50 protein-coding genes, 9 tRNA genes, 1 other RNA gene and 4 pseudogenes (1 of these 64 only partly in view) are annotated in these 56,115 nt (G+C 69.6%); 34 read left to right on the forward strand and 30 right to left on the reverse strand.

Features of this window, described 5'->3' with window-relative positions; genetic code table 11:
- Positions 1-2,105, reverse strand: a 2,105-nt coding sequence (locus ACWCP8_RS12370; protein ID WP_451115805.1) for a DEAD/DEAH box helicase, incomplete at its 3' end; no start/stop codon positions are given.
- A 249-nt stretch (positions 2,106-2,354) separates the two neighbouring features.
- On the opposite strand from ACWCP8_RS12370, the gene ACWCP8_RS12375 reads away from it, so the two are divergent.
- Entirely contained in the window at positions 2,355-2,909 is a 555-nt protein-coding gene (locus ACWCP8_RS12375; protein ID WP_451115807.1) for a hypothetical protein, read from the forward strand.
- A 170-nt stretch (positions 2,910-3,079) separates the two neighbouring features.
- Here the strand turns inward: ACWCP8_RS12375 and ACWCP8_RS12380 are convergent, their stop codons facing one another.
- On the reverse strand, positions 3,080-3,430 hold the full coding sequence (locus tag ACWCP8_RS12380) for a metallopeptidase family protein (RefSeq protein ID WP_030929660.1): 351 nt from the start codon (positions 3,428-3,430) through the stop codon (positions 3,080-3,082).
- A gap of 98 nt (positions 3,431-3,528) precedes the next feature.
- Between ACWCP8_RS12380 and ACWCP8_RS12385 the strand changes: the two genes are divergently transcribed.
- From ACWCP8_RS12385 to ACWCP8_RS12400, 4 genes are all read left to right on the forward strand, one after another.
- Entirely contained in the window at positions 3,529-5,109 is a 1,581-nt protein-coding gene (locus tag ACWCP8_RS12385; RefSeq protein ID WP_451115809.1) for a metallophosphoesterase family protein, read from the forward strand.
- A gap of 170 nt (positions 5,110-5,279) precedes the next feature.
- Positions 5,280-5,352: transfer RNA gene (locus tag ACWCP8_RS12390), tRNA-Glu, on the forward strand.
- A gap of 38 nt (positions 5,353-5,390) precedes the next feature.
- Positions 5,391-5,465: transfer RNA gene (locus ACWCP8_RS12395), tRNA-Asp, on the forward strand.
- A gap of 22 nt (positions 5,466-5,487) precedes the next feature.
- Positions 5,488-5,561, forward strand: a tRNA-Phe gene (locus ACWCP8_RS12400).
- A gap of 41 nt (positions 5,562-5,602) precedes the next feature.
- On the opposite strand, the gene ACWCP8_RS12405 is transcribed toward ACWCP8_RS12400, so the two are convergent.
- Genes ACWCP8_RS12405 through ACWCP8_RS12415 form a run of 3 tightly spaced genes read right to left on the reverse strand, consistent with a single transcriptional unit; the run spans position 5,603 to position 7,647 of the window.
- Positions 5,603-6,451 (reverse strand): cytochrome c biogenesis CcdA family protein, encoded by an 849-nt coding sequence (locus ACWCP8_RS12405; RefSeq protein ID WP_451115811.1) that lies wholly within the window; start codon positions 6,449-6,451, stop codon positions 5,603-5,605.
- Complete coding sequence (locus tag ACWCP8_RS12410; RefSeq protein ID WP_451115813.1) at positions 6,448-7,218, reverse strand: DsbA family protein; 771 nt, start codon at positions 7,216-7,218, stop codon at positions 6,448-6,450. The genes ACWCP8_RS12405 and ACWCP8_RS12410 overlap by 4 nt, the downstream gene beginning before the upstream one ends.
- 60 nt (positions 7,219-7,278) lie before the next feature.
- Positions 7,279-7,647, reverse strand: coding sequence for a hypothetical protein (locus tag ACWCP8_RS12415; RefSeq protein WP_451115815.1), 369 nt, complete (start codon positions 7,645-7,647; stop codon positions 7,279-7,281).
- A gap of 166 nt (positions 7,648-7,813) precedes the next feature.
- On the opposite strand from ACWCP8_RS12415, the gene hrpA reads away from it, so the two are divergent.
- The 3 genes from hrpA to ACWCP8_RS12430 all read left to right on the forward strand — a co-directional run bounded on the left by hrpA (position 7,814) and on the right by ACWCP8_RS12430 (position 12,411).
- Positions 7,814-11,746 (forward strand): ATP-dependent RNA helicase HrpA, encoded by a 3,933-nt coding sequence (gene hrpA / locus ACWCP8_RS12420; protein ID WP_451115817.1) that lies wholly within the window; start codon positions 7,814-7,816, stop codon positions 11,744-11,746.
- 115 nt (positions 11,747-11,861) lie between these two features.
- Positions 11,862-11,936, forward strand: a tRNA-Asp gene (locus tag ACWCP8_RS12425).
- 139 nt (positions 11,937-12,075) lie between these two features.
- Complete coding sequence (locus tag ACWCP8_RS12430; RefSeq protein WP_352264186.1) at positions 12,076-12,411, forward strand: DUF6274 family protein; 336 nt, start codon at positions 12,076-12,078, stop codon at positions 12,409-12,411.
- Between the two features lie 479 nt (positions 12,412-12,890).
- On the opposite strand, the gene bldC is transcribed toward ACWCP8_RS12430, so the two are convergent.
- Positions 12,891-13,097: a developmental transcriptional regulator BldC gene (gene bldC, locus ACWCP8_RS12435; protein ID WP_003949541.1), complete on the reverse strand. Its 207-nt coding sequence runs from the start codon at positions 13,095-13,097 to the stop codon at positions 12,891-12,893.
- Positions 13,098-13,633: 536 nt separating this feature from the next.
- Entirely contained in the window at positions 13,634-14,479 is an 846-nt protein-coding gene (locus tag ACWCP8_RS12440) for a hypothetical protein (RefSeq protein WP_352264184.1), read from the reverse strand.
- A gap of 176 nt (positions 14,480-14,655) precedes the next feature.
- Here ACWCP8_RS12440 and ACWCP8_RS12445 point away from each other — a divergent pair, with 176 nt between their 5' ends.
- Both ACWCP8_RS12445 and ACWCP8_RS12450 read left to right on the forward strand, forming a co-directional pair.
- Entirely contained in the window at positions 14,656-15,738 is a 1,083-nt protein-coding gene (locus tag ACWCP8_RS12445; RefSeq protein ID WP_352264182.1) for a Leu/Phe/Val dehydrogenase, read from the forward strand.
- A 336-nt stretch (positions 15,739-16,074) separates the two neighbouring features.
- Positions 16,075-16,332 (forward strand): DUF3073 domain-containing protein, encoded by a 258-nt coding sequence (locus ACWCP8_RS12450; RefSeq protein WP_030929682.1) that lies wholly within the window; start codon positions 16,075-16,077, stop codon positions 16,330-16,332.
- Between the two features lie 169 nt (positions 16,333-16,501).
- Here the strand turns inward: ACWCP8_RS12450 and purM are convergent, their stop codons facing one another.
- Together purM and purF are read right to left on the reverse strand one after the other, a co-directional pair.
- The gene (gene purM, locus ACWCP8_RS12455) at positions 16,502-17,575 is read right to left on the reverse strand and encodes a phosphoribosylformylglycinamidine cyclo-ligase (RefSeq protein ID WP_352264180.1); all 1,074 of its coding nucleotides are present in this window, start codon (positions 17,573-17,575) and stop codon (positions 16,502-16,504) included.
- A gap of 60 nt (positions 17,576-17,635) precedes the next feature.
- Positions 17,636-19,162, reverse strand: a complete 1,527-nt coding sequence (purF, locus tag ACWCP8_RS12460) for an amidophosphoribosyltransferase (RefSeq protein WP_352264178.1) — start codon at positions 19,160-19,162, stop codon at positions 17,636-17,638.
- Positions 19,163-19,671: 509 nt separating this feature from the next.
- Between purF and ACWCP8_RS12465 the strand changes: the two genes are divergently transcribed.
- Entirely contained in the window at positions 19,672-19,764 is a 93-nt protein-coding gene (locus tag ACWCP8_RS12465; RefSeq protein WP_451116068.1) for a putative leader peptide, read from the forward strand.
- Between the two features lie 197 nt (positions 19,765-19,961).
- A pseudogene (locus ACWCP8_RS12470) lies at positions 19,962-20,770 on the forward strand (sulfatase-like hydrolase/transferase).
- A 1-nt stretch (position 20,771) separates the two neighbouring features.
- Here the strand turns inward: ACWCP8_RS12470 and ACWCP8_RS12475 are convergent.
- From ACWCP8_RS12475 to purS, 5 genes are all read right to left on the reverse strand, one after another.
- On the reverse strand, positions 20,772-21,581 hold the full coding sequence (locus ACWCP8_RS12475) for an META domain-containing protein (protein WP_451115822.1): 810 nt from the start codon (positions 21,579-21,581) through the stop codon (positions 20,772-20,774).
- 46 nt (positions 21,582-21,627) lie between these two features.
- Positions 21,628-22,428 carry a sterol carrier family protein gene (locus ACWCP8_RS12480; protein ID WP_451115824.1) on the reverse strand — a complete coding sequence of 267 codons (801 nt, stop codon included), beginning with the start codon at positions 22,426-22,428 and terminating at the stop codon, positions 21,628-21,630.
- Positions 22,429-22,648: 220 nt separating this feature from the next.
- A complete protein-coding gene (gene purL / locus ACWCP8_RS12485; protein ID WP_352264173.1) occupies positions 22,649-24,898 on the reverse strand; it encodes a phosphoribosylformylglycinamidine synthase subunit PurL in 2,250 nt (749 codons plus the stop codon).
- The gene (purQ, locus tag ACWCP8_RS12490; RefSeq protein ID WP_356002583.1) at positions 24,895-25,575 is read right to left on the reverse strand and encodes a phosphoribosylformylglycinamidine synthase subunit PurQ; all 681 of its coding nucleotides are present in this window, start codon (positions 25,573-25,575) and stop codon (positions 24,895-24,897) included. The genes purL and purQ overlap by 4 nt, the downstream gene beginning before the upstream one ends.
- Positions 25,572-25,832, reverse strand: a complete 261-nt coding sequence (purS, locus tag ACWCP8_RS12495; RefSeq protein ID WP_030929711.1) for a phosphoribosylformylglycinamidine synthase subunit PurS — start codon at positions 25,830-25,832, stop codon at positions 25,572-25,574. Before purS ends, purQ begins: the two co-directional genes overlap by 4 nt.
- A gap of 381 nt (positions 25,833-26,213) precedes the next feature.
- Between purS and ACWCP8_RS12500 the strand changes: the two genes are divergently transcribed.
- The 8 genes and pseudogenes from ACWCP8_RS12500 (at position 26,214) to ACWCP8_RS12535 (ending at position 28,897) form a co-directional block, all read left to right on the forward strand.
- A complete protein-coding gene (locus ACWCP8_RS12500) occupies positions 26,214-26,549 on the forward strand; it encodes a histone-like nucleoid-structuring protein Lsr2 (protein WP_030979955.1) in 336 nt (111 codons plus the stop codon).
- Between the two features lie 126 nt (positions 26,550-26,675).
- Positions 26,676-26,747: transfer RNA gene (locus ACWCP8_RS12505), tRNA-Gly, on the forward strand.
- 81 nt (positions 26,748-26,828) lie between these two features.
- A tRNA-Gly gene (locus ACWCP8_RS12510) sits at positions 26,829-26,901 on the forward strand.
- A gap of 152 nt (positions 26,902-27,053) precedes the next feature.
- A pseudogene (locus tag ACWCP8_RS12515) lies at positions 27,054-27,266 on the forward strand (ATP-binding cassette domain-containing protein); the annotation flags it as partial.
- A 31-nt stretch (positions 27,267-27,297) separates the two neighbouring features.
- A complete protein-coding gene (locus ACWCP8_RS12520; protein ID WP_451116087.1) occupies positions 27,298-27,477 on the forward strand; it encodes a hypothetical protein in 180 nt (59 codons plus the stop codon).
- Between the two features lie 3 nt (positions 27,478-27,480).
- Positions 27,481-28,182, forward strand: coding sequence for a sensor histidine kinase (locus tag ACWCP8_RS12525; RefSeq protein WP_451115827.1), 702 nt, complete (start codon positions 27,481-27,483; stop codon positions 28,180-28,182).
- On the forward strand, positions 28,179-28,799 hold the full coding sequence (locus tag ACWCP8_RS12530; protein ID WP_451115829.1) for a response regulator: 621 nt from the start codon (positions 28,179-28,181) through the stop codon (positions 28,797-28,799). The genes ACWCP8_RS12525 and ACWCP8_RS12530 overlap by 4 nt, the downstream gene beginning before the upstream one ends.
- Positions 28,800-28,821: 22 nt before the next feature.
- Positions 28,822-28,897, forward strand: a tRNA-Gly gene (locus ACWCP8_RS12535).
- A 43-nt stretch (positions 28,898-28,940) separates the two neighbouring features.
- Here the strand turns inward: ACWCP8_RS12535 and ACWCP8_RS12540 are convergent.
- The 6 genes from ACWCP8_RS12540 to ffs form a co-directional block, all read right to left on the reverse strand.
- Positions 28,941-29,840 carry a phosphoribosylaminoimidazolesuccinocarboxamide synthase gene (locus ACWCP8_RS12540; protein ID WP_382842590.1) on the reverse strand — a complete coding sequence of 300 codons (900 nt, stop codon included), beginning with the start codon at positions 29,838-29,840 and terminating at the stop codon, positions 28,941-28,943.
- A gap of 111 nt (positions 29,841-29,951) precedes the next feature.
- Positions 29,952-31,412, reverse strand: coding sequence for a N,N-dimethylformamidase beta subunit family domain-containing protein (locus ACWCP8_RS12545; protein ID WP_352264166.1), 1,461 nt, complete (start codon positions 31,410-31,412; stop codon positions 29,952-29,954).
- 212 nt (positions 31,413-31,624) lie between these two features.
- Entirely contained in the window at positions 31,625-33,394 is a 1,770-nt protein-coding gene (locus ACWCP8_RS12550) for a hypothetical protein (RefSeq protein WP_451115831.1), read from the reverse strand.
- Positions 33,395-33,710: 316 nt separating this feature from the next.
- Entirely contained in the window at positions 33,711-34,961 is a 1,251-nt protein-coding gene (gene purD, locus ACWCP8_RS12555; RefSeq protein WP_352264163.1) for a phosphoribosylamine--glycine ligase, read from the reverse strand.
- Between the two features lie 93 nt (positions 34,962-35,054).
- On the reverse strand, positions 35,055-37,211 hold the full coding sequence (locus tag ACWCP8_RS12560; RefSeq protein WP_451115834.1) for a DNA polymerase III subunit gamma and tau: 2,157 nt from the start codon (positions 37,209-37,211) through the stop codon (positions 35,055-35,057).
- A gap of 105 nt (positions 37,212-37,316) precedes the next feature.
- Positions 37,317-37,411: signal recognition particle sRNA small type (ffs, locus tag ACWCP8_RS12565), an RNA gene on the reverse strand.
- Positions 37,412-37,521: 110 nt separating this feature from the next.
- Here ffs and ACWCP8_RS12570 point away from each other — a divergent pair.
- Positions 37,522-37,609: transfer RNA gene (locus ACWCP8_RS12570), tRNA-Ser, on the forward strand.
- Positions 37,610-37,687: 78 nt separating this feature from the next.
- Here the strand turns inward: ACWCP8_RS12570 and ACWCP8_RS12575 are convergent.
- The 3 genes and pseudogenes from ACWCP8_RS12575 to ACWCP8_RS12585 form a co-directional block, all read right to left on the reverse strand.
- Positions 37,688-38,299 (reverse strand): annotated as a pseudogene (locus ACWCP8_RS12575) (tyrosine-type recombinase/integrase); the annotation flags it as partial.
- 122 nt (positions 38,300-38,421) lie between these two features.
- A complete protein-coding gene (locus tag ACWCP8_RS12580) occupies positions 38,422-39,753 on the reverse strand; it encodes a helicase-associated domain-containing protein (RefSeq protein ID WP_451115836.1) in 1,332 nt (443 codons plus the stop codon).
- Positions 39,754-39,792: 39 nt separating this feature from the next.
- Entirely contained in the window at positions 39,793-40,521 is a 729-nt protein-coding gene (locus ACWCP8_RS12585; protein WP_451115838.1) for a hypothetical protein, read from the reverse strand.
- A 68-nt stretch (positions 40,522-40,589) separates the two neighbouring features.
- On the opposite strand from ACWCP8_RS12585, the gene ACWCP8_RS12590 reads away from it, so the two are divergent.
- Positions 40,590-41,870: a plasmid pRiA4b ORF-3 family protein gene (locus tag ACWCP8_RS12590; protein WP_451115840.1), complete on the forward strand. Its 1,281-nt coding sequence runs from the start codon at positions 40,590-40,592 to the stop codon at positions 41,868-41,870.
- Between the two features lie 130 nt (positions 41,871-42,000).
- Here the strand turns inward: ACWCP8_RS12590 and ACWCP8_RS12595 are convergent, their stop codons facing one another.
- Positions 42,001-42,414, reverse strand: coding sequence for a DNA-binding protein (locus ACWCP8_RS12595; RefSeq protein ID WP_352264154.1), 414 nt, complete (start codon positions 42,412-42,414; stop codon positions 42,001-42,003).
- Positions 42,396-42,680, reverse strand: a complete 285-nt coding sequence (locus ACWCP8_RS12600) for a hypothetical protein (protein WP_030973973.1) — start codon at positions 42,678-42,680, stop codon at positions 42,396-42,398. The genes ACWCP8_RS12595 and ACWCP8_RS12600 overlap by 19 nt, the downstream gene beginning before the upstream one ends.
- Before the next feature lie 298 nt (positions 42,681-42,978).
- Here ACWCP8_RS12600 and ACWCP8_RS12605 point away from each other — a divergent pair, with 298 nt between their 5' ends.
- From ACWCP8_RS12605 to ACWCP8_RS12620, 4 genes are all read left to right on the forward strand, one after another.
- A complete protein-coding gene (locus tag ACWCP8_RS12605) occupies positions 42,979-43,326 on the forward strand; it encodes a DUF6233 domain-containing protein (RefSeq protein ID WP_451115843.1) in 348 nt (115 codons plus the stop codon).
- A gap of 126 nt (positions 43,327-43,452) precedes the next feature.
- Positions 43,453-43,809, forward strand: a complete 357-nt coding sequence (locus ACWCP8_RS12610) for a carboxymuconolactone decarboxylase family protein (RefSeq protein WP_352264150.1) — start codon at positions 43,453-43,455, stop codon at positions 43,807-43,809.
- Positions 43,810-43,926: 117 nt separating this feature from the next.
- A complete protein-coding gene (locus tag ACWCP8_RS12615; protein ID WP_352264149.1) occupies positions 43,927-44,340 on the forward strand; it encodes an SHOCT domain-containing protein in 414 nt (137 codons plus the stop codon).
- A 137-nt stretch (positions 44,341-44,477) separates the two neighbouring features.
- A complete protein-coding gene (locus ACWCP8_RS12620) occupies positions 44,478-45,818 on the forward strand; it encodes a diacylglycerol/lipid kinase family protein (protein WP_352264147.1) in 1,341 nt (446 codons plus the stop codon).
- 673 nt (positions 45,819-46,491) lie between these two features.
- Here ACWCP8_RS12620 and ACWCP8_RS12625 read toward each other — a convergent pair.
- Positions 46,492-46,953: a hypothetical protein gene (locus ACWCP8_RS12625; RefSeq protein ID WP_352264146.1), complete on the reverse strand. Its 462-nt coding sequence runs from the start codon at positions 46,951-46,953 to the stop codon at positions 46,492-46,494.
- Positions 46,954-47,544: 591 nt separating this feature from the next.
- Positions 47,545-47,671 (reverse strand): annotated as a pseudogene (locus tag ACWCP8_RS12630) (tyrosine-type recombinase/integrase); the annotation flags it as partial.
- A 258-nt stretch (positions 47,672-47,929) separates the two neighbouring features.
- On the opposite strand from ACWCP8_RS12630, the gene ACWCP8_RS12635 reads away from it, so the two are divergent.
- On the forward strand, positions 47,930-48,856 hold the full coding sequence (locus tag ACWCP8_RS12635) for a hypothetical protein (protein ID WP_352264144.1): 927 nt from the start codon (positions 47,930-47,932) through the stop codon (positions 48,854-48,856).
- A gap of 249 nt (positions 48,857-49,105) precedes the next feature.
- Here the strand turns inward: ACWCP8_RS12635 and ACWCP8_RS12640 are convergent.
- Positions 49,106-49,200 (reverse strand) — tRNA-OTHER (locus tag ACWCP8_RS12640).
- A gap of 135 nt (positions 49,201-49,335) precedes the next feature.
- On the opposite strand from ACWCP8_RS12640, the gene ACWCP8_RS12645 reads away from it, so the two are divergent.
- Complete coding sequence (locus tag ACWCP8_RS12645) at positions 49,336-50,355, forward strand: LLM class flavin-dependent oxidoreductase (protein ID WP_451115847.1); 1,020 nt, start codon at positions 49,336-49,338, stop codon at positions 50,353-50,355.
- Between the two features lie 260 nt (positions 50,356-50,615).
- Positions 50,616-51,227 (forward strand): HhH-GPD-type base excision DNA repair protein, encoded by a 612-nt coding sequence (locus tag ACWCP8_RS12650; RefSeq protein WP_451116070.1) that lies wholly within the window; start codon positions 50,616-50,618, stop codon positions 51,225-51,227.
- A gap of 87 nt (positions 51,228-51,314) precedes the next feature.
- Here ACWCP8_RS12650 and ACWCP8_RS12655 read toward each other — a convergent pair whose 3' ends face one another.
- Complete coding sequence (locus ACWCP8_RS12655) at positions 51,315-52,946, reverse strand: helicase HerA-like domain-containing protein (protein ID WP_451115849.1); 1,632 nt, start codon at positions 52,944-52,946, stop codon at positions 51,315-51,317.
- A 103-nt stretch (positions 52,947-53,049) separates the two neighbouring features.
- On the opposite strand from ACWCP8_RS12655, the gene ACWCP8_RS12660 reads away from it, so the two are divergent.
- Positions 53,050-53,346, forward strand: coding sequence for a type II toxin-antitoxin system VapB family antitoxin (locus tag ACWCP8_RS12660; protein ID WP_003955420.1), 297 nt, complete (start codon positions 53,050-53,052; stop codon positions 53,344-53,346).
- Between the two features lie 104 nt (positions 53,347-53,450).
- Positions 53,451-54,068, forward strand: a complete 618-nt coding sequence (locus ACWCP8_RS12665; protein WP_352264140.1) for a LytR C-terminal domain-containing protein — start codon at positions 53,451-53,453, stop codon at positions 54,066-54,068.
- Positions 54,069-54,129: 61 nt separating this feature from the next.
- Here ACWCP8_RS12665 and upp read toward each other — a convergent pair whose 3' ends face one another.
- Entirely contained in the window at positions 54,130-54,765 is a 636-nt protein-coding gene (upp, locus tag ACWCP8_RS12670) for a uracil phosphoribosyltransferase (protein WP_326604676.1), read from the reverse strand.
- 103 nt (positions 54,766-54,868) lie between these two features.
- Between upp and ACWCP8_RS12675 the strand changes: the two genes are divergently transcribed.
- The 3 genes from ACWCP8_RS12675 to tadA all read left to right on the forward strand — a co-directional run.
- Positions 54,869-55,096 carry a hypothetical protein gene (locus ACWCP8_RS12675; RefSeq protein ID WP_352264139.1) on the forward strand — a complete coding sequence of 76 codons (228 nt, stop codon included), beginning with the start codon at positions 54,869-54,871 and terminating at the stop codon, positions 55,094-55,096.
- Positions 55,097-55,283: 187 nt separating this feature from the next.
- Positions 55,284-55,853 (forward strand): tRNA adenosine deaminase-associated protein, encoded by a 570-nt coding sequence (locus ACWCP8_RS12680; protein ID WP_352264269.1) that lies wholly within the window; start codon positions 55,284-55,286, stop codon positions 55,851-55,853.
- Positions 55,854-55,934: 81 nt separating this feature from the next.
- Positions 55,935-56,115 carry the start of a tRNA adenosine(34) deaminase TadA gene (tadA, locus tag ACWCP8_RS12685; protein WP_030973944.1) on the forward strand. The gene runs 248 nt beyond the window's last position, so 181 of the gene's 429 nt are visible here — the first part of the coding sequence; the start codon lies at positions 55,935-55,937; its stop codon lies off the right edge, out of view.

The following is a 56,115-nucleotide window of genomic DNA, read 5'->3' on the forward strand; positions in this document are numbered from 1 at the left end:
TCGTTGTCACGGTTGAACGACGGACGGTCGCTGCCACCGGAGCGGAAGCCACCGGACGGACGGTCGTCACGACGCTGGAACCCACCACGGTCACCACCACGGTCACCACCGCGGTCGTCACGACGGTCGCGGTTGAACGACGGGCGGTCGTTGTCACGGTTGAACGACGGACGGTCGCTGCCACCGGAGCGGAAGCCACCGGACGGACGGTCGTCACGACGCTGGAACCCACCACGGTCACCACCGCGGTCGTCACGACGATCGCGGTTGAACGACGGACGGTCGCTGCCACCGGAGCGGAAGCCACCGGACGAACGGTCGTCACGACGCTGGAACCCACCACGGTCACCACCGCGGTCGTCACGACGGTCGCCGCCACGGTATCCACCGCGGTCGCCGCCCCGGTCGTCACGACGGTCGCCACCGCGGCGGTCGAAGTTGCCGCGGTCGTCACGACGGTCGTCGCGCGCTGCGGGCTGCTCCGGTACGGAGACGGCGGCCTCGATCGCGGCCTCCGCCTCGGCGGCCGCCTCGGCCACCGCTGCCTCGGGATCGTCGCCCCGCTCGCGCGCGGCACGGGCGACCAGACGGTCGGCCTCCTCGCGGAGCTCACCGGCGCGGCGCTGGACGCGCTCCAGCTGCTTGGTCAGGTCGGCGACCTCGCGCTCCGCCTGCTTGGCGGCGTTGTTCGCGGAGTCGGCCTGGACCTCGGTCAGCGAACGGGCACCGGTGATCTCGGCGACCTCCGGCTCGAAGACGCCCGCGCCCTGCACGATGTGGCGGGAGGCGTCGACGCCCGCGTCCTCCATCAGGCGGAAGATCTGGCGGCGCTGGTGCGGGAGCGCCAGCGAGACGACGACACCGGACTTGCCGGCCCGGGCGGTACGGCCCGAACGGTGCAGGTAGTCCTTGTGGTCACCGGCCGGGTCCACGTTCAGGACCAGGTCGATGCCGTCGACGTGGATACCGCGGGCGGCAACGTCGGTCGCGACGAGCGCGTTGACGTAACCCTTCTTGAAGTCCTCAAGAACGCGGGTACGGGCGCCCTGTGTCATGCCGCCGTGCAGCGCGTCCGCCTTCACACCCGACTCGATGAGCTGCTCGGCGATGCGGTCCGCTCCCAGCTGGGTACGGACGAAGATGATCGTGCGGCCCTTGCGCGCGGCGATGGCGGAGGTGACCGGCGCCTTGTCCTTCGGCTTCACGACGAGGACGTGGTGCGACATGGTCGTGACGTTGCCCTGAGCGCTGTCGACCTCGTGGCTCACCGGCTTGTTCAGGTAGCGCTTGACCAGCGTGCCGATCTCGTTCTCCATCGTGGCGGAGAAGAGCATGCGCTGACCGCCGACCGGAACCTGGTCGAGCAGCTCGGTGACCTCGGGCAGGAAGCCCAGGTCGGACATCTGGTCGGCCTCGTCGAGGACGGCGACCTGGACGTTCTCCAGGGAGCAGGCGCCCCGGTTGATGATGTCGCGCAGCCGGCCCGGGGTGGCGACGAGGACGTCGACACCGCGCTCCAGCGCGTAGATCTGGTTGCCCATCGACGTACCGCCGCAGACGACCTTCATCTTCAGGCCGAGCACGTCGCCGTAAGGCTGCAGCGCGTCCGCGACCTGCATCGCGAGCTCACGGGTCGGGGTCAGGATGACCGCGCGGGGCTTCTTCTTCTCGGTGTGGCCGCCGGCCAGCGTGGCCAGGGTCGGCAGACCGAAGGAGAGCGTCTTGCCGGAGCCGGTACGGCCACGGCCCAGGATGTCCTTGCCGGCCAGGGCGTCCGGAATGGTCGCGGCCTGGATCGGGAAGGGTGCGGTCACACCGTTCTGCGCGAGCTTGCGGACGATGCCCTCGGGCAGGCCCAGGCTCCCGAAGGTGACGGTCGGCTCGGCGTCCTCGGCGTCGCCGGAGGCGTCGGTGTCGCCGGAGGCGTCGGCGTCGGCGGAGGTGGTGTCGGTGGTGTCGGTGTCGGTGTCGGTGGTGGCCTCGGTGGAGTCGACGGTCTCGGTCGACTCGGACACCTCGGCGGCCTCGGCCACTACGGCCTCGGCTGCGGTGACAATCTCGTCGTTCTCGGGCATGACGGTGTTGTCAGAGCTGAAATTGGACATGCGAAATGCGAAACCTTCCGGAGTCTCGGCACGCGCCCATAACTCCGTGATTCGCAATTTCGACCGCCTCAATGCGGTCCAGCCACGGCAAGGGAGAGTACGCGCCACACGGCGCTCTTCTGTGTCGGCGCCGGGCAATGGGATCAAACGATCTACTACCATACGCACCCCCACCCACATTGCGCAAACCGCACGTCCCGAACCGCCCGCTACACCGGCCCCACCTGCGGTGATACCTCGGGCGTCCGCATGACCTCCAGCCCGTCCGGCACGCTCATCGCGTTGCTACGGAGCTGTGCGGCCGGCGACTCGGACGGCCCCGGAGGCGGATCCGACGGCTCCGGATCGGGCGTGCTCGACGGCTCGGGGGCGGCCGTCCCGGACGGCTCGGAAGGCCCCGACGGCTCCGACGGCTCCGACGACGACCCCGGCGGCTGCTGCTGCCCGCCGGATCCCGGCGGCGAGGGCATCGGCAGGTGTCCTCCCCGCGTCGGCAGCGGATCACCGGTCCCGGCGGCCGCCTGTCCGCCGGGACCGGCCGAGGCGCCCACGGAGACGCTCGGGTCCGGCGATTCGGGGGCCTCCCGGTCGGAGTGCGCCTCCGCGCCGCTTCCGGAACGGGCCCGCCCCGTACCGGCCGCCGTGGAACCGTCCGGTTCACTCACCGAGCCCTTCGGCCGGACCGACTGCGACGGGGCCGGTTTCCCCCCGTCGTCGCTGATGCTCATGCAGCCGGTGGACGTGGCGATCGTCACTGCGGTGACGGCTGCCCATCGAACAGGGACGGACAAGGCGGGCAACTGACGCACGGGGCGGCACCTCCGGAGGCGGGGAGCGAAGCAGGGCGGGAACGGACGGGAGGGGGCGCTGTGCCCAACTCCCGTTCCCCCGCAAGGGACACGCCCCGAGCCCCGATCCCGGTCGCCCCTGCGCCCCGCCGGACCCGAACGGCCGCTCCCTGTCCGCCCGACGGATCAGCCGTAACCCAGCGCGTGCAGCCGCTCGTCGTCGATGCCGAAATGGTGGGCGATCTCGTGGACGACCGTGATTTCCGTCTCGGCGACCACATCCTCGCGCGACTCGCACATCCGCAGCGTCGGCCCCCGGTAGATCGTGATCCGGTCCGGCAGTACGCCGGCGTACCACTCACCGCGGTCGGTCAGCGGCGTGCCCTCGTACAGCCCGAGCAGCTCCGGATCGCCGGGGTCCGGTTCGTCCTCGACGAACACCGCGACGTTGTCCATCAGCCGCGTCAGCTCCGGCGGAATGCGGTCCAGGGCCTCGGCGACCAGTTCCTCGAACTCTTCGCGCGTCATCTCCAGCACCCCGCCATTGTCACGTACCCCCGGCCGCCCGCCCCGGCGGCCGCGCCCCACCACCTTCGCCCCGCATAGCCGCCCCGGTCCCCGGGCATACGCGCCCAATGCCCCGCGACCCGTTCCGCGCAGCAGCAGCCGTCCCGGCCGGAGTGACCGCAGCGGCCGACGCGGTGGCCCGCGCCCTGCGCCGGCCCCGCTCCCGTCCCGCCGCCCCCGGCGACACCCCCACCCTCGCGCCCTCCCTCGACAGCGCCCCGCACCCCTACGCCCGCGCGCTGGGCCTGGTCGCCGTCGTCGTGTTCGGTGCCTGGCTGGGGCTGCTGATCGTCGGCAGTGTCCGTACGCCCGTCGGGCCCATGGACACCACCATGACTCTGCGCCCCTCCCTCACCGGCGGCACGAAGATCAATGTGGCCCCGCTCGGCGCCCTGGAGCTGGACTCCCACATAGCCCCGGTCCGTCTCGACGTCGATGTCGACCGCCTCGACCCGGTGCGCTCCGAGGCTCTGGTCCAGCACCCCGAACGGCTCTCCGGTCTCCAGCAGGAGGTCACCGAGGACGTCTCCACCGGCGCCCGCGATCTCGCTCTGCGCTCCTGTACAGCCGTCGTCTCCGGCGCCACCGCGCTCGGCCTCGCCGTCTACCGCCGCCCGCGCCGCGCCCTGGCCGCCGGCGGGCTCGCGCTGGCGCTCCTGGCCGCGTCCGGCGTCAGCGCGTACGCCACCTGGAACCCGAAGTCCGTGCTGGAGCCCAAGTTCTCCGGGCTGCTCTCCAGCGCCCCCTCGGTGGTCGGTGACGCCCGCTCGATCGTCACCGACTTCGACGTCTACCAGCGCGAACTGGCCCGGCTCGTCACCAATGTGACCAAGTTGTACGACGCAACGTCGACGCTTCCCGTCTACCGGCCGGACCCCGCCACCCTCCGCGTCCTGCATGTCTCCGACATCCACCTCAACCCCGCGTCCTGGCAGATCATCGGCTCGCTGGTCCGGCAGTACGACATCGACGTGATCATCGACTCGGGCGACACGATGGATCACGGCTCCGCGGTCGAGAACGGCTTCCTCGACCCGATCCGCGACCTCGGCGCGCCCTACGTCTGGGTCCGCGGGAACCACGACTCGCGCATCACCCAGATGTATCTGGAGCGGTTCAAGAACGTGCACGTGCTGGACGACGGCCGGGCGGTGGATGTCGGCGGGCTGCGGGTGGCCGGCATGGGGGACCCCCAGTTCACCCCGGACCGCTCGCTGCCTGCCCGGGGCGCGGCCGCCGAGCGGCTGGCGGGCATGCGGCTCGCCTCCGCGCTGCGCGAACAGGAGCAGGCCGGCACGCCGGTCGACATCGCCGTCACCCACGAGCCGGACGCGGCCCGCGAGACGGACGGCACGGTCCCGCTGGTCCTCGCCGGCCATGTGCACCACCGGCAGAACGAGCTGATGAGATTCGGCACCCGGCTCAAGGTCGAGGGCTCCACGGGCGGCGGTGGGCTGCGCGCCCTGCAGAACAGGAAGCCGGAAAAGGTACGCGCCTCGGTGCTCTATCTGGACCGCACGACCCGCCGTCTGCAGGCCTGGGACGAGATCACACTCGGCGGGCTCGGCCTGACAACGGCCGAGGTCAGCCGCCATCTGCCGGAGGGGAACCAACCCGGAGCGACCCCTTCGCCTATTCGGTTTGGCTGACACCGAAACGCCGTAGTACAGTCTCCGACGTGCCCAAGGGCGCCGGTCAGGGCCTGACCGTTCCGAGACCCCAGAGGTTGAAGAAGAAGCGGAACCTCTTGAGGGGAAGCGGAGTCAGATGCTTCTCACGTCCCTCTTCGGGGGGCGATAGACGCAGAAGTAGCAGTTCTGCCCTCATCGTCTAGTGGCCCAGGACGCCGCCCTTTCAAGGCGGTAGCACGGGTTCGAATCCCGTTGGGGGCACGCACCACCTTGTGCGACACTTAGTCGCACAACAGCTTGGTCCTGTGGAGCAGTTTGGAGTGCTCGCCACCCTGTCAAGGTGGAGGCCGCGGGTTCAAATCCCGTCAGGACCGCTGCAGCTCGAAAGTGCTGCGTGGCTGGGTAGCTCAGTTGGTACGAGCGATCGCCTGAAAAGCGATAGGTCGCCGGTTCGATCCCGGCCCCAGCCACCTCTCGAAGGCCCCGTCCACCGGATGGGGCCTTCGTCGTGTCAGACCTCTTCCCGGTCCGCGGAGTTCACGTCCCGGCGGCGCCACGCCCGTACCCCGAGAACCAGCAGCACCACCGCGACCGCGGTCACCAGCGCAATCGCGTCCGGCACCTGTTCGCCGATGCTCCGGGCCCACTGTCCGACAGCGAACGAATCGTCCACATCCAGCAGTCCGGGCAGCGCGGTCGTCCCGTCGTAGGCCAGGAACAGCGCGCCGAGCCCGATGAAGAGCAGCCCCGACAGCAGGGTCGTGGTGTGCAGTTCGAAGCGGCCGAGCCGGAAGGTCCGACCGCGCAGCCACGCCCGGCGACCGAGGTCGAAGCGTTCCCAGAGCAGCGCGAGCAGAAACAGCGGAACGGCCATGCCCAGGGCGTAGACGGCGAGCAGCAGTCCGCCGTAGACGGGGCTGCCGCTGACCGCCGCCACCGTCAGGACGCTGCCGAGGATCGGCCCGGCGCAGAAGCCTGCCAGGCCGTAGACGGCGCCGAGGGCATAGACCGATACGGCGGTCGTCGGTCTGATCCGGCCACTGAGCGCGGCGATCCGGCGCGAGGCGAAGCCGAGGCCCACGATCTGCGCCGTGCCGAGGACGATGATCAGCCAGCCGGCGCCGAGGACGAGCTGATCGCGGTGGCTGTAGAAGAGCCGTCCGGCAAACGAGCCGGCGGCGCCGAGCGGCACAAGGGTGGTCGCCAGACCGGCATAGAAGATGCCGGTACGGGCCAGCAGCCGTGCGGCGGAGTCGATGGAGCAGGCGAAGAAGGCGGGCAGCAGCAGGGCGCTGCACGGGCTGACCAGAGCCAGCAGCCCGCCGAGCAGGGCGGCGAAGTAGCCGATGTCCGAGGTCACTTGTCGGCGCCCTTGGCATCCTTGGCATTCCTGGCCCGGTCTGCCGCCGCGTCGATTGCCTGGGTGAAGACCTCCGTCGACTGGGCGCCGGCGATCGGGCGGCCGTTGATCAGGAACGACGGGGTGGAGGTGGCACCGATCCCGTATCCCTGCTCCTGGTCCCTGCTCACCGCAGCGGACGCGGCAGAACTGTCGGCGTCGCGGGCGAACCGGTCGAGGTCCGCCACCCCCGCCTGCTGGGCGAGAGCCTTCAGCCGGGCCTTGCCGAAGCCCTTCTCCTTGACCCCTTCGGCGTACGCGGCGGCGTGGAACTGCCAGAAGCGGCCCTGCTGTCCGGCGGCCCAGGCGGCGTGCGCGGCTGCCTCGGACTCGGCGCCGAAGATCGGGAAGTTGCGCCATTCGATGCGCAGGGTGCCGTTGCCGACGTACTTCTTCACCAGAGCGGATTCGGTGTCGCGGGCGAACTTGCCGCAGTAGCCGCACTTGAAGTCGGCGTACTCGATGAGGACGACGGGCGCGTCCGCCCGGCCCCGCGCCAGCTTGTCGCCGGGGTCGCGGCGGGCGAGCTTCGCCAGCTCGGGGTAGACGCCGGCATCCGGGTCGGCGGTCACCTCGGCGACGTACGAGGAACCGGAAGCCGAGCGGTCGGGGGCGGTGGCCCGGTAGGAGGCGTAGCCGAGCAGCGCGGCGGCGAGGACGACGCCGGTGCCGTAGAGCATCGGCTTCCTGAAGAACCGCTTCGGCGAGGGCGTTTTGGGCGTGGGCATGGCAAGCTCCGTGCTCGTGATGCAGGGTGGTGAGGGGACGACCGAGTGACGCAGGGCCGCCTAGACCCGCAGTACGGAGAGTTCCACCGGGGTGGGCCCGGCAGGCTCGGGGCCCCGCAACCCGACTCGTACGAGCGGCTCGGCCGACCCCTGTCCGGCGGCGGCCGGCAGTCCCCACCCGGCGGGCCCGAACGCCTGCCCGTGCGCCACGCGGGCCCGGACCGGGACGCCCGGCTCGATGCCGTCGCGCGTCGTGCCCTTGCCGCAGCCGGGCACCCGCCGGCCGGCGACGGCCGAGGCCGCCACCGGCCGGCGACGGCCGAGGCCGCCACCGCGCCGGCCTCCTGCGACGCCCCGCCGCCCGCCGCCGTCGCGGCCCCGCAGAAGCACCCCGGTACGACTGCGAGCGCCGCCGCCCGGCAGCACCACTGCGCACGGGACACGTGGACCAGCTTTCGACTGCGGTACGAAGATCGGTTGCCCGAAATGGTACGTGCTGTGACCCCGGGCTTCCCCACGGTCACCACGGCCGTGACGCAGACCGCGCAAAATATGTTCGCCGTTCCTCGGGCCCGGGTGCGATCCTGGGACCCGTATGTCTACTTCCTTTGCCGATCTCCAGTCCCAGCTCGGACAGCTCTCGCTCCGCGACGCGCACCGGCTCGGCCGCCGCCTCGAAGGGGCGCGCCGGATCCGTAAGCCCGACGCCCAGCAGGCCGTGCTCGACGAGATCGCCGCTCAGGCCGGGAAGGCAGCCGAGCGGCTCTCAGGGCGCGCCGCGCGGGTGCCCGCTCTCTCGTACCCGGAAGAACTTCCGGTCAGTCAGAAGAAGGACGAGATCCTGGAGGCGATACGCGACCACCAGGTCGTGATCGTCGCCGGTGAGACCGGGTCCGGCAAGACCACGCAGATCCCCAAGATCTGCATGGAGCTGGGGCGCGGCGTCCGAGGCATGATCGGGCACACCCAGCCGCGCCGGATCGCGGCCCGTACGGTCGCCGAGCGCGTCGCCGACGAGCTGAAGACCCCGCTCGGCGAGGCGGTCGGCTGGAAGGTCCGCTTCACCGACCAGGTGAACCCGGACGCCACATATCTGAAGCTGATGACGGACGGCATCCTGCTGGCCGAGATCCAGACGGACCGCGAGCTGCTCGCGTATGACACGATCATCATCGACGAGGCCCACGAGCGGTCGCTGAACATCGACTTCCTGCTCGGCTACCTGGCCAGGCTGCTGCCCAAACGCCCCGATCTGAAGGTCGTCATCACCTCGGCGACCATCGACCCCGAGCGCTTCGCCCGGCACTTCGGTGATGCGCCGATCGTCGAGGTCAGCGGGCGTACGTATCCGGTCGAGGTGCGCTATCGGCCGCTCCTGGAGGAAGAGGGCGAGGACTCCGACCGCGACCAGATCACCGCGATCTGCGACGCCGTCGACGAGCTCCAGGCGGAGGGCCCGGGCGATGTCCTGGTCTTCCTCTCCGGCGAGCGCGAGATCCGCGACACCGCGGACGCCCTGAACAAGAAGAATCTCCGCCACACCGAGGTGCTCCCTCTCTACGCGCGCCTGTCGCACGCCGAGCAGCACCGGGTGTTCCAGCGCCACACCGGCCGCAGGATCGTTCTGGCGACGAACGTCGCCGAGACCTCGCTGACCGTCCCCGGCATCAAGTACGTGATCGACCCGGGCAACGCCCGGATCTCCCGCTACAGCCACCGCACCAAGGTCCAGCGGCTGCCGATCGAGCGGATCTCGCAGGCCAGCGCCAACCAGCGCAAGGGCCGCTGCGGCCGTACGTCGGACGGCATCTGTATCCGGCTGTACTCCGAGGACGACTTCCTGACCCGCCCGGAGTTCACGGACGCGGAGATCCTCCGTACGAACCTGGCGTCCGTCATCCTCCAGATGACCGCGGCCGGCCTCGGCGACATCGAGAAGTTCCCCTTCATCGACCCGCCGGACCACCGCAACATCCGCGACGGTGTGCAGCTTCTCCACGAGCTCGGCGCACTGGACCCGGACGAGAAGGATCCGAAGAAACGGCTGACGCAGCTGGGACGGAAGCTCGCACAGCTGCCCGTCGACCCGCGCCTCGCCCGCATGGTCATCGAGGCCGACCGCAACGGCTGCACGCGCGAGGTCATGGTGATCGCCGCCGCGCTCTCCATCCAGGACCCGCGCGAGCGGCCCTCGGACAAGCAGACGCAGGCCGATCAGCACCACGCCCGTTTCAAGGACGAGACGTCGGACTTCCTGGCGTTCCTGAATCTGTGGCGGTACATCCGCGAGCAGCAGAAGGAGCGCGGCTCGTCCAGCTTCCGCCGGATGTGCAAGCAGGAGTATCTGAACTTCCTGCGCATCCGCGAATGGCAGGACATCTATGCGCAGCTGCGCACGGTCGCCAAGCAGATGGGCATGCATCTCGAGGAGCCCTCGGCTGACCTGGCCGCGCCCGAGCAGGCGGTGCACACATCGCTGCTGGCCGGGCTGCTGTCGCACATCGGGCTGAAGGACACCGAGAAGAACGAGTACCTGGGTGCGCGCAGCGCCAAGTTCGCGATCTTCCCCGGTTCGGCGCTCTTCAAGAAGCAGCCGCGATTCGTGATGTCGGCCGAGCTGGTCGAGACGTCCCGGCTGTGGGCTCGGGTCAATGCCAAGGTCGAGCCGGAGTGGATCGAACCGCTGGCCCAGCATCTGCTGAAGCGCACGTACAGCGAGCCGCACTGGGAGAAGGACCAGGCCGCGGTGATGGCGTACGAGCGGGTCACGCTGTACGGCGTACCGATCGTGGCCCAGCGCAAGATCAATTTCGGCCGGATCGACGCGGAGACGTCCCGCGATCTCTTCATCCGGAACGCGCTGGTCGAGGGCGACTGGCGGACGCACCATCAGTTCTTCCACGACAACCGCACACTCCTCGGCGAGGTCGAGGAGTTGGAGCACCGGGCGCGCCGCCGCGACATCCTCGTGGACGACGAGACGCTCTTCGACTTCTACGACCAGCGAATCCCCGAGCATGTCGTCTCCGGCGCGCACTTCGACTCCTGGTGGAAGCACAAGCGTCGCGACGAGCCGGACGCGCTCGACTTCGAGCGCTCGATGCTCATCAACGAGAAGGCCGGGGCCGTCACCAAGGACGACTATCCGGACTCCTGGCGGCAGGGGAAGCTCAAGTTCAAGGTGACCTACCAGTTCGAGCCCGGCGCGGACGCGGACGGTGTGACCGTCCATGTCCCGCTCCAGGTGCTCAACCAGGTCACCTCGGAGGGCTTCGACTGGCAGATCCCGGGTCTGCGCGAAGAGGTCGTCACCGAGCTGATCCGGTCGCTGCCCAAGCCGATCCGCCGGCATTACGTCCCCGCGCCGAACTACGCGGGCAAGTTCCTGGACCGGGCAGTGCCCCTGCAGGAGCCGCTGCCGGCCACACTCGCGCGTGAGCTCCAGCGGATGGTCGGCGTCCCGGTCTCCGCCGACGACTTCGACCTGTCCCGGATCCCGGACCACCTGAAGATCACTTTCCGGATCGTCGACGAGCGGCGCCGCAAGGTGGCCGAGGACAAGGACCTGGAGGCGCTGAAGCTCCAGCTGCGCCCCAAGGCCCGTCAGGCCCTCTCCAAGGCCGCTGCGGCCACCGCGGGCCCGTCGGGCGAGTCCATCGAGCGGTCGGGCCTCACGGACTGGACGATCGGCACCCTGAACCGGGTCTTCGAGACCCGTCGGGCCGGCCAGCCGGTCAAGGCGTACCCGGCGCTGGTCGACCAGGGCGAGACCGTGGCCGTACGACTCTTCGACACCGAGGCCGAGCAGCTGCAGTCCATGTGGCGCGGCACCCGGAAGCTGATCCTGCTGAACATCCCGGTGAACCCCGCCAAGTTCGCCTCGGACAAGCTGACGAACCAGCAGAAGCTGGCTCTGTCCCGCAACCCGCACGGTTCCATCCAGGCGCTGTTCGAGGACTGCGCGACGGCGGCCGCGGACCGGCTGATCGGCGCCCACGGCGGTCCGGCCTGGGACGAGGAGTCGTTCCGGAAGCTGTACGACAAGGTCCGCGCCGACCTCGTCGCACTGACCGAGCACACCGTCGCCCAGGTGCAGCAGGTGCTGGCCGCCTGGCAGGCCTGCGAGCGGCGCCTGAAGGCCACCAACAGCCTCGTCCTGGTCAACAACGTCACCGATCTCCGGGACCAGCTCGCGGCCCTCGTACCGCCGGGCTTCGTCACGAGGACCGGGCTGCGCAGGCTGCCCGACCTGATGCGCTATCTGGTCGCCGCGGACCGCCGGCTGCAGCAGATGCCGACGGCCGTCCAGCGCGACACCACGCGCATGGAGAAGGTCCACGAGATGCAGGACGAGTACGCCTGGCTGCTCGAACAGATGCCGCAGGGCAGGCCCGTTCCGCAGGAGGTCCTGGACATCCGCTGGATGATCGAGGAGCTCCGGGTCAGCTATTTCGCGCACGCCCTGGGCACCGCGTACCCCGTCTCCGACAAGCGGATCGTGAAGGCGATCGACGCCGCGGCGCCGTGACCCGGGCGACCTCGGGGCCGTAACCGATCCGCCACCAGGAGTGAGGTCGACCAGGGCCTCCAACCTCCTGTACAGTCTGTTTTCGCAGGCAGCCGCAAGGCAGCAGCGAAAACCTGGTCCTGTGGAGCAGTTTGGAGTGCTCGCCACCCTGTCAAGGTGGAGGCCGCGGGTTCAAATCCCGTCAGGACCGCAGTAACGAAAGCCCGGATCCTCAAGGATCCGGGCTTTCGCGTGTCTTGACTCCGGCAACTGCCAACGAGTACTCAGACAACAGGGACTGCCCCTGTTTCACGGCGCGGGGCAGCGCGTTCCACCGGGGGGTGGCGCGGATGGCGGCATCCACAGCGAGGCACGAGACCCGCGCACTGCTGCGCGCCCATCTGGCGGCCGCTTCCGGCTACCGGCATCTCACCCGGCACTGCCCGATCTGCCATCGGCTCCTACGGCTCGCCATGGAGCCCGACGCCGACTCCATGGAACCTGTCACGGGCTTCCTGGGGTACGTGACGGCCTCCGGGCCCACCCGCCTCCCGGAACCACCCGACCTGCCCGGCGGAGCGTCAGCAGCCGTTCCGGACACCGCCGCAGTCGCCGAGCCCGCCCACGTCTCCGACGCGTCGGCCGGCGACGTGAAGACCGAGGAGGAAAGCCCCGTCGCCCCATGACCGGGGGCGCGGAATTCCCTTTCCCGGCAGTCGCAGGCTCGACCCTGGCAAGACATGGGCCATGTGACGGGAGTCACTGTATGAGTTTTGAGAAAGGGTGACTTTACACCCTTCCTACAACTGGCGAATTTAATATGTGCAATTGCACTACTCGGACGGGGTCACCGGAGGGCCGCCGAAAGAGCACCCGGGAGACCGTCCGGCAGAGCCGGCAGGCACGCGTGACGGCCGACACCGAGCCCGCACCGAAGCCGACGCACAGCCGATCCCGAGTCACCCCGCAGGGCCGGCCACCCGCCGTACGGGCACAAAAAAAGATCGCGCTGGACCCGGCGGAGTCCAGCGCGATCGAACGACGCACCCGTATGGCATAGGTATGGCGCCCGTTGGGGCGGACGCCCGTCGTGTGGAGCTATGGGTGGGCAAACGCGGGTTGGGGGACCCGGGCAGCCCGGTTGTGGCGCGGCGACAGGGGTGTGTCAGGCCTCGCTGCGCTGCTGCGGAATACCCGCAAGCAGTGCGCGGACCTCTGCCTCGCGGTACCGGCGATGTCCACCGAGCGTGCGGATGGACGTGAGCTTGCCTGCCTTGGCCCAACGGGTGACCGTCTTCGGGTCCACGCGGAACATCGTGGCAACCTCAGCCGGGGTCAGCAGCGGCTCGGCATCAGGGGTGCGAGCGGTCATGAGCGGCCTCCTCGGGAGAACCGAACCATCTCGGTTCTTTCCTCTAAATTCTGCACCTTGACCCACGTTGCCCGAAATGGCGGACGCGGGCCGAGTCGGTTATAGGACGAACGGCTTGTCCTCGGCACTACAACTACACCATCCGTCCAGCCACGTCGGCCAAACCGATGGAATTGCCCTCCCAGGTGTTCATCAGCGACGGAAGCCGATGGACCATGCCATAGCGGACAGTCACACCACCGTGACGATCAGTCACAGAGCGATCAGGAGTCACCAGACCCCCCATAGCGTGCAATGCAGAGCATTCCGCCCATACTTGGACGGAAGGAGTCCTCCCCGGACTCCTTGTCCTATTTTGGCACGAGGAGTAGGGAAGGGCGCAAGGGCCCAGTTAGTGCTATCCGTCACCCTTGAGGCAAAGGCCCGGTTCGGGACATAGGTCCTGGAGCCACTGAAGTTCGCTCCCGCCCCTCCGCTCCCACTGCTCTCACGAGTCACACGGGACAACGGTTCAGGACCTGCTCGACCGGCCGGGATCAGTTGGCGAACTGACGGTCCCTCACGGCACGCCAGCGCTCGGCCAGCCGTCCGTACGCCTCGCCCGCCCCCTCGGTGTCACCGGCCCGCAGCGCCGCGATTCCCTCGGCGACATCCAGGGCCGACCGGTCCTCGGCGAGCTGCTTCGCCGACAGCGCGTGCACCAGGCCGCCGTAGTCCAGCTCGACCAGCGCACGCGGATGGAACTCCTCCAGCCAGCGCCCGACGTCCACCAGCCCCTCGGTCAGCGGACCCTCGTCGACGCTCTCACGCAGCGTCTTCAACGCCCGGGCCAGCCGGCGCCGCGCCTGCACCATCGGAGTCCGGTAGCGCAGCACCGGCGCTCCCCCGTCCGCGGCCGCCCCGGTGTGCTCGCGCTCCTCGTCGGCGAAGAGGACGAACCAGCGCACCGGGACCTGCCACACCGCGGTCCGAATCCACGGCCGGGCGTCCGGATTGCGCTCCGCCCACCGCTCGTGGTCCGCGACCGCCTGCCCGCGCACCACCGGCGGCAGCACCGCGTCGAGCACCGGAGCCGGGAACATCTCCGCCAGCTCCCCCAGTGCCAGCCAGCCGCGCAGCCGGGTCCGCCAGGGACAGACGCAGACCACGCCGTTCACCTCGGCGACGAACGCGTCCCCGCTCTCGTGCACCGGCACCCCGACCGGTGGGGTGGCCGCCAAGTCCGCCAGCGAACGGCGCAGTTCGTCCTGGGCCGTGGGGATACGGGCGCGCCCCGCATACCGGGCCCAGTGGGCGCGTTCCGGCTCCGGGAAGGCGGCCAGCGGTTCGTACACCCGGAGGTAGGACGCGTAAGGGACGAGCACCGAAGACACCACCGACATGCAGCAAATCGTGTCACGCCCGTACTCCGCCGGGGGGTGATCCTCGGCACTGGAACAGATCTCCGTCCGCGCAGGACTTACGCTCTTGCCCAGCCGGACCGGCCGTGCCGGTCGGTCCGGGGCCCTCCCCACCTTCAGGAGGGTCTCCCGCCGCTTCGTACTTGGGAGTCACCACAGTGACCGATGTGACCGACGGCGTCCTGCACACCCTGTTCCACTCGGATCAGGGGGGACACGAGCAAGTCGTGCTCTGCCAGGACCGTGCCAGCGGCCTCAAGGCCGTCATCGCCATCCACTCCACCGCTCTGGGCCCGGCCCTCGGCGGCACCCGCTTCTATCCGTACGCCTCCGAGGAGGAGGCCGTCGCGGATGCGCTGAACCTGGCGCGCGGCATGTCGTACAAGAACGCCATGGCCGGTCTCGACCACGGCGGCGGCAAGGCCGTCATCATCGGCGACCCCGAGAAGATCAAGACCGAGGAGCTGCTGCTGGCCTACGGCCGGTTCGTGGCCTCCCTCGGCGGGCGTTACGTGACCGCCTGCGACGTCGGCACCTACGTCGCCGACATGGACGTCGTCGCCCGCGAGTGCCCGTGGACCACCGGCCGCTCCCCGGAGAACGGTGGCGCCGGCGACTCCTCCGTCCTCACCGCGTTCGGTGTCTTCCAGGGCATGCGGGCCTCGGCCCAGCACCTCTGGGGCGACCCGACGCTGCGTGGCCGGAAAGTGGGGGTCGCGGGCGTCGGCAAGGTCGGCCGCCACCTCGTCGAGCATCTGCTGAAGGACGGCGCCGAGGTCGTCATCACGGACGTACGCGACGAGTCGGTACGCCGGATCACCGAGCTCCACCCCGAGATCGCGGTCGCCGCGGACACCGCCGCGCTGATCCGCACCGAGGGCCTCGACATCTACGCCCCTTGCGCGCTCGGCGGCGCGCTGAACGACGACACCGTTCCGGTGCTCACGGCCAAGGTGGTGTGCGGTGCGGCCAACAACCAGCTGGCGCACCCGGGTGTCGAGAAGGACCTCGCGGACCGTTCGATCCTCTACGCCCCCGACTACGTGGTGAACGCGGGCGGTGTCATCCAGGTCGCCGACGAGCTGCACGGCTTCGACTTCGACCGGTGCAGGGCGAAGGCCTCGAAGATCTTCGACACCACGCTCGCCATATTCGCACGTGCGAAGGACGACGGCATTCCGCCGGCCGCGGCAGCCGACCGGATCGCCGAGCAGCGGATGGCCGAGGCGCGCCGCCGCTGACATCCGTCACCGAGGGTCGCAGGTGCCTCGCCAGGCGTCTTCCCTGCACCTCGGCGCTCCACGGCCCACCGATCCGCCGACCGGCGAGACAAGACTCACGCCGGTCGGCGGGTCGCATGCCAAGAAGAGGTTAAAATCGCAGTTGACCAGCGAGGACAGGGCTTCTTGCTGGTCCTGTTCCGGGGCGTGTGATGCGGGCGGCGTACCGTATGGCCACGGAAGCAGGTACCGTTAAAGCCCTACGGGCACGGTCTCTCTGCCGAGAGTCCGTCCTGAAACATGAACGCGTGTCAAGACTCTGGGGCCGTCGAGCCCCGTCACCGAGGGGGTCGAGCCATGGGGCGCGGCCGGGCAAAGGCCAAGCAGACAAAGGTCGCCCGCCAGCTGAAGTACAGCAGCGGCGGGACTGACCTGTCGCGTCTGGCCAATGAGCTGGGCGCATCGCCTTCGAGTCAACCACCGAACGCAGAGCCGTTCGAGGACGACGACGAGGAAGATGACCCGTACGCACAGTACGCGGATCTGTACAACGACGACGAGGACGAGGACGAGGACGATCAGTCCGGTCCGTCGTCACAGCGCCGCGGCGCTTGACCTGACCTCGCGCTGACACAACAACCCGGTTCGGGCTCGCCCGGACCGGGTTTTGTGCTGTCCTGATCAGGCTGAGCCGGGCCGGGATGCGCTCATTCCCGGCCCGCCCGGCAATGGCGGGCAGAACGAACGCACCGGACGGCTCCGGTGCGTTCTGCCCCCACCCCGCCTACCGCGCGTACGAACCCGTGAGCTCGGCACCCGTCGCATGCGTGCCGCGATCCGTGATCTCACCGGCGACCCAGGAGTCGACTCCGCGGTCGGCCAGCGTCGTCAGCGCGACGTCCACCGAGTCCGCGGGAACGATCGCGATCATGCCGACACCCATGTTGAGCGTCTTCTCCAGCTCCAGCTGCTCGACCTGCCCGGCCTTGCCGACCAGGTCGAAGACCGCGCCGGGCGTCCAGGTGGAGCGGTCGACCGTGGCGTGCAGCCCGTCCGGGATGACCCGGGCGAGGTTGTTGGCGAGGCCGCCGCCGGTGACGTGGCTGAAGCCGTGCACCTCGGTCGTACGGGTCAGCGCCAGGCAGTCCAGCGAGTAGATCTTGGTGGGTTCCAGGAGCTCCTCGCCGAGCGTGCGGCCGAACTCCTCGACGTCGCGGTCCAGCGCCCAGCCGGCCCGGTCGAAGACGACATGGCGGACGAGCGAGTACCCGTTGGAGTGAAGTCCGGACGACGCCATCGCGATGACCGCGTCACCCTTACGGATACGGTCCGGGCCGAGCAGCTGGTCGGCCTCGACCACGCCCGTACCGGCGCCGGCGACATCGAAGTCATCGGGGCCGAGCAGGCCCGGGTGTTCGGCGGTCTCGCCGCCGACCAGGGCGCAGCCCGCCAGGACACAGCCCTCGGCGATGCCCTTCACGATGGACGCGACGCGCTCGGGGTGCACCTTGCCGACGCAGATGTAGTCGGTCATGAAGAGCGGCTCGGCGCCGCAGACGACCAGGTCGTCGACGACCATGCCGACGAGGTCGTGGCCGATGGTGTCGTACACACCCATCTGGCGGGCGAGGTCGACCTTCGTGCCGACGCCGTCGGTGGCGGAGGCGAGGAGCGGACGCTCGTAACGCTTGAGCGCCGAGGCGTCGAAGAGGCCGGCGAAACCGCCCAGGCCGCCGAGGCCCGCGACTTCGGCGCGCTGCGTCTTCTTCACCCACTCCTTCATCAGCTCGACGGCACGGTCGCCGGCCTCGATGTCGACGCCCGCTGCCGCGTAGGAAGCACCTGTTGTCTCAGACATTGCCTGGGATCTTTCGTGTGGAAATACGGGGCTGATGGCAGGGCTGGTGTGCCTGGCCGGTCACGGACGACGCAGCGCGTCGGCCGCGGCGGTGGCCGCGGGGCCTGCCGCCAGCTCGGTCTCCAGCAGCTGCTTACCGAGCAGCTCCGGGTCCGGGAGCTCCATCGGGTACTCGCCGTCGAAGCAGGCGCGGCACAGGTTCGGCTTGGCGATCGTCGTCGCCTCGACCATCGCGTCGAGCGAGATGTACGCGAGCGAGTCGGCACCCATCGACGTGCAGATCTCGTCGACCGACATGCCGTTGGCGATCAGCTCCGCGCGGGTCGCGAAGTCGATACCGAAGAAGCAGGGCCACTTCACCGGCGGGGACGAGATCCGGATGTGGATCTCGGCGGCGCCGGCCTCGCGGAGCATCCGGACCAGTGCGCGCTGGGTGTTGCCACGGACGATCGAGTCGTCGACGACCACCAGGCGCTTGCCCTTGATGACTTCCTTGAGCGGGTTCAGCTTGAGCCGGATGCCGAGCTGGCGAATGGTCTGGGACGGCTGGATGAAGGTCCGGCCGACGTACGCATTCTTGACCAGACCAGCACCGAACGGGATGCCGCTGGCCTCCGCGTAACCGATGGCGGCGGGGGTGCCGGACTCCGGGGTCGCTATGACCAGATCGGCCTCGACCGGGGCCTCGGCGGCCAGCTTGCGGCCCATCTCCACGCGGGAGAGGTACACATTCCGCCCGGCGATGTCGGTGTCGGGGCGGGCCAGGTAGACGTACTCGAAGACGCAGCCCTTGGGCTTCGCTTCCGCGAACCGCGAAGTGCGCAGACCGTTCTCGTCGATGGCGACGAGCTCGCCCGGCTCGATCTCGCGGACGTAGCTGGCGCCGCAGATGTCGAGGGCAGCGGACTCCGATGCCACCACCCAGCCGCGCTCCAGCCGGCCGAGGACCAGCGGGCGGATGCCCTGCGGGTCGCGGGCGGCGTAGAGGGTGTGCTCGTCCATGAAGACGAGCGAGAAGGCGCCCTTCACATCGGGAAGCACCTTGGCGGCGGCCTCCTCGATGGTGAGCGGCTTGCCGTCGTCGTCGGTCTGGCCGGCGAGCAGAGCGGTCACCAGGTCGGTGTCGTTCGTCGCGGCGACCTGGGTGGCGCGGCCCTCCTTGCGGGGAAGGTCGGCGACCATCTCGGCGAGCTGGGCCGTATTGACCAGGTTGCCGTTGTGACCCAGGGCGATCGAGCCGTGCGCGGTCGCACGGAACGTCGGCTGCGCGTTCTCCCACACCGAGGCACCGGTGGTGGAGTAGCGGGCATGACCGACCGCGATATGGCCCTGGAGAGATCCCAGAGAGGTTTCGTCGAAGACCTGCGAGACCAGTCCCATGTCCTTGAAGACCAGGATCTGGGACCCGTTGCTCACTGCAATGCCCGCGGACTCCTGTCCACGGTGCTGCAGGGCATACAGTCCGAAATAGGTGAGCTTGGCGACCTCTTCACCCGGAGCCCAGACACCGAAGACGCCACAAGCGTCCTGGGGGCCTTTCTCTCCGGGGAGCAGGTCGTGGTTGAGTCGTCCATCACCACGGGGCACGCCACCGAGTGTAGGCGAGATCGACCACTGGTCCGAATTGGGGACACCTCGCCGGAACGCCTGGGAAGGGCACCGAAACGCCCTTCCCGGGGTTGATCAAGCGGTCACCGACGGTGAAGGCTTTCGGCTGCGGGCACCCACGACGTGGCGCGGGAGAGGCTGCGGGGCGGTTGAGGCCTGGCCTGGCGGCGGGTTACCGACCGGTTCCGGCCATAAGGGTGTCACGGGGGCTGCAGGGCCGGGCGCGCGCTCGGCGAGTCGGTCGGCGGACCGGGAAGGCGCTGGCCGAACGCTCGTTTCGTGGTGAGCCTCACACCGGACGAGGGGCCGACGGGGCGGTATGCGGCTTTCCCCGCCACCACGCCTCGGTTCCCGGATTGCACCGGGCCCAGGTTTCGGATCACGCCGCCCCGGATTCGGGATCTCGCTGCCCCGCGGTGCGTCGGCCGGCGTCCGGAGTGCGAGACCGGCGTTGACAGGCGCATGCCCCCTTGGCAGGCTCCTGACCCATACAGCCTCTCGGTGACCGTTCGGTCACGCTCGCGGAGCGTCGCCACATCGATCTGGGACGTGTCGCGAGCGCCATCTGTCGCTGCACCTGATTTCCGCGACGCGGCGCGCGTCGACGCGCGCCTGTTGACGGTGCCGAGCCCGCCCCCCGCGTCGGCGCCCTCCGCCCCCGCCCCCGCTCTCCCTCACTCGCACCCACGTACGCGTCCGCATGTGACGCCTGACGGGTCCGCCCAGGCCTTTCCTCCACCGCCCGCCGTGCACGGCCGAGCCCTGCCCTGGAGCAGTCATGCCTTCTCGCGATTCAAGCAGTTCGAACAAAGGTACGGATTCGATGCCACTGACCCGGCGCGCCTTCGGGACCGCCGTCGGCGCGACCGCCGCGACCGCCGCAGTCGGAATCCCGGCCGTCGCCACCCCCGCCTCCGCCGCCACGCCTGTCTCAGCGGCTGCGGCGGCTTCCGCCGAGGCCGCCCGTGAGCGCCCCTTCCGGGCGGCCCGCGGCAAACACTCCCGGCGGCCCAACATCCTCTTCATCCTCGGCAACGACCTCGGCTGGGCCGACCTCTCCTCGTACAGCTCCCCGCACATCCACACCCCGAACCTGGACCGTCTCGGCCGCCAGGGCGTGCGGTTCACGGACGCCTACGCCGGCTCCGCGACCACAACAGGCCGTGGCTGCTCGAACTCAACTTCACCACCCCGCACTGGCCGTGGATCGCGGAGGGCGACACGGCCGAGAGCGCCGAGATCGTCCGCAGGATCAGGGCCGGGGGCCTGACGGGGCTGTTCCACGCGGACGGCGGCTCGGTCGAGAAGTACCCGCTGGACGGCATCAGCCTCGCCGGATACCTGCTGAGGGGCGAGGAGCCGAAGGAGCGGGATCTGTTCTGGCGGGTGCGCGGGGAGCGGGCGCTGCGACGCGGCGACTGGAAGTACTACCGGGGCAAGGGCGGGGCCGACCAGCTGTTCCAGCTCGCCCATGACCAGCGGGAACAGGCGGACCGGGCACAGGCCGAGCCGAAGCTGCTGGCCGAGCTGCGGGCGTCCTGGGAGAGGACGGACGCCGGACTGCTGCCGTACGCGACGGGGTCCTGACTCACTTCCCGGGTGCGGGTGCCGTGGCGCTGAATCCCTCTCCGTTCGCCGCGGTGAGGGTCAGCGTGCGGTGAGCGATCCTGTACGTCGTCCTCCCGTCCAGGATCGCGAGCAGCGCGCGTTCCACCTTCATCTGCGGATCCGGGCACATCATCTTGGTGCCGTTGATCCGGCCGAACGTGATGGCGGAGCCGGAGACCGTCGCGGCGCCGCGGACATGGTTGCAGCCGGGGCTGCCCTGCACGGAGTCGTCCTTGCCGAAGCTCAGTTGCGCCTTCTTCTCCGCACCGGCGGGCAGCGACGAGGCGGTCGAGCCGGAAACCAGAGCGGTGACGGTCCAGGTGGTGCCGATGAGCGGGGCAGAAGGCTCCGAGGTGAAGGCGATGGAGTCGCCCTTCGCCGTGGTGAGGGTCAGGTGCTTCTCCGTCACGGCGGCGGTGAGGCTGCCGCTGAACGTGCTGGACAGGGCCCGCTCGAACTGCTGAAGATCCTTCTCGCAACCCATCTCGGTGGTCGTGGCCGGCTTCACGGTGACCGTGTCGCCGTCCACGCGGACCGCGGCAGTGAAGTGGTTCCAGCCGAAGTTCCCGGTGGCCCTGCCGTCGGGCGTGATCGTGACCTGGGCGCCGTCCGGGGCCGCAGTCCTCTTTCCTCCGACCGTCACCGAATCGACGTTCCAGTGAACGCCGGTGACGGGCAGGTCGGTCCGTACGGTGCCGCTGCCGTCGCCGGAGCCGGAACCCGACTCCGTACCGCACGCGGCGAGGGTGAGGAGGGCCAGGACGCTGACAACCATACGTTGTCCGAACATGGTCATGTGACGGTATGAGGGGCCGATCCGGTTCCCCCCGCCCATGTCAACCGAGCAGTGGCAGCAGGTCACCCAGGTCGGCCCGTTCACCGCTCGCGCTGACCTTCGCCTCGTCGAGCGCCCGGGACCACTGGGTACGCCCGGTGGCAAGCCGGATCCAGGTCAGCGGATCGGTCTCGACGACATTGGGCGGCGTACCGCGGGTGTGCTTGGGACCCTGGACGCACTGGACGACGGCGAACGGCGGGACGCGCACCTCGACCGAACCGCCGGGCGCCTTCTCCGCGAGGGCGTCCGTGAGCAGCCGGGTGCAGGCGGCGAGGGCCTGCCGGTCGTACGGGATGTCCAGCCCGGTCGCCGCGTTCAGGTCGTCCGTGTGCACGACGAGTTCGACCGTGCGGGTGACGAGGAAGTCGCCCAGCCGCATCACGCCCACCCGGGTGGGCAGCAGCCGGTCCTCGCCCGCGCCCGGCACCACCGCCTCGAACCGGTCGGCGACCTCCGCGTACAACGCGTCGAGATCGGGGCGGTCCGCGGCGAGCGCCTTGGTGTCCTCGGTGATCCGGCCGGCCCGCCCGGCGGTCGAGAACGGCCACTCCAGCAGCGTGAGGCCGGGCTTCTCGCCGGGCGGCTCCGGCAGCTCCAGGTTCCGGCAGGCGTTCGAGACAGCCATCGTCAGATGGGCGGCGAGATCGCGCACCGTCCACTCCCCGAGCCGGGTCGGCAGAGCCAGCTGATCCGGCGTCAGAGTGCCGACCGCGGCCCGGACATGGGCGAACTGCGCCTGCACGGCGGTGCGGGTCCGGACGAGGTCGTAGCGGCGGGCGCGCTTCTGGGACGGCGGCATGGCAGCGAGCCTACGGGCAGTCGGCAGGCGCCGTGCCCCAGTCGGGAGCAGCCGGTCACGGTGTGATCGGGACAGGCAGCGGGCCGAGGGCTCCGAGCCGCACCGGCGCTGCCGCTCACCACCGCCGAGGACCGATCCGGCACCGGTACGCGTGCAATGACGAAGCCCCCGCCCGGTGGACCGGACGGGGGCTCGCTCAAAGCGCTGGCACGGAACCGACTCAGGCGAGCAGACCCGGAATCGTCGCCTCGTGCGCCGTACGGAGCTCGCTCAGCGGAATGCTGAACTCGCCCTGGACCTCGATCTCCTCGCCGTCCACGACACCGATCCGGGTGACGGGCAGACCCCGCGCCCCGCACATGTCGTTGAAGCGGAGCTCCTCGCTGCGCGGGATCGAGACGACCGCGCGGCCCGCCGACTCCGAGAAGAGGAACGTGAACGCGTCCAGACCGTCCGGCACTACCAGCCGGGCACCCTTCCCGCCACGGAGGCAGGACTCGGTGACCGCCTGGATCAGACCGCCGTCGGAGAGGTCGTGCGCCGCGTCGACCATGCCGTCGCGGGACGCCGAGATCAGGATCTCGCCGAGCAGCTTCTCGCGGCCCAGGTCGACCTTGGGCGGCAGACCGCCGAGGTGGTTGTGGACGACCTCGGACCAGGCCGAGCCGCCGAACTCCTCACGCGTGTCGCCGAGCAGGTAGAGGAGCTGGCCCTCTTCCTTGAAGGCGACCGGCGTACGCCGTGTCACGTCGTCGATCACACCGAGCACGGCCACGACCGGCGTCGGGTGGATCGCCGTCTCACCGGTCTGGTTGTACAGCGACACGTTGCCGCCGGTGACCGGGGTGCCGAGCTCCAGGCAGCCGTCCGCGAGACCACGGGTGGTCTCGGCGAACTGCCACATGACATCCGGGTCCTCGGGCGAACCGAAGTTCAGGCAGTCCGAGATGGCGAGCGGCTTGGCACCGGAGGTGGCGACATTGCGGTACGCCTCCGCCAGTGCGAGCTGCGCGCCCGTGTAAGGGTCGAGCTTCGCGTACCGGCCGTTGCCGTCGGTCGCCATGGCCACGCCCAGGTTCGACTTCTCGTCGATCCGGACCATGCCGGCGTCCTCGGGCATCGCGAGCACCGTGTTGCCCTGCACGAACCGGTCGTACTGGTCCGTGATCCACGCCTTGGAGGCCTGGTTCGGCGAGGCGACCAGCTTGAGGACCTGCTCGCGCAGCTCGGCGGCGTTCGCCGGGCGTGCCAGCTTGTTCGCGTCGTCGGCCTGCAGCGCGTCCTGCCAGGACGGGCGGGCGAACGGGCGGTGGTATGTCGGGCCCTCGTGGGCGACGGACCGCGGCGGCACGTCGACGATCTGCTCGCCGTGCCAGAAGATCTCCAGCTGCGAGCCCTCCGTCACCTCACCGATGACGGTGGCGATGACGTCCCACTTCTCGCAGATCTCCATGAAGCGGCCGACCTTGTCCGGCTCGACGATCGCACACATGCGCTCCTGCGACTCGCTCATGAGGATCTCCTCGGGCGAGAGGGAGGAGTCGCGCAGCGGAACGGTGTCCAGCTCGACGCGCATACCGCCGGAGCCTGCCGAGGCCAGCTCCGAAGTGGCGCAGGAGAGGCCCGCGCCGCCGAGGTCCTGGATACCGGCGACAAGCTTCTCGCCGAAGATCTCCAGGGTGCACTCGATCAGGAGCTTCTCCTGGAACGGGTCGCCGACCTGGACGGCCGGACGCTTCGCCGGGCCGGTCGACTCGAAGGTCTCCGAGGCCAGGACCGAGACGCCGCCGATCCCGTCGCCGCCGGTGCGGGCGCCGTACAGGATCACCTTGTTGCCGGGACCGGAGGCCTTGGCGAGGTGGATGTCCTCGTGCTTCATCACGCCGATGCAGCCGGCGTTGACGAGCGGGTTGCCCTGGTAGCAGGCATCGAAGACGACCTCGCCGCCGATGTTCGGCAGACCGAGGCAGTTGCCGTACCCGCCGATGCCCGCGACGACGCCGGGCAGGACCCGCTTGGTGTCGGGGTGGTCGGCCGCGCCGAACCGCAGCGGGTCGACGACCGCGACGGGGCGGGCACCCATGGCGAGGATGTCGCGCACGATGCCGCCGACGCCGGTTGCCGCGCCCTGGTAGGGCTCGATGTACGAGGGGTGGTTGTGCGACTCGACCTTGAAGGTGACCGCGTAACCCTGACCGACGTCGACCACACCGGCGTTCTCGCCGATGCCGACGAGCATCGCGTCGTTGGCGGGGACCTTCTCGCCGAACTGCTTGAGGTGGACCTTGCTGCTCTTGTACGAGCAGTGCTCGGACCACATCACGGAGTACATGGCGAGCTCGGCGCCGGTGGGACGACGGCCCAGGATCTCGCGGATCCGGGCGTACTCGTCCTCCTTGAGGCCGAGCTCCTTCCAGGGCTGCGCGACGTCCGGGGTCTCGGCCGCGTGCTTGACCGTATCCAGGCTCATGCGTTGACCAGCTTCTTGATGATCGAGGTGAAGAAACCGAGGCCGTCGGTGCGACCGGTTCCGATCAGCGGCTCGACGGCGTGCTCCGGGTGCGGCATCAGACCGACGACGTTGCCCGCGGCATTGGTGATGCCGGCGATGTCGCGCAGCGAACCGTTGGGGTTCACGTCCAGGTAGCGGAAGGCGACGCGGCCCTCCGCCTCCAGCTCGTCGAGGACGCGCTCGTCGGCGACGTAGCGCCCGTCCATGTTCTTGAGCGGTACGGCGATTTCCTGGCCCGCGGAGTAGTCCGAGGTCCAGGCCGTCTCCGCGTTCTCGACGCGCAGCTTCTGGTCACGGCAGATGAAGTGCAGGTGGTTGTTGCGCAGCATCGCGCCGGGCAGCAGATGTGCCTCGGTCAGAATCTGGAAGCCGTTGCAGATGCCGAGGACCGGCATTCCGGCCTTCGCCTGCTCGATGACGCTCTCCATGACCGGCGAGAACCGGGAGATGGCTCCGGCCCTCAGATAGTCGCCGTAGGAGAAACCGCCCGCCAGGATGACCGCGTCGACCTGGTGCAGGTCCTTGTCGCGGTGCCACAGCGATACGGGTTCGGCGCCCGCGACGCGTACGGCCCTCAGGCTGTCCTGGTCGTCGAGCGTGCCGGGAAAGGTGACGACTCCGATACGAGCAGTCACTTCGACTCCTCGGCCTTCTCCACCTTCACGGTGAAGTCCTCGATGACGGTGTTGGCGAGGAACGTCTCGGCCATCTCGTGAATACGGGTGAGGGCGGCGTCGTCGACCGGCCCCTCGACCTCGAGCTCGAAACGCTTTCCCTGACGTACGTCCGCGATTCCCTCGAAGCCGAGACGGGGCAGTGCACGCTGCACCGCCTGTCCCTGCGGGTCGAGGATCTCGGGCTTGAGCATGACGTCGACTACGACGCGTGCCACTGGCACTCCCGGTGGTGGTGTGGTGCGGCTGTTTCTCCGGGGGGTTCCCCAGACCCCCGCAGGTGACCTCAGCCTACCTGGCCAGAAATTCTACGCGGGTAGATATCACCAGGCCCTGATCACGCGGAGATATCGGCCGTGACAACGTGCGGGAAAAGTCCCGCGAAAAAACCCTCACAGCATCGCGCATAGAAGGCGGACACGCGGAGCTAATTGGCTGGGCTTCACAATGCGGTGCCTACCGCTGTACAAATGATTAGCAGGGAAAGCAGTATTGCCTCTAAACAGTCGACACATGTCGGCCCCCATCCGCCCAGCAGCCGGAAGGCCGGCATCGGCGCATGTCAGACGCGCCGATGCCGCAGGAAAGGACCAATATCCGTGGCTCAGCGCGTAGTGGTCACGCTCTCCGACGACATCGACGGGGGAGAAGCGGCGGAAACGGTTGCCTTCGCCCTGGACGGGAAGTCGTACGAGATCGACCTGAATCCGTCCAATGCAAAGAAACTGCGCAAGGCCCTGGCCCCGTACATGGCAGCCGGCCGTAAGCAGACAAATGCCAGCAAGCACGGCAAGACCCCCGTGTCGTACCGGCACACCTCGCTCGCACCCGACCCGGCGGCCGTGCGCGCCTGGGCCCGGTCCCACCGAATGGACGTACCGGCCCGCGGCCGGATCCCCAAGAAGGTCTACGAGGCCTTCCGCGAGGCGAGTTGAGGGACACCGGAACGCACCTTGCGACGACACCCCGCAGGCACCGACTTGCGCGACACCCCATCAGGTCGGCTAGAGTCTGGAGCACGCCGAGGGGCAAGGCCGAAAAGGCCGAACCTCACGCAGCGTGCGGGTGTAGTTCAGTAGCAGAACATCCCCCTTCCAGGGGGAAGGCGCAGTGTGCAATTCCTGTCACCCGCTCTGCATCACTCTTATGGACCACTGCGGTGGATCAGGTAGAGTGGTGTTCGCACCGCCCAGTGAAAGCTGAGCGGCAGCAATGCGGACGTGGCTCAGTTGGTAGAGCATCACCTTGCCAAGGTGAGGGTCGCGAGTTCGAATCTCGTCGTCCGCTCTTGATCGTGTTGTTCGAAGGCCCTGGTCGATATCGACCAGGGCCTTCGTCGTATTCCGGCGCCCTGCTCCGTGACTGCCCATGACGTTTGTCATGGGCAGTGGCGACAGTTCGCACTGCTCGCGGCCGCCATCCGGCGGAAGCCTGAAGGCATGAGCAGCGATGAATGCGTGATCGAGGCGGACGGAGTACGGCGACGCTACGCCGACGGTTTCGAGGCCGTGACCGGGATCTCCTTCTCCGTGGCGCCCGGCGAGATCTTCGCGCTGCCCGGGACCAACGGGGCGGGCAAGACATCCACCGTCGAACTGCTGGAAGGCCTGACCCGGCCCGACAGCGGCACGGTCCGGGTGCTGGGCCACGAGTGCCGGGCCGGGCGGGTTCCCCGACCTGTGGATGGCGCTCGGCGGCGCCGTCCTGCCGTTCGGCATGTGGTGCGGCCTCAGTGTGCGGCTGCGGACCCTCGCCCTGGCGCACTTGGGCCTGCCGGCAGCGGTGTGCGGGGCCTGCGCGCTCGTCGGCGGCCGTGAGCTGGTGCTCGGTGCTCCGGTGTCGGTCGGCTTCTGGGGCGGCTGAACCGTGCTGACCTCGCGCTGCTCCGCCTGGATGCTGGATGCGATGTGGAAGCTCCGGGAGGCCAGGGACGTGCAGGCGCGCCTGGCGGTCGCCGAGGAGCGGCTGCGGTTCGGCCGGGACATGCATGACGTGCTGGGCCGCAATCTCGCCGTGATCGCGTTGAAGAGCGAGCTGGCGGTGGAGCCGGCGCAGCGCGGCAGGCCGCAGGCCGTGGACCAGATGGTGGGGGTGCAGCGGATCGCGCGCGCCTCGCAGCAGGAGATCCGCGATGTCGTACGGGGCTACCGGGAGGCCGATCTGCGTACGGAACTCACCGGGGCACAGAGCGTGTTGCGGGCGGCGGGGATCGAGTGCGGCATCGAGGGGGACTCCGGTGCGGAGCTGCCCACGCCGGTGCAGTCGGCGCTCGGCCGGGTCGTGCGGGACGCGGCGACCAACGTGCTGCGGCACGGCGATCCGCGGCGCTGCACGATCCGGCTCGGGGGGACGACTGACACGGTGGTGCTGGACGTGGAGAACGACGGGGCGGGCGCTGCGGTGGCGACGGCCGGTGCGCGGGGTTCCGGGCCGGCCGAGCTGCGGGAGCGGCTGGACACGTTGGACGGTTCGCTGGACGCGGGGCCGGCGGGGAACGGGCTCTTCCGGCTGACGGCGACCATCCCGGTACCGCAGCCGCGCACGGGTCCCTCGAAGGAGGAACGATGACGACCGCGCAGACCGTACGTGTGCTGCTCGCCGACGACGAGCATCTGATCCGGGGCGCGCTCGCCGCGCTGCTCGCGCTGGAGGACGACCTCGTGGTGGTCGCGGAGGCGGCGACCGGCCCGGAGGCTCTCGCCATGGGGCGGGCCCACCACCCCGATGTGGCGGTACTCGATCTGCAGATGCCGGGAGCGGACGGTGTGAGTGTGGCCACATCGCTGCGGGCCGAGCTGCCCGCCTGCCGGACGATGATCGTGACCGGTCTCGGCCGCCCCGGACATCTGAAGCGGGTGCTCGCGGCGGGTGTACGGATGTTCGTGCCGAAGACGGTCAGCGCCCGGCAACCGGCCGGCATCATCCGTACCGTGCACGCCGGAAACCGTTATGTGGACCCGGAGTTGGCAGCCGACGCGATCTCCGCCGGGGACTCGCCGCTGACCGTGCGCGAGGCCGAGGTACTGGAACTGGCGGCGGACGGGGCGCCGGTGGCGGAGATCGCGGAGCGGGCGTCCCTGTCGCAGGGGACGGTACGGAACCACCTCTCCGCGACGGCCTCGAAGCTCGGCGCGAAAAACCGTCATGCGGCAGTGCGTCTCGCGCGGGAGCGAGGATGGGTATAGTGGTTCTCGCGCTTCGGCGCATGCGAACGTAGCTCAGCTGGTAGAGCGCAACCTTGCCAAGGTTGAGGTCGCGAGTTCGAACCTCGTCGTTCGCTCCACGAAGAAGGCCCCGGTCCTCGTGACCGGGGCCTTCTTCGTGTCCTACTGCCAGGTGTTGCCGGTGAGGAGCTCGTACGCCTCCAGGTACTTCGACCGGGTCGCGTCGACGATCTCCTGCGGCAGTGCCGGGGGCGGCTGTTCGCTCTTGCGGTCCCAGCCGGAGGCCGGCGAGGTAAGCCAGTCCCGTACGAACTGCTTGTCGTACGAGGGCTGGGCCTTGCCCGGCTCCCAGGCGGCGGCCGGCCAGAAGCGGGACGAGTCCGGCGTCAGCACCTCGTCCGCGATGATCAGCTCGTCACCGTCGAAGCCGAACTCGAACTTCGTGTCCGCGAGGATGATGCCGCGCTCACGGGCGATGTCCCGGGCCCGGGCGTAGACGTCGAGGGTGGTGCGGCGCAGCCGGGCCGCGGTCTCGGTGCCGACCTCGCGGGCCACCTCCTCGTACGACACGTTCTCGTCGTGGTCGCCGACGGCCGCCTTGGTGGCGGGGGTGAAGATCGGCGCCGGGAGTTCGGAGCCGTCGACGAGGCCCTCGGGGAGGGCGAGGCCGCAGACCGTACGGGACGCGTCGTACTCGACGAGCCCCGAGCCGGTCAGATAGCCGCGGGCGACACACTCGACCGGGACCATCCGCAGCGACTTGCAGATCAGCGTCCGGCCGGCCCAGTCCGCGGGCGCCCCGGCGGGGAGCTCCGTGGACAGGACGTGGTTCGGGACGAGATCGGAGAGCTGGTCGAACCACCACAGCGACAGCCGGGTGAGGACGCGCCCCTTGTCGGGGATCTCGGTGGGCAGGACCCAGTCGTACGCGGACATACGGTCGCTGGCGACCATGACGAGGTCGCCCGCCTCGTTCCGGTACAGATCCCGCACCTTGCCGGTGTGGAGGTGGGTGAGTCCGGGGACCACCACGGGCTCGGGCTTTTCTACGAATCCGGACACGCTGCCTCCGCGTAGGTTGATCCAGGAGTCGTTCCGATTGTCCCGTATCCGGATGGGGTGGGGTGGAGCGGGGTGGAGCAGGGGCAGTGCGTGGCGGCGGTGACGCGTCGTTCAGGCGTGTTTGCAGATGCGGTCGAGGAGATTGGCGGTGGCGCGCTGGATGCGCGGGTCCACATGCCCGGGGCGGTCCAGCGCCGGGGACCAGGCGAAGGTGCCGGAGGCGAAGACGAGGGCGCCTGAAGGGGCCCGGTACAGGGATGTCTCCTGGTGGCGCGTCGTGCCTTCGCTGTCCTGGTAGGGGGAGTGGGCGAGCAGGATGCGGTTCTCGTGCGGGGGGAGGGTGGTGCGCGGGAAGTAGCGGTCGGCCTCGCCCGCGACCAGCCCGTCGATCTCGTCGCCCTCGTCGGCCCCGGTCGCGTCCCAGAGCCAGTGCTCCGCGTTCCGTACGACCAAGGGGTGGGGGTCGGGGACCCGGCCCGCGTACTGGATGCCGAGGAGCTGCTGCTCGGCCCGGTCGACCTCGCGCCAGAGCGCGGGCTTCCCCGGGCCGCGGCGCTTGCGGCAGGTGAGCAGCCGGTCCGGCACTCCGGACGGCGACGGGGAGAGGCTGACCTGCCAGTACATGGTGTTGGCGGAGAGGAAGACCAGCGAGGTGCCGCCGTCCCGGGCGGCCTCCGCCGTGCGGCGCATCGGGACGGACCAGTACTCGTCGTGGCCCGGGAAGACCAGGCCCCGGTAGCGGCTGACGTCGATCCGGCCCGCGTGCAGATCACGGGTGTCGGCGTAGGCGATGTCGTAGCCGTACCGCTCGGCCCAGCGGATGAAGTCGTAGGCATGACCGACATGGAGCGGCAGTCCGGCACCCGCGTACGGGCGGTCGAAGGAGACGGTGACCGCGGCGTCCTCCTCGCCGAGGAGCCGGCCCTGCTCGTCCCAGGCGTGGTAGAGGCTGGCGCCGGTGCGGCCGTCCTCGGGGTAGAGGTTGTACGCCTGCCAGGTGATGTCCGGCAGGACGAGCAGCAGATCGGCCGGGTGGTTGTCACGCACCGTGAAAGGGATGTGGGAGCGGTGTCCGTCGGCCGTGGTGAGCACGGCGACATAGGCGCCGATCGACCAGTAGGTGGGGATCTGCAGCCGCCAGGACTGCCACCAGTGGTGGCAGGAGACGGTCCGGTCGGCGGTGAGCGGGGGCGGCTGGACGATCCCGGAGAGCCGCGGACTGGTGGTGATCTTGGCGGCGCCGTCGCCCCCGTAATGGCCGATCCGGTAGATGTCCACGGAGAACTGCTGGGGCGGGTCCACGGTGATGTGGAAGTCGATCGCCTCGCCAGGGGCCGCGGCGCCGGTCGAGATGAAGCCCTTGATCTGGCGGTGTACGTCGTCGGCGGTACGGGTGCCGCCTCCGGTACCGCGGGCCAGGGCGAGATCCGCGTACCAGGGGACGACCTGGCCGGTGTCGTCGAAGTAGTTCTCACTGCCGCGCAGCCAGGGCAGGGGGCCCTGGCCGAAGGGGTCGGAGACGGCATGCGCGAGGGCACCCGATTCCCACCGACGAATCTGCTCCGCCCCCATAGCGCTTACCTCCCTCGAGTCCCCCGAGACAACGGTGACGTGCCGACTGTGGTGCGCCGAGTGTCAGCCTGTGGTGCGACGGCTGTCAGCGTCGATCCCCAGCACATCACATAACGCATGCACTCCGTCACCGTTCGTCGCGAATTGGCGTGAATGGAACGAACCCCTCCGGATACTGGCCGGTGCCGGGCGGAGACGGGGTGGGCCGTGGGTCACACGAGGCGGACGGGCTTGTCGGTGCGGACGCCGACCGAGGCGAGCCAGCAACGCAGCGGTCCGGCATCCCCGTCCTCGACCAGGCTGAGCACGGGACTGCCCAGATCGGCCCGGCGCTCGCCGTCGACCAGCAGGGCCGGCCCGTCCAGCCAGTCGAGGCCGGGCGCCGCGCCTGCCGTGTCCACGGCGGCGCAGCAGACCATCGCCGCGACATGGTCGGCGAGCAGCTCCGTGCCGGTACGGGGCGGCTGGAGCGGGAAGAGCGGCAGGGGGTCGGGGCCCCAGAAGTCCAGGGTGTCCCCGTCGGAGGCGGCGCCCGCGGGCGAGCCTGCCGGGGGCTGCTGCGGGGCTGCGGCCTCCTCGCGGGCCACCGCCGCGCTGATCCCGGCCGCGAGCTCTTCGCCCCGCCCGTCCGGGCCGGAGAGCTGCTCGACGACCCGGGCCAGTGTGGGCACGGCCACACCGACGGCATCGGCGCCGTGTGCCCCGAAAGCCCGGACGGTCCCGGCTCCCCCGACCGCCTCGTCGGGCCCTCCGGCCGGGGCGGGACGTACGCCCATCGCGTCGAGGACGCGGAGCAGGCGGGCCGCTTCGGTACGCCACTTCCGGTCGACCACCTCTTCCGGATACTGCTGCCAGTCGACCGGGGACCAGTCGGGACCGGTTCCTGCGGGGCCGCCGTGGAAGAGGCGGGCGGCGAGCAACGAGGCTGCCTCGTCGGCCGCTCCCGGCTCCTCGAGGAGGTCGCAGGCGGGGCGCTCGCCCAGTCGGGAGGTGAAGCCCTCGGCGAGGCGATCGCGCCGGGAGAGCTCGGTGAGGGCGGAGACGACGCCCGCGTCGAGCCGGGACGGCCAGCGGCCCATCTGCCAGGCCGGCAGCGCGACCCGGGTGAGCAGCCGGTCCCAGCCCGCGTAGGCAAGGCCGACCTGCTCCTGCGCCGCGATCCGCAGCCCGTAATCCACAGCCTGTGCACGCTCGGACGCGGCGGCGGCGACACCCCGCTCCATCGCGGCGGCATGGCCGCGACAGCTGCGCAGGAGCAGCCGGGCGATCCAGCCGACGAGGCCGCGCGGCAGCCCGCGCAGCCGCGCGAACCGTCCGGGGGCGGGGACGGCCGCATCGGCGACCGCGCCGTCCAGCCCTCGTAGGAAACGGCGGGCGGCGGCTATATCGGGGTGGGCGGCGGGGCCCGTACCCGCTACGACCGGGGCGAGCACCGCCCGTAGCTCAGCAACCCGCATCCACCACAGGAACGGCGACCCGATGACCAGCACGGGCGCCACCGGCACCCGATGACGACGGCCACCGGAGGCGGCGGGCCGGGTCGCCGAGCTCTCCGCGGGCTGTGCGGAGGGGTGTGTGCGGTCCTCCAGCCAGCTGTCGCAGTCGGGTGTCAGGGCTATGGCCGACGGCGCGGGTACGCCGAGCCGGTCGGCAAGGTCCCGGACCAGCCGGTAGAGATCGGGGGCGGCCTGCTCGGCGAGCGGGACGGTCGGACTGACCGCCGGCCTCGCTCGTACGATCGCGACCGAGACCGCCGCGGCGCCCAGCAGCACGACCGCCGCGCAGGCCGTCACGACCCAGCGCGCGGCGTCCCAACCGCCACCGCCGATGCGGCCCTGCGCGCCTGCGACGAGCAGCACGACGGCGACCGCCGCCGGCACCAGGGCCGCGGCCGTTGCCCTGCTGCGGATGCGCAGCAGCGCGAGAGCTCGGGCGCGCGCAGCCTGCGCACCCAGCTCCTCACCAGTACCGGTACCGGACACGGCCGGACGTCACCCCCTCTGCCCCCGCGGCGGTAGTGCTCACTCCCCCACTGTGGCACCCGTCACTGACATCGCAATGCCGGTGGGCCAAGTGCCGGAACGCTTGCGCCGCACCCTAGTTGGGGCCTCGGCGGGCGTCATCCGGATGGCTCAGCCGTCACTCGATGGAATGGCTTTGGGCAAAGGTGCTGACGGACCGGTGTCCATAGGGCAAAGGCGCTCGGGCAGGGGGCCGGGACGTCCGGGGACGTGCCGCGCCCCCTCGGGCCTCGGGCCCGAGGGGGCGCGATGTGCAGGGCCGGCCGGGGCCGCCCGGTCAGACTCCGGCAGCCTTCCGGGCGATGTCCGTACGCAGCTGCGAGCCGTCGAGCCGGATCCGCGCGGCCGCCGTGTAGGCACGCTCACGGGCGCTGGCGAGGTCCTTGCCGGTCGCGGTCACGGACAGCACGCGGCCGCCCGCACTGACGATCTCGTCGCCGTCGCGCCTGGTCCCGGCGTGCAGGACGTATGCATCCGGGGCATCCTGCGCCGCCACCTCGTCGAGGCCGTGGATCGGGTCACCCGTCCGCGGAGTGTCCGGGTAGTTGTGCGAGGCGATGACCACGGTGACCGCGGCGTCGTCGCGCCACTTGAGCGGGGGCAGCTCTTCGAGGGTGCCGTTGGCGGAGCCCAGCAGGACACCGGCCAGAGGGGTCTTCAGACGGGCCAGGACCACCTGGGTCTCCGGGTCGCCGAAGCGGGCGTTGAACTCGATGACACGGACGCCGCGCGAGGTGATCGCGAGACCCGCGTACAGCAGCCCGGAGAAGGGGGTGCCGCGGCGGCGGAGCTCGTCGACGGTCGGCTGGAGGACCGTCTCCATGACCTCGTCGACCAGCTTGGGATCGGCCCACGGGAGCGGGGAGTACGCGCCCATGCCGCCGGTGTTCGGGCCCTCGTCGTTGTCGAGGGCCCGCTTGAAGTCCTGGGCGGGCTGGAGCGGCAGCACGGTAGTGCCGTCCGTGATCGCGAAGAGGCTCACCTCGGGGCCGTCGAGGAACTCCTCGATGACCACGCGGTCGCAGGCCAGCGCGTGGGCGCGGGCCGCCTCGATGTCGTCCGTGACGACGACGCCCTTGCCCGCGGCGAGGCCGTCGTCCTTGACGACGTACGGGGCGCCGAAGGCGTCGAGGGCGGTATCGATCTCGGCGGGGGTGGTGCAGACGTAGCTGCGGGCGGTGGGGACACCCGCCCCGGCCATCACGTCCTTGGCGAACGCCTTGGAGCCCTCCAGCTGGGCCGCCTCACCGGAGGGGCCGAAGCAGGGGATGCCCGCGGCGCGCACGGCGTCGGCGACCCCGGCGACAAGCGGCGCCTCCGGGCCGACGACCACCAGCTCGGCGCCCAGTTCGGTGGCGAGGCGCGCGACGGCGTCGCCGTCGAGCGCGTCGACCGGGTGCAGTTCGGCCACCTCTGCGATGCCGGCATTGCCGGGCGCGCAGTACAGAGCGGTGACTTCGGGGTCGAGGGAGAGAGAGCGGCACAGGGCGTGTTCGCGGGCGCCGCCGCCGATGACGAGGACCTTCACGGGGTGCAGCCTAACCGCCGGGGCGCGGCGGCCCTGACGGATGCCGCTCCGTGGACAGCCCGTGAGGCGTACCGCGGCCCCGCCCGGCCCGCGCTACTCGTTGGTGAACTCCTCGACGACCGTGGCCCCCAGCTCCCGGACGATCAGGTCATGACCGGAGAGCGCCGAGTCGACCAGATCCGGGTCGTCCGCCTCCGGAGTGTCGTCCTCCGGGGCGACCGGACGCGGCGGCTCGGCAGCGGTCCGGGGCTGCGGGGCGGGGGCCACGGCGGGGGCGGCGCCCGGCTGCTGATGCTGGGCCGGAGCGGGCCGGGACTCGTACTGCTGCGGGGCGGGCGCGGCCGGGCGCTGCGGTGCGGGCGTGGCGGACGGGCGGCCACCGCCGGTCTGCGGGGGCTGTCCCGCGCCGCCCGACGGGTCGACGATCGCCTCGATCTTCCACTGCATGTTGAACTGCTCGGCGAGCGCCTGCTTGAGCACGTCCTCGCTGCCGCTGCTCGCGAAGTTGTCGCGGGCACCGGCGTTGAGGAAGCCGATCTGCAGGGTGGCGCCGTCGAACCCGGTGACCTGCGCGTTCTGGCTGAGCAGGATCCAGGTGAACCGGCGCCGGTTCTTGACGGCCTCGAGGATGTCCGGCCACATGTTCCGCACCTGCGCGGCACCCTGCGTCATGCCCGGGCTCGGCTGGGGGGCACCCGGGGCGGGGGCCGGGGCCGCGGGGGCCGGGGCGGGGGCCGCAGGGGCGACGGGGGCCGGTGCCTGACCCGGGGCGGAGGCGGTCGGCCAGCCACCGGGGCGGCGCCCGGACTCCGGCGCGGCTGCGGCGGGCCAGGCCCCGGGACGCTGCCCACCCGCGGGAGCCTCGGCGGGCGACTGCGGAGCGGGAGCGGCAGGTGCAGCGGGCGCTGCGGGGGCCGCGTGCTGAGCGGGCTGCACGGGCGCGGCAGGGGGCGCGGTCTCGGGGGTGTCCCCCCGCACGGCCGCCCGCGCCGCAGCGACCCCGTCACCCGGCGGAACCATGGCTACGGGCGCCTGCGCCTGAGGTCCCGGTACGTATCCCATGGCGGGCCCGGCCCCGGCGGTCGCGAAGGAGGCGCCGCGCTCCAGCCGGTCCAGCCGGGCCTGCAGCGAACGCTCGTCGTCGAAGGCCGCGGGCAGCAGCACCCGGGCGCAGATCAGCTCGACCTGGAGACGCGGAGAGGTCGCCCCGCGCATCTCCGTGAGTCCCTGGTTGACCAGGTCGGCGGCGCGGCTCAGCTCCGCGGCGCCGAAGACGGACGCCTGGGCCTGCATCCGCTCGACCACATCGGCGGGTGCGTCGATGAGGCCCTTCTCCCCGGCGTCCGGCACAGCGGCCAGGATCACCAGGTCACGCAGCCGCTCCAGCAGGTCGGCGACGAAGCGCCGCGGGTCGTTTCCGCCTTCGATCACCCGGTCCACGACCTCGAACGCAGCGGCCCCGTCGCCCGCGGCAAACGCGTCCACGATGGAGTCGAGCAGCGACAAGTCCGTATAACCGAGCAGTGAGGTCGCCATGGCGTATGTCACACCGTCGTCGCCGGCGCCCGCCAGCAGTTGGTCCATCACGGACATCGAGTCACGCACGGATCCGGCGCCGGCCCGCACGACCAGCGGCAGCACGCCGTCCTCGACGTAGCTGTTCTCCTTGCCGCAGACCTCGGCGAGATATTCGCGCAGCGTTCCCGGCGGCACGAGGCGGAACGGGTAGTGGTGCGTACGCGACCGGATCGTGCCGATGACCTTCTCGGGCTCGGTGGTCGCAAAGATGAACTTGAGGTGCTCCGGCGGCTCCTCGACCACCTTCAGCAGGGCGTTGAACCCCGCCGGCGTGACCATGTGCGCCTCGTCGATGATGTAGATCTTGTAACGACTCGACGCGGGCCCGAAGAACGCCTTCTCCCGCAGATCACGGGCGTCGTCCACGCCACCGTGCGATGCGGCGTCGATCTCGATGACATCGATCGATCCCGGCCCGTTGCGCGCGAGGTCCCGGCAGGACTGGCACTCCCCGCACGGCGTCGGCGTCGGCCCCTGCGCACAGTTCAGACAGCGGGCCAGGATGCGCGCGCTGGTCGTCTTCCCGCAGCCGCGCGGACCACTGAACAGGTACGCGTGATTGACCCGGTTGTTCCGCAGGGCCTGCTGCAGCGGGTCAGTGACATGCTCCTGCCCGATGACCTCGGCGAACGACTCGGGGCGGTAGCGGCGGTACAGCGCAAGGGACGACACACCTACGAGGTTATCGGGGCGGACTGACAACCGGCCCCGGACCGGGCACACCACCGAGGCCCGGGCGGCCCCGCACCACCGGAAGACACCGCAGGCCCCGGACACGCAAGGGCCCCTCACGCACCCGCCAGAGCCAACCTACCCTTGCTGCCTTCCGGCCCTGGGGGAGTTCAGTCAGATAGCGCCACGTGAGGGGCTGATGCCTACCTTAGCCGATCCCACCCCGATCAAGTCCACCGGCTGCCGTCCCGACCCCGTCCGTGGGGAACGTGTTCGCGAGCACTCCTCAACGTCTTGTATTGTTTGCCGCGGAGGATTCGCCTAGTGGCCTAGGGCGCACGCTTGGAAAGCGTGTTGGGGGCAACCCCTCACGAGTTCGAATCTCGTATCCTCCGCCATTGCTCTCACCGGGCAATACGTTGAAGGGCCCCACCGTTCGCGGTGGGGCCCTTCGACGTTCTTCTAGGCTCGCAGTCTCATTGAGACCCTGCGGAGCCCTTCGCGCCACTCTCGTCAGGCTCCTTGGCCCCTTCCCAGACGAGTCCCCCGACCCGCTGCGCAACGTCGGCGAGGATGCCGCCCGTCACGTGTTGGTGCCGGGCCGCCATCGCTGTCGACGACCAGCCCATGATCTGCATCCCGACCTGTTCGGGGACACCGAGGATGAGCAGAACCGTCGCCGCGGTGTGCCGGACATCGTGCAGGCGTCCGTCCCGGACCTTCGCGTCGGCGAGAAGCCGCTTCCAGGTGTCATAGTCCGTACTCGGCACCAGCGGCTCGCCCACGGGAGAGGTGAAGACGAACCCTGACTCGCGCCAGTCCTCCCCCGCGATCGCCCGCTCGCGTGCCTGCTCTCGGCGGTGGAGCTCCAGAAGCCTCACCAGTTCGTCCGGGACACCGATAACGCGGCGGCCGGCGCGCGACTTCATGTTGGCCGTGTCCTCGTTCTTCCTGACTCGCTTCTTGCAGTAGCCCGGCTTCGTGCCACAGTCGCCGCCGCACCCATGCAGGTACTTCGGTCGCAGACGGTTCCTCCTGACCCGCAGGACGCCGTTGGCCGTATCGACGTCAGCCCAGCGCAGCCCGAGTGCTTCCCCTGCCGGAGTCCCAGCGGTCCGACGCTCTGGTGTGCCCTGGTCTCAGTTCGGCACGCATCGATGTGCGCCCCGGCCCCGGCACGAGGTGCCCCGAAGCGGCTCTCCTCGTGCCATCAGGCCAGCGGGTAGCCCAGGGCCAGGGCCGCCTTGCGGAACGCCGGAAGGCGTTCGGGGGAGACCGCGAGGTGGCGCTCGCCGATTCGCGTACACAGCACGCGCAAGCGGCGGTCGCTGATGGCGAGGGCTGCCAGTGCCTCGTCCGCGCACTCGATGAGATGGGTCTGCCCTGTATCGCGGAGTCGGCCGGTGCGGCGGCCGGTGTCGTCGAGCAGGGTGGTGACGGTCTGGGGCACGGGGTGCGAGGCGGCCTGGTTCAGGTAGCCACGGAGCTCGTCGAGGGTGTGCCCACGGTCGAGGGCGTGCAGAAGAGACGCGGTGGTGAGCGTCCAGACCTGGTCGGATTTGCGGTCGGAGAAGGCGTCCAGGAGGAGTGTGTCGACGGAGGGCAGCCCGTCGAGGGCAACGATGTCGAAGTTCGCCAGGACGGTGACCCTGCCCGTCGGGACGACCGAGGCGGGGACCTGGGCAGGGGCGTAGTCGCCCGTGAGGCCGGCGGCGTGGGCGCCCAGGGGATTGAGGCGAAGCGCGGACAGGCCGTCGTAGCGGCTGAGCTGGTCGAGGCAGTCGCCACCCCAGTTGTCCCGGTAGTCGTCGCGGGCGCCCACCGGGGGGACGTACTCGATGTCGATGAGGCCGAGCGTGGCCGCGTACTCGAAGATCACCGCCAGGGTGTACCGACCCTGGAGGAGGGACCAGCCGTGGTAGCCGTCGTAGCCGAGGCTGCCGTATTGCGGATCCTCCAGGTACAGCTTCCACAGGGCGCGTTCACTGCGGTGGACGACTGGATCCAGACCGGCCGCGCGCATGTCTGTGAACAGGCCGTCGATGGGCATCCACGCACCCGGGGTGAGGCCGGCCAGCGCCTGGCCGACGAGCTTGCGGCGCGGTTTGGCGGCGGTCAGGACGTTCGCCGAGCGCTGGCCCTTGATCTCCTCGACGCGGGAGAACTCGTCCAGGAGGCTGTTGTTCAGCCAGCGTTGCCACAGCTGAGGAATGGTCAGGTGCGGTGGCCGGGTCAGCGCGGCCCGTCCGCGCGTGGTCAGCACCAGCCGACCGCCGGTGAGCTGGGCGAGGCCGCCTGCCTGGAGCAGCATCGGCCAGGCGAAGGCGGCGATGGCGTCGTGCGGATAGAAGTCGCCGCCGTCCAGGATGTCGGCGACCGCCGAGACGGTGGCGGTGCTGGGGCGGCGGGTCTTTTCGCTGCACCGCAACTTCTCCGTCATACACAGACGCAGCACCGTCAGCAGGTTGGCCTGCGCCTCGTGCTCGGTGTGCCGGACCCGTGGAGTGCCGGTGGGCTCCTGCTGCTGTTCGACCGGTATCACTGCTCCTGTTCCCCGCTTCGCGCCGCCCTCGTCCCGTTCCTACAGATGGGCAACATAGTCGTAGTTGTCCGGCCCGCAGGTGCGCTCGAGGGTCTGGACCACCTTGCGCGGGTTGTCGTAGGGGCCGGAGAAGTAGAACGGCTTGCCGTCCCGCCCGAAGCCGATGACAGGCCGGTCGCCGGGCGGGGCGCCCAGGTGCACTGCGGCGTCGGCGAAGCCGCCCGAGGGCTCGAAGCCAAGACCGCGGGCGTAGGCGACGCCATCGTGCACGATCGTCTGCGCCTGCTCTACGCCGATCGGCACCGGCCGATGATCGAAGGCCGAGTAGTACGTCGGTACGTAAGTGGTCAGGGATCCGGACCCCATCACCTCGGGGTCGGTGACGTTCTTGACTCCCAGGCAGTACACGTCCACCAGGAACCCGGTGACGGTCACTCTGCTGGCACGTTCCTGGCGGGCCAGGAGAATCTGGGCGAAGCCGCCCGTGCCCCGGTCCGGCTCCTGGCCGAGGGGGTCGGCCGCCGCCCAGTCCGGGGCTTTGGCCATGTCCAGTCCCGCGCTCCAACCCGCGTTGACCCAGCAGCCCACCACCGGCCGCTCATCCGGCGCGATATTCCCCAGTGCCGCCTCGGCGACCCGTCTGACCAGCGCGGTCGCCTGGGCCGGGCGTAGCCCCAGCGCCTTCGCGATCTGCTTCGGCGCGCTGCCGCGCTCCCTCATCTCCCGGACCCGGGCCAGCAGTTCCTCGTCGCGCGTTGTCACCGTCACAGTCTGGCACCTCCGTGTCGCCCCATGCGGAGCAGGGTGCGCCGGCGGTGCTGCCATCCTGGGTCCGGGTGAGTCTGGACACGAACCGGAACGGGCAGGTCAGCATGGGTGAGACAGTGGGCGGGACCGTCGGGCAGGTGCGAGCGCTGGTCGGTTGGGTCGGCACAGGCCGCAAGCTGACCCAGACCGGCCGTGTGACGCTTGCCGACGCGCGAGCACTGGTGGAGGTTCTGGACACCGGCGACCGGATGGACCCGGTGATCGGTGACCGTACGTTCAAGACGAAATCCAGCGAGGAGCTGTACCACCTCACGCTGCTGGTCGAGTGGGCGAAGGCGGCACGACTGCTGCGGACCGCGGGCGGGCGCCTGCTGCCGGTGAAGAAGAACGCCAGGCTGCTGGACCGCCCCGACGAGCTGCGTGGCGCGCTGTTCGCCGCGCTGCCGCTCATCGGCCCGGCCGTGACGGTCTCCGGCTGGCTGGAATCCCTGCTCTCGCACGAGTACGACCGGGGTCTGCGGGCGTTGCTGCAGCGGCTGTACGCGACCACTGCCCCGGTGCCACTCAGTGACCTGTACGAGGTGGTGTGGCAGGCGGTCAGCCCGCTGTACGTGCTCGACGACCTGTCCCCCGACCGTCTGGGACATCTGCGCACCGCCAACGACCACGACGTCCAACGGGTCCTGAAGGCCCTCGCCTCCCTGGACGCTGTCCATCTCACGGAGGAAACCGCCGAGTTGACGGCGGACGGATGCACCGGGACAGCCCGGATGCGTGGCGAGCCCGAGCCCGGCGACGCGGTGTTGCGGATCCTGGTCGAGCTCGCTGACGTGGACGACCCCCGGGTCTGGCGGCAGCTGCTGGTGCCCGCCTCGATCCGCCTGGACCGGCTTCACTCCGTGATCCAGGCCGCGATGGGCTGGCAGAACTGCCATATGCACGCGTTCACCATCGACGGCGTCCAGTACGGCCGTTCCGACGGTGAACTCGGATTCCGGGACGAGCGCACCGCCACACTGGCCGCCCTGCTCAAACCGGGCGCCCACTTCGTGTACACGTACGACTTCGGGGACTCCTGGGAGCATGTCATCACCGTGGATCAGTTCCAGACAGCCTCAGCCGGGCTGCACTATCCGCACTGCGTGGACGGTGCCGGGGCGTGCCCGCCCGAGGACTGCGGCGGCGCCCCCGGCTACAGCGATCTCAAAGTGATCCTCGCCGACCCGGCCCATGAGGAACACCACGCCATGCTGGTGTGGCTCGGACTTCGGTCCGCCACGGAATTCGCCCCTGCCCGTTTCGCGCCGTACGAGGCCAACACGCGGCTGCTGCACCTCACGGCACCATGAAAGACGAGCTGTCCGGCCACGCAGCCGTTCACGACCCTGGGTGCTGCCGACTGATCCAGCGGCCCCGCCGCGCCCGGACAAGGACATACGGGCCGACCTTCCGTCCCCGCGTTCGGGTCCTGGGCGTCGACTACACGGCGACGAGGCGCACACTGTCGCCGCAGAGCTTCGTCATGTCGTCAATGTCCGAGGTGAGCATGACGACCGGGCGGCGCTGACGCAGCGCCGTCTCGGCAACGGCAGCGTCGATGGCGTATTTGTGACCATGCAGCCCAGCGTTGATCAGCATGGCTGAGGCGGCCTTGGCCTCCTCGTCGCCGATGTGCACGATTCGCACGCCGGACAGGACCCAGGCGAGCCGCGCCTTGTCTGTCCGGCGATGCACCGCTTCGATGATGGTGAGTGCGCTGATGACCACCTCCATGCCCCGCTTGCGGGCTTCGGCGATGAGGGCGACGACGGGCTCGTGATCACTGACGAACTTCGACAAACCCTCGCAGTCGAGAACGAGGGTGCCTTCGTGGCTCAGCTTGCGGCGGGCCACTGCCCCTCCTCGGCGAACACCTCGTCGAAGACCCGGCGTGCCCGCTCCTGCTCGTGCTCGGAGATCGGCCCCTGACGGCGTTCGTAGTCGGCCAGGTACTCATCCAAGATCTGACCGCGCAGCTCGCGCTCCACCGCTTCGGTGATGAACGCGGAGAACTCACGCTTGCCGACCCGTCGGCGAATCGCCTCCGCCGTCCCCTCGGGGAGGGAGAGACTGACCCTGGTGGCCGGTCCTTCGCCGACGCTGTAAGGAATCTCGCTCATGGAACCGACATTATCAAACAAGTAGGAATTTCGCCTGGGCGCAGCATCCGCCGAACGACGCGAGCCACCCATCCGGCACCTCGTGGTCTCAGTTCTGGTCTCATTCGCCTACATTCAGCCGCGTCCGGACGTCGCTGAACAATCCACTCCGCCCCAGGTCAGGACGCCCCTGTCCCTCCCCGAACCCCCAAACGAACATTTGGAAAGCGTGTTGGGGGCAACCCCTCACGAGTTTGAATCTCGTATCCTCCGCCATTGCTCTCACCGGGCAATACGTCGAAGGGCCCCACCGCTTGCGGTGGGGCCCTTCGACGTTCGCAGTCTCATCTGCAGTCTCAACGAGACTTTTCGGCGCCCTCCGGCCCGCTCTCCTCAGTGTCCTTGGCACCTCCCAGATGAGGCCCCCGAGCTCAGCATCGGGGTCGGCGCCCGTCCGATCGAGGTTCACGTCGGCGGGTGCTACGCAGCCAGGAAGCGTCGGCGCGCCGTCACCCGCGAGCAGGCCCTCGCCTCCCTCGCCGACGGGATCCGGGCCTGCATCCACTGCCGGCCCGACACCGAGTTGGGGGTGCTGCGAACAACTCGCCCACAGCGGCTCACCATCGGTGTCAGCGAGCGCGGTAGTCCCTACTCCATCAAGACCTGATCAGCCCAGCGGGCGTGCTTTCTCCGGGGCTCCTACCGTAGAGGAGTAGGTCGATGATGCGTCGGGGCTGCCGTGTGCAGCGGGGGCGTGCATCGGCTCCGCACAGCACCGGAAGGTGGTTCGGAGATGACCAAGACCACAGACGCCCCCGTTCTCGAGACGCTCGCCGCCATGACAGTGGACTCGATCGAGCGTTGTGGGCTGGACGACAACACACTCATTCTCACGCGCTTGGCAGCGCTCGCGGCCACGGACGCACCTGCGATCTCCTACGTTGCGCATGTCGACCCGGCCATGAAGGCGAACTTGACGATCGAGCAAGTTCAGGACGTTCTCGTTGCCATCGCCCCGGTTGTGGGCACGGCACGCGTCATGTCGGCCGCAACTCACATCACCGAGGCGCTCGGCATTGCCATCGCGGTAGCCGACTCCGAAGCCGAAGCGATGGCCGAGGCCGGAGCCCATCACCGGAGCCAGTCCTGAGTGAATCCTCGCTCGCCAGGGCGAAGGAGCCGGACTGATCGTCGAGCGTGGCGATGCCGTCTGCGTGGCGATCGCCGCTGACGTGGATCAGCGATGGCGCTGAAGAGGAGAACGCACATGACCGGCGAGATGAATTTGGCCTACGACTATCCGCTCCTGGGCGCATTCTGGACCCTGCTGTGGATTTTCCTGTGGGTGATGTGGATCTTCCTGCTCTTCCGGGTTTTCTCGGACATTTTCCGTGACGACTCCCTCAACGGGTGGGCCAAGGCAGGGTGGTCCATCTTCGCGGTCGTCCTCCCCTTCCTCGGTGTGTTCGTGTACCTGATAGCGCGCGGCAAAGGCATGGGGGAGCGCGAAGTGCATCAGGCCCGAGCCCGGCAGCACGCGTTCGACAGCTACGTCCGCGAGACCGTCGGCACCGCCAGGCCGAGTGCGGCCGAGGAACTTGCGAAGCTCTCGGAAATCAAGGCCAGAGGCGACCTCACGGACGAGGAGTTCCAGCGCGCCAAGGGGAAGATCCTGCACTGAAGCGCCGTTCGCGTGCGAATCGGCCTGTGGGCCGGCCCGGCCCTTGGGGTCGTCCATGTCCACGGGAAGTGGGCTCACCCGGTACGCGGTGCTCGAGATTCCTGTCCGGCAGCCGGTGGAGCGGCAGGAGGTGCCCCATGAGCAGGCGCGGGACCGCGCGTCTGGCCTTGGCGGCGGGCGCAGCGGCGCTTCTGGTGCTGGTGGTGTTCGGCGGGCTCGGAAGCCTCGTACTCATGGGGGTGGGGTGGGCAGGACTGGCGCTCACGGGGGCCGGCGTGTGGTGGATGCTCACCCACACCGGCTGGATCAGGGTGCTGGCCGCGCTGCTGGTGGTAGCCGCGCCGCTCGGTGTCCTGCTCCTGTACGCGGCGGCCGGGCTGCTGTGGGTCGTGCTGGTCTCGCTCGGACTCTGGGCGCTGGCCGTTTCCGCAGGCAGGTCCGCACTTGTCGAAGACACCTCCCCGAGCATGACGGAGCGCTCCGTCAGCCGGGCAAAGCGACCATTCCTGATCATGAATCCGCTCTCAGGCGGCGGAAAGGTCGAGAGGTTCCACCTGGTGGAGCGAGCCAGAGCCCTTGGTGCCGAGGTCGTCGTGCTGGATCCGGCGCAGCGGCAGGATGTGGCCGAGCTGGCGTGGCGGGCCGTCCAGGGTGGAGCCGATCTGCTCGGCGTCGCGGGTGGTGACGGTACGCAGGCCTCGGTCGCCGGTGTGGCTGCAGAGCACGACATCCCCTTCATGGTGATCAGCGCCGGCACCCGCAACCACTTCGCCAAGGATCTGGGCCTGGACCGGCAGGATCCCTCCAGGTGCCTGGAGGCACTGACCGACGGGGTCGAACTGCGCATCGACCTCGGCTACCTCCATGCGGGAGTGCCTGCGGACCTGAGCACGGGGCGCTTCTTCATCAACAACGCCTCGTTCGGCGTGTACGCGGAAGTCGTGCAGAGTCCCGCCTATCGCGACGACAAGGCCCGCACGGTCCTGGAGATGCTGCCGGATCTGCTGACACAACCCAGCGGCACGCGGCTGAGTGTCCATACCGGTTCGCTGACCATGGACGGTCCCCAGGCCGTACTGGTGAGCAACAACCCCTATGCGAGAGGCGACTCGGCCGGGATGGGGCGCCGGGAGCGACTGGACTCCGGCAAGCTGGGGGTGCTTGGTGTGAGCGTCGGCAACGCCGCCGAAGCGACAGAACTCCTGCTGCGTGGCCGGCAGGGCCGCGGGCTGACCGCGGCCACCGCCCGAGAAGTCGTCGTCGACGCCAACGCTCCCGTCATCCCTGTCGGCGTCGACGGCGAGGCCTTGATGTTGCCCACTCCGGTGCACTGTCTTCTCGCGGCTGGCGCTCTGCGCGTGCGCGTGCCCCGGCACCGGCCCGGCGTGCCGCACGGTGCCCCGCCGATGGACTGGCGGCGGGTGCGGCGTCTGGCGCTGACGATGGGGCGGGTCGCGGCGGGACGTGGTGCCGCCTGAGCGAACGGCTGGCTGGGCCGGGCTGTTCGGCGGTGGTGAGGGGCAACCACTCCGCTGCGACACCGTACCCCTGACGTGCCCGTTCAAGAGGCACGCCGGGAGGCCACCGGACAGTGCTCCACGAACGGGCAGGTCAGCGCTCTCCCACGTCAGCCCACCCGTCCCGACTGGAACGCGCTGCGGGTCTACGACCGCCGACCGAACGAGCCAGCAGTCTCATCCGCCGCCGTTCGTGGCCGTTCAGCCCTCCTGCAGCCGCCCTTGGGGCCCAGCCCACGACCGACCGTGAACCACGGCGAACGGGTCCGTGCAGAGTTGGAAAGCGCGTTGGGGGCAACCCCTCACGAGTTCGAATCTCGTATCCTCCGCCATTGCTCTCACCGGGCAATACGTCGAAGGGCCCCACCGTTTGCGGTGGGGCCCTTCGACGTTCGCAGTCTCGACGAGACTTCTCACAGCCCTCCGGGCCGCTCTCCTCAGGGTCCTTGGCCACTTCCCAGCTGACGACCGGCCCATGATCTGCATCACGACCCGTTCGGGGACACCGAGGACGAGGAGCACCCACAACCTCGTACACGAGGCAGCCCTGGCCGGGTACGCAACCGCACTTGGCGACCTGGAGGAGGGCAAGCTGGACGATCCGGTGCGCGAGCGATTCGGACTCCTTGACCAGTTAGCCGTGCAGCGCGGTGCTGTAGACGTACAGGGCGATCACACCGGCGACGCAGGCGAGGACCACCCATGAACCGAAACTGGTGTGTTTCCCACTGCCTTTGGGCCGCGCGGCCTTCCCGGACTGATTGGACCGCCCGGGCGCTGCACGTCCCGGCGCGACCGGCGCCACATCGGCCGCCGCCTCGGCGAGCAGGCGACGGCAGGTCGCGGCGAGCACGCCTGTACCGGCGGAGAGGGGCACCACGGCTTCCGAACGCGCCGGCGCGGTGGTGCCGCCGTCCAGGATTCGCCCCGCGCGTACGAGGACCTCGCCCTGGCCGCCCGCCGGAGCGAGGCTGATCCACCGCCGTACATGCTCACCCCGGATGACCACGCCGCCGGACCGCTCCCGGTACACGGTGTGTTCCCGCCACAATATCTCCGCCAACTCCCCGGCGGTGTCCCTCAGTTGTGCGCTCACAACCCCTCCCCCTCCGCCCCGCGGCGAATCGAACAAGCATCGCACTGTAGCGGCAGGCGCAGAGCGAGGGTCCAGCAGTCCCTCCAGCGGCCGTGCCGCCCCCTGGGCATGGATCCAGCACTACGCGGACACATCGGCCCGGCCACACGGGAAGAGGCCAGGAGGCGGCGACCTTGCGCATCGCCGCAGGTCGCAACCAGGTGTGTCCCCAGCCTGCCCGAGTTGCCAACCAGCGCACGGCCCCCTGAACCCGTTCTGCCGACCTCAATGCGAATGCGCAGGCCATTTCTCGACTAATCAATCTTTTTGAGTACGCGGCGCGCACCTGAGCGTCATTTGAATGAAATTTCAATATACACTCGCAGGTTTAATCCAGGCTCGACCGGTGCGGTGAAAGATGCAATCACCAACCTAGCCGGTCACCTTTCTTTCGGAGCGTGCGCTTGAATGTGGTCGACCTATCTTTCGGGGTGCATTGCAAATTGTTCGGGCCGCCTCATACATGCCCATGTTCACTGTTGCTTGTACGCCCGGGGCGAGAGCGATCTCCAGCACCTGGCGGATCACGCGGGTCGATCGCTCCGTAGCAGGTCAGACGGGTGCGAGGACCCCGGCGGGGCCGTCGTCGTGCCCGCTGAGCCAGGCCGGCGGCTTCGGCGACCTGATCATCGCGACCGGCAACCGGCCGGACGTAGTGCCGGGTCGTGACGCTCGCGTGGAATCCATAAAGAACAGCGGTCGATCGCGGCGTGCCGCGATGCGGAAGGCCCCTAACCAAGTTGGCTGGTCAGGGCGCGATTCCATGGATGTGGTGGACGGGACTTCTGAGGCCAGTGTGACGTTTGCTAAAGCTCCTGCGCTTCCATGGATGAGGCTTGACGGCCTCTCAAAGATTCACGCTTCATCCGATTTGGCCTCAATAGCACATTTATCGCGCGTTTGGTCGGGCAAGAGCGAAATACCCCTTGGAGGAACCTTGACGAGAAGCACCATGCCGAGACGCATATTGGCCCGGACGCTGAGCGTTGTCGCGGCGATGACAGTCGCACTCGTCGCCGCACCGCTGGCGGGCACGGCGCAGGCCTACAGCGCGACGTCGGGAACGCTGAGCTTCAGCGGTGATCCGGGTGAGCCCATTTCAGGCGGCCAGTCGTATGAGTACGCGGCTGGAGCGGTCCAGATGTTCGACGTCGGGGGCAGCAGGGACGAGAACAGCCTTGCCGTCGCGATAGATTCGGAGCAGGGTACGCTCTGGCGTCTCATTATCGCCGCCCCCGATGGGCAGAAGCTGACTGAGGGCACCACGTACACCGGGACGAAGAAATGGCCCTACGCCCAGCCGGGGGATCCGGAACTGGAGTTCGCAGGGATCGACAATGGGACCGAAAAAGGGTGTAACACCAACTCTGGCTCCTTCACGATCGAGCACATAGCTTTCGGCCCCTACGGCTATGTCCGCGAACTTGACGTCACCTTCGAGCAGTACTGCAACGGATCGACAGTGCCTCTGCGTGGTGCGGTTCACGCAGTCATGCCCGAACCGCCGGCCGAACTCGCCATGACGATGAACACCGATCCCATTGGCACAGCGAACGTCAAAAACGGTCAGATCACCGTCGGTGGCACCGTGACGTGCAACAAGCCTGCAAGCGTCTCGCTCACCGGCCAGGTCTTCCAGATCCTGAAGAAGGGGACGCCCGGCGCGTCCTACGAGACGACCGTGGCGTGCACCCCGGGCGCGCCCGTCCCCTGGTCCGTCAAGCTGACCAGCCAGGACCCCGGCATCTCGTTCCAACCCGGCACCGCAACGATGCGCAGCAGGGCCCAGGCGGACGACCGGGACTACCCGGTGACTGTCAACACTGGGCAGCAGGAGTCAGAGGTCACGCTTTCCAAGGCCTGACCTCAGGTGGCCACAAGATCGACTGGCATCACTGGTTGACAGCAACGTGAGCGAACAGCCCCGATCGATCGCGAATTCAAGCAGACCAGTGAGCGAGCAAGAGTCGACTCCACCGCAGGTGGCAGACCGCGCTACGTGCCCGATGGATCGGGGAACCACGGGGCGCAACGGTCGATCACGGCGAGCGTGAACGTGAAACGGCTCCTGACCAACTTGGCTGGTCAGGAGCCGACTTCATCGCCGTACCTGCGGAGGCGGTGGGTTTCGAACCCACGGTGACATCACTGCCACGACGTTTTTCAAGGTCGACAGCAGCTTGACTCGCCCATTGAGACTCCGCCGCCTTGCAGTCAGTGGCCCCACATCTCCACCGCCGTCTCCAAGCAATACAAGACGGCCAAGATCGGCTCGCGTCACCGGCGACAATCGGGGCAACGCCGGTGTACGGCAGTACCTGCCGTGAGCGATGGAGGAATGCTGTGCCGCCGACCTCGAAGCCAGTGCGGAAGCTGGGCTTTCTGACCATCGGGCTGTTCGACGAGACCGATCCGCGCCGGGGCCACGAGTCGACCCTCTCGATCATCGAGCTGGGCGAGCGACTGGGCTTCGACAGCGCGTGGGTGCGGCACCGGCATCTGCAGTACGGCATCTCCTCCCCCGTCGTCGTTCTGGCTGCGGCCTCCCAGCGCACCAGCCGCATCCAGCTGGGCACCGCGGTCACCCCGCTGGGCTGGGAGAATCCGCTGCGGCTGGCCGAGGACCTGGCGACCGTCGACATCCTGTCGGGCGGCCGCCTCAATCCGGGGGTCGGCGCCGGCCCACCGATGCGGTACGAGCGGGTGAAGCACGCGCTCTACCCCGACACCGCCGATGCCGAGGACTTCGGTTACGAGCGTGTGCGACGGCTCCTGGCATTCGTACGCGGGGAGCCGGCCACCGACTTCAGCGGTACGGAGGGGTTCGAGGCGTACTCCGAGCGCGTCCAGCCGCACTCACCCGGCCTGGCCGGCCGTATGTGGTACGGCGGCGGCAGCCTGCGGTCGGCCCGCTGGGCGGGTGAGCAGGGCATGAACTTCCTGACCAGCAGTGTCGTGAAGGCGGAGGAGTCGGAGGACTTCGCCGAAATCCAGCTCTCGCACATCCGGGCCTTCCGCGCCCATCACCCCGATGGCGAGCGTGCCCGCGTCTCCCACGGCCTGGTCGTCATCCCCACCGACACCGCCTCGGCGCAGCAGCGTGCCAAGTACGAGGCGTACGCCGACAAGCGGATGCCGCGCACCACCGCGCCGCAGGGGCCGGCCCGCATGATGTTCGCGCCCGACCTCGTCGGAAGTTCCGCCGAGATCGCTGAACGGCTCCATGCGCACGCCGCTTTCCGGGAGGTCGACGAGGTCGCGTTCGCACTGCCCTTCACCTTCGACCACGACGACTACGTCCAGATCCTCACCGACATCGCCACCGAGCTCGGCCCGGCTCTCGGCTGGCAACCGTCTGTCTGATCCAGGCCGCTGCCGGGCACCTACGGCCGCGAGCACATCGACGATTGCCGTTCGTCCGCCACGAACCGGGCCGCGCCCCCCTATGAGGAGGCCGGCGTACCCGGCCTCCTCGCTGACCGTGCTGGGTGCCCTCGAAGCGGCAGGGTGGCCGAAGGCTGGTGGTCGGCTTCGCCGTGCCGGTGATCGGCACGGCCGCGGCGATCGGCCATCGGCGGCTCCTGGACTCGCCGTCGCCCGCCCCTGTCGCGATGATCGAAGGCATGACACAGAGCAACAGGAGCAAGGCCATCACTTTGCGGATCGCTCAGCAGCCGGAGGCGGACGAGCTTCTCGGCCGCAGCCCGCTCGCGGCCATGATCGGCATGCTGCTGGACCAGCAGGTCCCGATGGAGTGGGCCTTCTCCGGTCCGTTCACCCTGGCGCAGCGGATGGGCTCCGACGACCTGGACGCCCATGAGATCGCCGCCTACGACCCCGAGGCGTTCACCGACCTCTTCACCGCCAAACCCGCTCTGCACCGCTATCCCGGCTCCATGGCCAAACGGGTACAACAACTCTGCCAGTTCCTGGTCGCGGAGTACGACGGCGATGCGAGCGCGGTCTGGAGCGACGCCGGGACCGGCGCCGAGCTGCTGAAACGGCTGAAGGCGCTGCCCGGGTTCGGTGCCCAGAAGGCGCAGATCTTCCTGGCGCTGCTCGGCAAGCAGCTGGACGTCCGGCCGACCGGCTGGCGGGCCGCGGCGGGGCCGTACGGGGAGGCGGGGTCGCACCGGTCGGTCGCCGACATCACCGGCCCCGACTCACTCGCCAAGGTCCGCGCGCACAAACAGGAGGCGAAGGCGGCGGCGAAGGCGGCAGCGAAGAAGAGCTGAGGCCGCAGCGGCGCAAAGCCGCCGCCCTGCGGCCGGCAGCTGCTCTCAGGTGGGAATCGCTGTCCGGCTCCCACCCCACCGCCTCCCCTATCTCCTGCGGCGCGCCGTACCGAAGAGCGAGCGCGAGATCTCCCGCCCCAGCTGCGTCCCGACCGACCGCGCCAGCGACCGGAACACTCCACTCCCCACCACCTGTTCCACCAGCGAGGCGTCGTCCTCCGGCTGCCCGGACCTCTTCGCCGGCTCTTTCGCCGGCCGGCCCGCAGCCTCCGCCGCGGCCCGCTGCTCCGCCTCGTGCTCGGCGGTGAGCTTCTCGTACGCCGACTCCCGGTCCACCGCCTGTGCGTAACTCCCGTACAGCGACGAGCCCGTCACCGCCGCGTCCAGTTCCGCCGCGCCGAGCGGACCCATCAGCGACTGCGGCGACCGCAGCCGGGTCGCGGCGACCGGCGTCGGCGCGCCCTTCTCGCTCAGCACGGTGATCATCGCTTCGCCGATGCCCAGCCGGGTCAGCAACTCCTCAAGGTCGTACGACGAGTTCGGGAACGTCTTCACCGTCGCCCGCAGTGCCTTCGCGTCGTCCGGGGTGAACGCCCTTAGCGCGTGCTGCACCCGGTTGCCGAGCTGCGCCAGCACATCCCCCGGTACATCGCGCGGAGTCTGCGTGACAAAGAAGATGCCTACTCCCTTGGAACGGATCAGCCGCACGGTCTGCGTGATCGAGTCCAGGAACGCCTTCGACGCCCCGTTGAAGAGCAGATGCGCCTCGTCGAAGAAGAACACCAGCTTGGGCCGCTCGAGGTCGCCGACCTCCGGCAGATCGTGGAAGAGATCCGCGAGCAGCCACATCAGGAACGTCGAGAAGAGCTGCGGCTTGTCCTGTACAGCCGCCAGTTCCAGCACGGAGACCAGCCCCCGGCCGTCCGGCGCCTGCCGCAGGAACTCCGCCGTCTCGAACTCCGGCTCACCGAAGAAGTCGCCCGCCCCCTGCTGTTCGAAGGCGGTGAGCGACCGCAGAATCACCCCGGCCGTGGCCGTGGAGAGCCCGCCGATCCCCTTCAGTTCGGGCTTGCCGGTGTCCGAGACGAGAAATGCGACGACGGCCCGCAGATCCTTCAGATCCACCAGCTCCAGACCCTTGGCGTCGGCGTAGTGGAAGATCAGACCGAGCGACTGCTCCTGCGTACGGTTCAGCTGGAGCACCTTGGAGAGCAGTACGGGACCGAAGTCGGTGACCGTCGCCCGCAGCGGAATACCGGGGCCGATGCCGCCGAGCGCGTAGAACTCGCACGGGAAGCCCTTGGCCTCCCATCGCTGCCCGACCTGCCCGGCCCGGTCGGCAACCTTGCCGACCGGCGCGCCGGGTGCGGCGATGCCGGACACATCTCCTTTGATGTCGGCGAGAAAGACCGGCACGCCGTTGGCCGACAGCTGTTCGGCGATGAGCTGGAGGGTCTTGGTCTTGCCGGTGCCGGTGGCGCCCGCGACGAGTCCGTGCCGGTTGAGCATCGCCAGCGGGATCCGGATCTGCGCAGCAGGCAGGCATGCACCGTCCCAGAGCAGGGCACCCAGGTCGAGGGCGGCGCCGTCGACGACGTACCCGTCCGCGATCTCCCGGGCCTGCTGCGGCAACACGCCGACGTCCTCCCCCACGCCCGCTCCGACGCCGTCCCCGATGCCCGATTCCGCGCTCCCGCCCGTGCTGTCGCTGCCACTCATCACGGCCTCTATTCCGGAATGTCTGCATTTATGACGATCCGGCCAGCATCGCAGTACCGCTCCATAGCTGCGCCCGGAGGCTCTTGGCCGGTAGGCTTTCCGTGTGATCTTCAAGCGCATCGGAAATGGGCGGCCTTATCCCGACCACGGCCGGGAAAGCACCCGGCAGTGGGCGGATGTCGCGCCGCGCCCGGTCCGCCTCGACCAGCTGGTGACGACCAAGGGTCAGCTGGACCTCGAAACCCTCCTCGCCGAGGACTCCACGTTCTACGGCGACTTGTTCGCCCATGTCGTGAAGTGGCAGGGCGACCTCTATCTGGAGGACGGGCTGCACCGCGCGGTCCGTGCGGCACTCCAGCAACGCCAGGTGCTGCACGCCCGGGTCCTCGAACTCGGCTGACGAACGGCACCCATCGGGTGCTTTCGGGTGCATTCGCACCCGGACGGGTGCCATCGGTTGATCATTTAGTACGCATCTTCACCGGGTCGCATTACGCTGCGCCCATGAGCATGCTCACTCCCCCCGGCCTGGGCGGAAAGTACCGCATCACGGGCGACAAATATCCGCGCATGCGGCGTCCCCGGCACCGCCGCAGACTGGTCCTCGTGTCCCTCGCCTCCGTGGTGACCCTCGGGCTGGCCGGATGGGGGACGCTGCAGCTCATCGACGTCTTCACCGGCGACCGGACGGCCAGCGCCGCCGACCGCAAGGCCGACTGTCCCTCCGCCAAGCCGTCCGCGCCCGCGAAGGCGCTCCCGAAGCCGGCGAGGATCACGGTCAACGTCTACAACGCGACACCGCGCGGCGGGCTCGCGAAGGCCGCGGCCGACGAGCTGAAGAAGCGCGGCTTCCGCATCGGCAAGGTGGGCAACGCCTCTGCCGCGTACGACAAGAAGGTCCCCGGGGCCGGGATCCTGCTGGGCGCCCCGACCGCCACGAACGGCACGTTCCCGGTCCTCGGTACGCAGCTGACGGGCGCCACGCCGAAGACCGACACCCGCAAGACGGCGGATGTCGATCTGATCCTCGGTACGGCGTTCAAGAAGCTGAACACCCCGACGGACGCTGCTGCGGCCCTTGCCGCACTGAACAAGCCGGCCCCCGCACCCTCCTGCGGGTGACACCGCAGTACAGGATGCGAGGGCCGAGAGCCTTCTTCGGAACCGTCGGGCCGGACGACCCCTAGTCGACGGTGCCGTACATCCGGTCGCCCGCGTCGCCGAGCCCCGGCACGATGTAGCCGTTCTCGTTGAGCCGCTCGTCGACCGAGGCGGTGACCACGGTGACCGGCGTACCGGCCAGGTCGCGCTCCATCACCTCGACGCCCTCGGGCGCCGCGAGCAGCACGACGGCGGTGACGTCGTCCGCGCCGCGCTTGATCAGCTCCTGGATGGCCGCGACCAGCGTGCCGCCAGTGGCGAGCATGGGGTCCAGGACGTACACCTGGCGGCCCGAGAGGTCCTCCGGCATCCGCGTGGCGTACGTCTCCGCCTTGAGTGTCTCCTCATTGCGGATCATGCCCAGGAAGCCGACCTCGGCGGTCGGCAGCAGCCGCACCATGCCGTCGAGCATGCCGAGACCGGCCCGCAGGATCGGCACGACCAGGGGCCGCGGGTGCGACAGCTTCACGCCGGTGGTCGGCGTCACCGGGGTCTCGATGTCGACCTGCTCGGTGCGCACGTCCCGGGTGGCCTCGTAGGCGAGCAGGGTGACCAGCTCGTCGGCGAGCCGCCGGAAGGTCGGGGAGTCGGTGCGCTTGTCGCGCAGGGTGGTGAGTTTGTGCGCGACCAGCGGGTGGTCGACGACGTGGATCCGCATGGGCTCAACAGTAGCCGGGCCACCCGCACCCGTGCGCTGGCATCAATCGCCCGTTCGGAGGGAAGGTGGGGGCATACGGACCCAGGCTTGGGGTGATGTGCCGATGCCCGACGGGGAGCAGCAGAAGCGGGACCAGCCGGAACCGCAGGACACGCAGGGCCGCCGGGACACGCTGGACGCGCCCGGGACGGACGACGAGCGCCGCAGGCGCCGCGCCCAGTTCCTGCGTGAGCTTCACGAGGCGAAGGCGCTGCGCGACCGGGTCCAGCCACGCCGGGCCAGGGCGGCCCGAATGCGCCAAGCCATGCGGATGCGGACCTTCCGCTGGTAGCCGCCGGGTCCGCCGGACGGCCCCCTGGAAGCGGTGTTGTCGACAACTCATGGACGACGCAACGGTCGAACTCCTCTCGCGAACGCTCGGTTTCTGCCACGATTCCGATGGGCGGGGCACAGGACAGCCGGATCACCGACTGTCCTCCCGCCGGACCGACACCCCTATGACCAGTGGGAGAGTCACGGTGTACTTCGCCGCACTGCTCGCGCGCACCGAAGACGGGTGGGAAGCGAGCGACACGGAACTCGACGATGTGGAGACCCTGTCCGATCTGACGGATCTGGCCCGTGAGGCCTCGGTGGACGAGGACACGGTGCTCGTCTTCATCGAGCAGGAGGACGCCTGGTTCGGCGTCATCCGGGTGGACGGTGAGGAGGACCCCCGTATCTACATCTCGGACGCGTCCGCCGCCGCCCGCTCCTCCTACGGGGAGATCCTGCTCACCGATGAACTGCTCGGCCGCGAACCCGGGGCCGAGGACTCGATTGCCGCCCTCGAAGAGCTCGTCGGCCTCGACGGTACGGAGGACGGCGAGCCGGACCACACCACCGACAACAACAACGACACCGACCTCGACGACAACGACGACGACGGGCTCGACGCCGACGCCGTACCGACGGGTCCGCTCGGTGACACCGGGGTCCTGGCCGACCTCGGACTCCCCGAGAAGGAGCTGCTGATGCTGCGGACGGACGCACTGGTGGAGATCGCGGACGCGCTGGGAGCGGCCGAGGTCCTGGAAGCCGTCCGTTAGGGTCCGCGGGTGACCGAACGACCGGGCCCGCACCGACTGCCAGAACCGCACGATCCTGTACGGGACCCGTGGCGGGCGCCCATGCGCCGCGCCCTGGACGAGGCCGCGCACGCGGCGCGGGCCGGCGATGTGCCGGTCGGCGCCGTCGTCCTCGGTCCGGGTGGCGCCCTGCTCGCCACGGGACACAACGAACGCGAGGCGACCGGTGATCCGACCGCGCACGCCGAGATCCTCGCTGTCCGCCGGGCCGCCGCGGCGCTCG

The organism is Streptomyces sp. NPDC002206, from assembly GCF_053593595.1.

Bases quoted from the DNA above. Each gene is read 5' to 3' on its own strand.
- ACWCP8_RS12375 (WP_451115807.1), top strand. From the start codon at position 2,355: ATGACCTCCAGCCCGTCCGGCACGCTCATCGCGTTGCTACGGAGCTGT.
- ACWCP8_RS12385 (WP_451115809.1), top strand. From the start codon at position 3,529: ATGCCCCGCGACCCGTTCCGCGCAGCAGCAGCCGTCCCGGCCGGAGTG.
- ACWCP8_RS12410 (WP_451115813.1), bottom strand. From the start codon at position 7,218: ATGCCCACGCCCAAAACGCCCTCGCCGAAGCGGTTCTTCAGGAAGCCG.
- hrpA (WP_451115817.1), top strand. From the start codon at position 7,814: ATGTCTACTTCCTTTGCCGATCTCCAGTCCCAGCTCGGACAGCTCTCG.
- ACWCP8_RS12430 (WP_352264186.1), top strand. From the start codon at position 12,076: ATGGCGGCATCCACAGCGAGGCACGAGACCCGCGCACTGCTGCGCGCC.
- bldC (WP_003949541.1), bottom strand. From the start codon at position 13,097: ATGACCGCTCGCACCCCTGATGCCGAGCCGCTGCTGACCCCGGCTGAG.
- ACWCP8_RS12440 (WP_352264184.1), bottom strand. From the start codon at position 14,479: ATGTCGGTGGTGTCTTCGGTGCTCGTCCCTTACGCGTCCTACCTCCGG.
- ACWCP8_RS12450 (WP_030929682.1), top strand. From the start codon at position 16,075: ATGGGGCGCGGCCGGGCAAAGGCCAAGCAGACAAAGGTCGCCCGCCAG.
- purM (WP_352264180.1), bottom strand. From the start codon at position 17,575: ATGTCTGAGACAACAGGTGCTTCCTACGCGGCAGCGGGCGTCGACATC.
- ACWCP8_RS12475 (WP_451115822.1), bottom strand. From the start codon at position 21,581: ATGTTCGGACAACGTATGGTTGTCAGCGTCCTGGCCCTCCTCACCCTC.
- ACWCP8_RS12480 (WP_451115824.1), bottom strand. From the start codon at position 22,428: ATGCCGCCGTCCCAGAAGCGCGCCCGCCGCTACGACCTCGTCCGGACC.
- purL (WP_352264173.1), bottom strand. From the start codon at position 24,898: ATGAGCCTGGATACGGTCAAGCACGCGGCCGAGACCCCGGACGTCGCG.
- ACWCP8_RS12520 (WP_451116087.1), top strand. From the start codon at position 27,298: ATGGCGCTCGGCGGCGCCGTCCTGCCGTTCGGCATGTGGTGCGGCCTC.
- ACWCP8_RS12530 (WP_451115829.1), top strand. From the start codon at position 28,179: ATGACGACCGCGCAGACCGTACGTGTGCTGCTCGCCGACGACGAGCAT.
- ACWCP8_RS12545 (WP_352264166.1), bottom strand. From the start codon at position 31,412: ATGGGGGCGGAGCAGATTCGTCGGTGGGAATCGGGTGCCCTCGCGCAT.
- ACWCP8_RS12600 (WP_030973973.1), bottom strand. From the start codon at position 42,680: ATGAGCGAGATTCCTTACAGCGTCGGCGAAGGACCGGCCACCAGGGTC.
- ACWCP8_RS12610 (WP_352264150.1), top strand. From the start codon at position 43,453: ATGACCAAGACCACAGACGCCCCCGTTCTCGAGACGCTCGCCGCCATG.
- ACWCP8_RS12615 (WP_352264149.1), top strand. From the start codon at position 43,927: ATGACCGGCGAGATGAATTTGGCCTACGACTATCCGCTCCTGGGCGCA.
- ACWCP8_RS12620 (WP_352264147.1), top strand. From the start codon at position 44,478: ATGAGCAGGCGCGGGACCGCGCGTCTGGCCTTGGCGGCGGGCGCAGCG.
- ACWCP8_RS12650 (WP_451116070.1), top strand. From the start codon at position 50,616: ATGACACAGAGCAACAGGAGCAAGGCCATCACTTTGCGGATCGCTCAG.
- ACWCP8_RS12655 (WP_451115849.1), bottom strand. From the start codon at position 52,946: ATGAGTGGCAGCGACAGCACGGGCGGGAGCGCGGAATCGGGCATCGGG.
- ACWCP8_RS12665 (WP_352264140.1), top strand. From the start codon at position 53,451: ATGAGCATGCTCACTCCCCCCGGCCTGGGCGGAAAGTACCGCATCACG.
- upp (WP_326604676.1), bottom strand. From the start codon at position 54,765: ATGCGGATCCACGTCGTCGACCACCCGCTGGTCGCGCACAAACTCACC.
- ACWCP8_RS12675 (WP_352264139.1), top strand. From the start codon at position 54,869: ATGCCCGACGGGGAGCAGCAGAAGCGGGACCAGCCGGAACCGCAGGAC.